42 protein-coding genes (1 of these 42 running past the window's edge) are annotated in these 50,877 nt (G+C 65.4%); 17 read left to right on the top strand and 25 right to left on the bottom strand.

What is annotated here, in order from left to right; translation table 11 throughout:
* Positions 1–32: 32 nt before the first annotated feature.
* Positions 33–1,076, bottom strand: coding sequence for a substrate-binding domain-containing protein (locus ACFTR6_RS14305; protein ID WP_083706243.1), 1,044 nt, complete (start codon positions 1,074–1,076; stop codon positions 33–35).
* A 154-nt stretch (positions 1,077–1,230) separates the two neighbouring features.
* Here ACFTR6_RS14305 and ACFTR6_RS14300 point away from each other — a divergent pair, with 154 nt between their 5' ends.
* The 4 genes from ACFTR6_RS14300 to ACFTR6_RS14285 all read left to right on the top strand — a co-directional run bounded on the left by ACFTR6_RS14300 (position 1,231) and on the right by ACFTR6_RS14285 (position 6,315).
* Positions 1,231–2,751, top strand: coding sequence for a sugar ABC transporter ATP-binding protein (locus tag ACFTR6_RS14300; protein ID WP_377958375.1), 1,521 nt, complete (start codon positions 1,231–1,233; stop codon positions 2,749–2,751).
* Positions 2,748–3,800: an ABC transporter permease gene (locus ACFTR6_RS14295; protein ID WP_076798950.1), complete on the top strand. Its 1,053-nt coding sequence runs from the start codon at positions 2,748–2,750 to the stop codon at positions 3,798–3,800. Before ACFTR6_RS14300 ends, ACFTR6_RS14295 begins: the two co-directional genes overlap by 4 nt.
* Before the next feature lie 75 nt (positions 3,801–3,875).
* Positions 3,876–4,955, top strand: a complete 1,080-nt coding sequence (locus ACFTR6_RS14290; RefSeq protein WP_377958374.1) for a polyprenyl synthetase family protein — start codon at positions 3,876–3,878, stop codon at positions 4,953–4,955.
* A gap of 103 nt (positions 4,956–5,058) precedes the next feature.
* The gene (locus ACFTR6_RS14285) at positions 5,059–6,315 is read left to right on the top strand and encodes an ROK family protein (protein ID WP_377958373.1); all 1,257 of its coding nucleotides are present in this window, start codon (positions 5,059–5,061) and stop codon (positions 6,313–6,315) included.
* Positions 6,316–6,442: 127 nt separating this feature from the next.
* On the opposite strand, the gene ACFTR6_RS14280 is transcribed toward ACFTR6_RS14285, so the two are convergent.
* The 7 genes from ACFTR6_RS14280 to ACFTR6_RS14250 all read right to left on the bottom strand — a co-directional run bounded on the left by ACFTR6_RS14280 (position 6,443) and on the right by ACFTR6_RS14250 (position 15,899).
* A complete protein-coding gene (locus tag ACFTR6_RS14280) occupies positions 6,443–8,590 on the bottom strand; it encodes a PQQ-dependent sugar dehydrogenase (protein ID WP_076798948.1) in 2,148 nt (715 codons plus the stop codon).
* 225 nt (positions 8,591–8,815) lie between these two features.
* Entirely contained in the window at positions 8,816–10,216 is a 1,401-nt protein-coding gene (locus ACFTR6_RS14275) for an alkaline phosphatase family protein (RefSeq protein WP_377958372.1), read from the bottom strand.
* 40 nt (positions 10,217–10,256) lie between these two features.
* On the bottom strand, positions 10,257–11,381 hold the full coding sequence (gene eboE, locus ACFTR6_RS14270) for a metabolite traffic protein EboE (RefSeq protein WP_377958371.1): 1,125 nt from the start codon (positions 11,379–11,381) through the stop codon (positions 10,257–10,259).
* Positions 11,381–12,259 (bottom strand): TatD family hydrolase, encoded by an 879-nt coding sequence (locus tag ACFTR6_RS14265; RefSeq protein WP_377958370.1) that lies wholly within the window; start codon positions 12,257–12,259, stop codon positions 11,381–11,383. The genes eboE and ACFTR6_RS14265 overlap by 1 nt, the downstream gene beginning before the upstream one ends.
* Before the next feature lie 15 nt (positions 12,260–12,274).
* Positions 12,275–13,768, bottom strand: coding sequence for an EboA domain-containing protein (locus tag ACFTR6_RS14260; RefSeq protein WP_377958369.1), 1,494 nt, complete (start codon positions 13,766–13,768; stop codon positions 12,275–12,277).
* Positions 13,765–14,646: an SCO3242 family prenyltransferase gene (locus tag ACFTR6_RS14255; protein ID WP_076798944.1), complete on the bottom strand. Its 882-nt coding sequence runs from the start codon at positions 14,644–14,646 to the stop codon at positions 13,765–13,767. Before ACFTR6_RS14255 ends, ACFTR6_RS14260 begins: the two co-directional genes overlap by 4 nt.
* A 2-nt stretch (positions 14,647–14,648) precedes the next feature.
* A complete protein-coding gene (locus ACFTR6_RS14250) occupies positions 14,649–15,899 on the bottom strand; it encodes an inositol-3-phosphate synthase (RefSeq protein ID WP_377958368.1) in 1,251 nt (416 codons plus the stop codon).
* Positions 15,900–16,191: 292 nt separating this feature from the next.
* Between ACFTR6_RS14250 and ACFTR6_RS14245 the strand changes: the two genes are divergently transcribed.
* The 6 genes from ACFTR6_RS14245 (at position 16,192) to ACFTR6_RS14220 (ending at position 23,031) form a co-directional block, all read left to right on the top strand.
* Complete coding sequence (locus ACFTR6_RS14245) at positions 16,192–17,400, top strand: ROK family transcriptional regulator (RefSeq protein ID WP_076798943.1); 1,209 nt, start codon at positions 16,192–16,194, stop codon at positions 17,398–17,400.
* A 451-nt stretch (positions 17,401–17,851) separates the two neighbouring features.
* Positions 17,852–18,793: a sugar phosphate isomerase/epimerase family protein gene (locus tag ACFTR6_RS14240; RefSeq protein WP_377958367.1), complete on the top strand. Its 942-nt coding sequence runs from the start codon at positions 17,852–17,854 to the stop codon at positions 18,791–18,793.
* 358 nt (positions 18,794–19,151) lie between these two features.
* Complete coding sequence (idi, locus tag ACFTR6_RS14235) at positions 19,152–19,697, top strand: isopentenyl-diphosphate Delta-isomerase (RefSeq protein WP_076798940.1); 546 nt, start codon at positions 19,152–19,154, stop codon at positions 19,695–19,697.
* Positions 19,698–19,825: 128 nt separating this feature from the next.
* Positions 19,826–20,920, top strand: coding sequence for a Gfo/Idh/MocA family protein (locus tag ACFTR6_RS14230; RefSeq protein ID WP_377958366.1), 1,095 nt, complete (start codon positions 19,826–19,828; stop codon positions 20,918–20,920).
* A gap of 1 nt (position 20,921) precedes the next feature.
* The gene (locus tag ACFTR6_RS14225) at positions 20,922–21,671 is read left to right on the top strand and encodes a ThuA domain-containing protein (protein ID WP_377958365.1); all 750 of its coding nucleotides are present in this window, start codon (positions 20,922–20,924) and stop codon (positions 21,669–21,671) included.
* Between the two features lie 166 nt (positions 21,672–21,837).
* Positions 21,838–23,031, top strand: coding sequence for a CynX/NimT family MFS transporter (locus ACFTR6_RS14220; RefSeq protein ID WP_377958364.1), 1,194 nt, complete (start codon positions 21,838–21,840; stop codon positions 23,029–23,031).
* Positions 23,032–23,240: 209 nt separating this feature from the next.
* On the opposite strand, the gene aceB is transcribed toward ACFTR6_RS14220, so the two are convergent.
* Both aceB and aceA read right to left on the bottom strand, forming a co-directional pair.
* Positions 23,241–24,911, bottom strand: a complete 1,671-nt coding sequence (aceB, locus tag ACFTR6_RS14215) for a malate synthase A (protein WP_377958363.1) — start codon at positions 24,909–24,911, stop codon at positions 23,241–23,243.
* Between the two features lie 90 nt (positions 24,912–25,001).
* Positions 25,002–26,318 carry an isocitrate lyase gene (gene aceA / locus ACFTR6_RS14210; RefSeq protein ID WP_377958362.1) on the bottom strand — a complete coding sequence of 439 codons (1,317 nt, stop codon included), beginning with the start codon at positions 26,316–26,318 and terminating at the stop codon, positions 25,002–25,004.
* Positions 26,319–26,481: 163 nt separating this feature from the next.
* Here aceA and ACFTR6_RS14205 point away from each other — a divergent pair, with 163 nt between their 5' ends.
* The gene (locus ACFTR6_RS14205; protein WP_377958361.1) at positions 26,482–27,996 is read left to right on the top strand and encodes a helix-turn-helix domain-containing protein; all 1,515 of its coding nucleotides are present in this window, start codon (positions 26,482–26,484) and stop codon (positions 27,994–27,996) included.
* Positions 27,997–28,054: 58 nt separating this feature from the next.
* On the opposite strand, the gene ACFTR6_RS14200 is transcribed toward ACFTR6_RS14205, so the two are convergent.
* Positions 28,055–28,594, bottom strand: coding sequence for a hypothetical protein (locus ACFTR6_RS14200; protein WP_140416511.1), 540 nt, complete (start codon positions 28,592–28,594; stop codon positions 28,055–28,057).
* 196 nt (positions 28,595–28,790) lie between these two features.
* On the opposite strand from ACFTR6_RS14200, the gene ACFTR6_RS14195 reads away from it, so the two are divergent.
* Positions 28,791–30,539, top strand: a complete 1,749-nt coding sequence (locus ACFTR6_RS14195) for a pyruvate dehydrogenase (protein ID WP_377958360.1) — start codon at positions 28,791–28,793, stop codon at positions 30,537–30,539.
* A 3-nt stretch (positions 30,540–30,542) separates the two neighbouring features.
* Here ACFTR6_RS14195 and ACFTR6_RS14190 read toward each other — a convergent pair whose 3' ends face one another.
* The gene (locus ACFTR6_RS14190; RefSeq protein WP_377958359.1) at positions 30,543–30,899 is read right to left on the bottom strand and encodes an iron chaperone; all 357 of its coding nucleotides are present in this window, start codon (positions 30,897–30,899) and stop codon (positions 30,543–30,545) included.
* Positions 30,900–31,110: 211 nt separating this feature from the next.
* Here ACFTR6_RS14190 and ACFTR6_RS14185 point away from each other — a divergent pair, with 211 nt between their 5' ends.
* Positions 31,111–32,391 carry a serpin family protein gene (locus ACFTR6_RS14185; RefSeq protein ID WP_377958358.1) on the top strand — a complete coding sequence of 427 codons (1,281 nt, stop codon included), beginning with the start codon at positions 31,111–31,113 and terminating at the stop codon, positions 32,389–32,391.
* Between the two features lie 29 nt (positions 32,392–32,420).
* On the opposite strand, the gene ACFTR6_RS14180 is transcribed toward ACFTR6_RS14185, so the two are convergent.
* From ACFTR6_RS14180 to ACFTR6_RS14165, 4 genes are read right to left on the bottom strand one after another with little or no spacing between them, the layout of a single operon-like run.
* Positions 32,421–33,275: a hydroxymethylpyrimidine/phosphomethylpyrimidine kinase gene (locus ACFTR6_RS14180; protein WP_377958357.1), complete on the bottom strand. Its 855-nt coding sequence runs from the start codon at positions 33,273–33,275 to the stop codon at positions 32,421–32,423.
* Positions 33,276–33,293: 18 nt separating this feature from the next.
* Positions 33,294–34,289 (bottom strand): TAXI family TRAP transporter solute-binding subunit, encoded by a 996-nt coding sequence (locus ACFTR6_RS14175; protein ID WP_377958356.1) that lies wholly within the window; start codon positions 34,287–34,289, stop codon positions 33,294–33,296.
* The gene (locus tag ACFTR6_RS14170; RefSeq protein WP_377958355.1) at positions 34,286–35,710 is read right to left on the bottom strand and encodes a sensor histidine kinase; all 1,425 of its coding nucleotides are present in this window, start codon (positions 35,708–35,710) and stop codon (positions 34,286–34,288) included. Before ACFTR6_RS14170 ends, ACFTR6_RS14175 begins: the two co-directional genes overlap by 4 nt.
* Complete coding sequence (locus ACFTR6_RS14165; RefSeq protein ID WP_076798926.1) at positions 35,707–36,375, bottom strand: response regulator transcription factor; 669 nt, start codon at positions 36,373–36,375, stop codon at positions 35,707–35,709. Before ACFTR6_RS14165 ends, ACFTR6_RS14170 begins: the two co-directional genes overlap by 4 nt.
* A 395-nt stretch (positions 36,376–36,770) precedes the next feature.
* Here ACFTR6_RS14165 and ACFTR6_RS14160 point away from each other — a divergent pair, with 395 nt between their 5' ends.
* Together ACFTR6_RS14160 and ACFTR6_RS14155 are read left to right on the top strand one after the other, a co-directional pair.
* Positions 36,771–38,213: an MFS transporter gene (locus ACFTR6_RS14160; protein ID WP_377958354.1), complete on the top strand. Its 1,443-nt coding sequence runs from the start codon at positions 36,771–36,773 to the stop codon at positions 38,211–38,213.
* 253 nt (positions 38,214–38,466) lie between these two features.
* Positions 38,467–39,159 carry a queuosine precursor transporter gene (locus ACFTR6_RS14155; RefSeq protein WP_076798924.1) on the top strand — a complete coding sequence of 231 codons (693 nt, stop codon included), beginning with the start codon at positions 38,467–38,469 and terminating at the stop codon, positions 39,157–39,159.
* Positions 39,160–39,277: 118 nt separating this feature from the next.
* Here ACFTR6_RS14155 and ACFTR6_RS14150 read toward each other — a convergent pair whose 3' ends face one another.
* The 6 genes from ACFTR6_RS14150 to ACFTR6_RS14125 form a co-directional block, all read right to left on the bottom strand.
* On the bottom strand, positions 39,278–40,210 hold the full coding sequence (locus ACFTR6_RS14150; RefSeq protein ID WP_377958353.1) for a hypothetical protein: 933 nt from the start codon (positions 40,208–40,210) through the stop codon (positions 39,278–39,280).
* Positions 40,211–40,295: 85 nt separating this feature from the next.
* Positions 40,296–41,615, bottom strand: coding sequence for a tRNA guanosine(34) transglycosylase Tgt (gene tgt, locus ACFTR6_RS14145; protein ID WP_377958352.1), 1,320 nt, complete (start codon positions 41,613–41,615; stop codon positions 40,296–40,298).
* A gap of 33 nt (positions 41,616–41,648) precedes the next feature.
* A complete protein-coding gene (locus tag ACFTR6_RS14140) occupies positions 41,649–42,374 on the bottom strand; it encodes an SRPBCC domain-containing protein (protein ID WP_377958351.1) in 726 nt (241 codons plus the stop codon).
* An 81-nt stretch (positions 42,375–42,455) separates the two neighbouring features.
* Positions 42,456–43,580, bottom strand: a complete 1,125-nt coding sequence (locus ACFTR6_RS14135; protein WP_377958350.1) for a DUF6707 family protein — start codon at positions 43,578–43,580, stop codon at positions 42,456–42,458.
* A gap of 85 nt (positions 43,581–43,665) precedes the next feature.
* Positions 43,666–44,205 (bottom strand): NUDIX hydrolase family protein, encoded by a 540-nt coding sequence (locus tag ACFTR6_RS14130; RefSeq protein WP_076798919.1) that lies wholly within the window; start codon positions 44,203–44,205, stop codon positions 43,666–43,668.
* A gap of 118 nt (positions 44,206–44,323) precedes the next feature.
* On the bottom strand, positions 44,324–45,052 hold the full coding sequence (locus tag ACFTR6_RS14125) for a hypothetical protein (RefSeq protein ID WP_087873247.1): 729 nt from the start codon (positions 45,050–45,052) through the stop codon (positions 44,324–44,326).
* 142 nt (positions 45,053–45,194) lie between these two features.
* Here ACFTR6_RS14125 and ACFTR6_RS14120 point away from each other — a divergent pair, with 142 nt between their 5' ends.
* Positions 45,195–45,803 (top strand): YdeI family protein, encoded by a 609-nt coding sequence (locus ACFTR6_RS14120; protein WP_377958349.1) that lies wholly within the window; start codon positions 45,195–45,197, stop codon positions 45,801–45,803.
* Positions 45,804–45,882: 79 nt separating this feature from the next.
* Positions 45,883–47,583 (top strand): glycoside hydrolase family 32 protein, encoded by a 1,701-nt coding sequence (locus ACFTR6_RS14115; RefSeq protein ID WP_377958348.1) that lies wholly within the window; start codon positions 45,883–45,885, stop codon positions 47,581–47,583.
* A gap of 12 nt (positions 47,584–47,595) precedes the next feature.
* Here ACFTR6_RS14115 and ACFTR6_RS14110 read toward each other — a convergent pair whose 3' ends face one another.
* The 3 genes in view from ACFTR6_RS14110 to ACFTR6_RS14100 are tightly spaced (at most 4 nt apart) and all read right to left on the bottom strand, a layout consistent with a single transcriptional unit that may run on beyond the window.
* Positions 47,596–48,759 (bottom strand): ABC transporter ATP-binding protein, encoded by a 1,164-nt coding sequence (locus ACFTR6_RS14110; protein ID WP_377958347.1) that lies wholly within the window; start codon positions 48,757–48,759, stop codon positions 47,596–47,598.
* Positions 48,756–50,348 carry an ABC transporter permease gene (locus ACFTR6_RS14105; RefSeq protein ID WP_377958346.1) on the bottom strand — a complete coding sequence of 531 codons (1,593 nt, stop codon included), beginning with the start codon at positions 50,346–50,348 and terminating at the stop codon, positions 48,756–48,758. The genes ACFTR6_RS14110 and ACFTR6_RS14105 overlap by 4 nt, the downstream gene beginning before the upstream one ends.
* A 4-nt stretch (positions 50,349–50,352) precedes the next feature.
* Positions 50,353–50,877, bottom strand: the 3' portion of a protein-coding gene (locus ACFTR6_RS14100; protein WP_076798914.1) for an iron ABC transporter substrate-binding protein. The gene runs 522 nt beyond the window's last position; the window shows 525 of its 1,047 coding nt (coding positions 523–1,047); its start codon lies off the right edge, out of view; the stop codon is at positions 50,353–50,355.

The following is a 50,877-nucleotide window of genomic DNA, read 5'->3' as shown; positions in this document are numbered from 1 at the left end:
GGTCGGCGACAGGGCACCCGCGCCTCACGGTCCTACGACTCGAAGGCCGTCGGAAGGTACTGCTCCACGTTTTCGCTGGTGACAACCGGCGCGTTCAGAACGATCCGCTTCGGTACTTCCACTTCCACGAGGTCGCTCATGGCCTTGTTCTGGGAGATCAAGCGGGCGAGGCGGACGCCGTCTGCCGCCTGGGTGGAGGGGTAGATGACGGTGGCGCGCAGGACACTGTCGCCGGCCTGGATTTCACGCATGGCGTTAGCCGAGCCGGCACCGCCGACCATAAAGAACTCTTTGCGGCTCGCGTTGTCGATGGCGGCCAGGACACCCACGCCCTGATCGTCGTCGTGGTTCCAGATGGCGTCGATCTTCGGCGCAGCTGACAGGAGCTGCGACGTTGCTGCTTCACCGCCCTGGACGGTGAAGTCGGCTGCGACCCGGTTGTCCACGTTGAGGCCGCAAGATTCCAGCGCGTCTGCGAAGCCCTTGCTGCGGTCCTTCGTCAGGGGCAACGAGTCGATGCCCGCGATCTCGGCGACGACAGCATCCTTCTTGTCTTTGAGCTGCTCGCAGATGTAGGTGCCGGCGCTGACGCCCATGCCGTAGTTGTCGCCCAGGATGGTGGCGCGGGCTGCGAAGGAGCTTGAGAATTCCCGGTCAACGTTGATGACGGGGATTCCTGCTTCCATGGCCTGCGTGGCGACCGGGGTCAGGGCAGCGCCGTCTGTCGGCAGCAGGACGATGGCGTCAACCTTGTCGTTGATGAACTGCTCTACCTGGCTGATCTGCAGGTTCGCGTCATTGGTTCCCTCGGCCACCCTCAAATCGATGTCCTGGTACTTCTTCGCCTCGGCAAGCGCCGCTGAGTTGATGGCGCCGAGCCAGCCGTGGTCTGCCGCGGGACCGGAGAAGCCGATGACTACCTTGTCACCCTGGGCCTGGTTGCCTTCAACCGATGCGTTGGTGGGCTGAGTGTTGGCGGCGTCTGCGCCTCCAGTGCACCCGGTGACAAGGCCGCCAACAGCAAGAAAGGCAGCGGTGGTAACGAGCATCTTCCGGCCCGTACGAACTGCAAGCATGTGTATCTCCTCAATGAGTTTAGGTGCGTCTTCGCCTGGTGCAGCATGCCTTTTCATGCCCGCAACTGTGCGTGACTGCTATCACAATAACAGAAGGTCAAGCGAAATCGACGAACTTATACCGATCGCCGACATAATGTGTTAGGTTCGTCGCATGTTCGAAGAAGATCAGCCACAGCCGTTGCTCGAAGTTCGTGGACTCACCAAGGGTTTTGCGGGAGTCCAGGCGCTCAAGGGCGTCGATCTGCAGGTACTTCCGGGAGAAGTTCACTGCGTTATGGGCCAGAATGGCGCCGGCAAGTCCACCCTCATCAAGACACTGGCAGGCGTCCACCAGCCGGATAGCGGCGAAATCCGTTGGGAAGGCAAACAAGTTACGCTCCCGGGTCCTACGGCCGCACTGGATCTGGGCATCGCCACCATGTACCAGGAGCTCGACGTCGTCGACGGGCTTTCCGTAGCCGAAAACATCCTCCTCGGGCACGAACGTGCAACAGGAGGCGTTCTGCACGTGAAAAAGGCGAACGCTATTGCGCGCAGCCTTCTGAAGCGGCTCGGGCACGGCGACCTTTCGCCGTCCACAGAAGTGGGTACGCTTTCTGCGGCCAACAAACAGATCGTGAGCATGGCGCGTGCCCTGTCGCGGGACACCAAGCTGATCATCATGGATGAGCCCAGCGCAATCCTCGACTCGGGTGAGGTGTCCAATCTGTTCCGCGTGGTTCGCGAACTCACTGCCCAGGGCATCGCCGTCGTATACATCTCGCACCGGCTCGAAGAAATCCGGCAGATCGGCGACCGTATCTCAGTGATCAAGGACGGGCGCAGCACGGCAAACGGGCTCAGCGTCACGGATACAGCCAAGTCCGAGCTGATCCGGCTGATGACTGGTCGGGATGTCGCGAATGTGTTCCCGGAGAGGAAAGCCGTGGCGGCCGATGCTCCTGTCGTGCTCGATGTGAACGACCTCGAGCTTTTTGGACACTTCGAAAAGGTCAGTTTCACCGTTCGGGCGGGCGAGGTCCTCGGTTTCGCCGGCCTGGTAGGATCCAAGCGCTCTGAGATCCTCGAGACCATCTATGGTGCCCGCAAGGCCTCTTCCGGCAGCGTGTCCGTGAACGGCAAGGTGCTCCGGCCGGGCTCTGTGACGTCTGCCGTCAACGCTGGCATCGGGCTTTCGCCCGAGGAGCGCAAGAGCCAGGGGCTGATTCTGGATGAGCCGATCTTCAAGAACGTCACCCTGTCGACCTTCGAGCGTTTTGCTCGGGCCGGTCGCTTGAACGAGGCGGCTGAACGGGAAACTACACGTGAGCAGATCGCCGCACTGGAGTTGCGTCCGGCTGATCCGGACCGTCCTGCACGGACCCTTTCGGGCGGAAATCAACAAAAGATCCTCCTCGCCCGTTGGCTGGTCCACGGAACGTCGGTCCTGCTGCTGGACGAGCCCACGCGGGGTGTCGACGTCGGGGCGCGCTCCGAGATTTACGCCCTCATCCGCAAACTGGCGGCGGCCGGCACGGCGATCATCGTCGTTTCGAGCGAAATTGAAGAAGTTCTGGGCCTCGCCGACAACGTACTCGTCATCGATGACGGCAAAGTCCTCACCCAAACGAAAGCAAGCGATATAGACGAGCACGGAGTGCTCGACCTCGTCATGAAGGGAAGTGCCGCGTGAGCGAGCAGACTACCAAGGTGGCAGAGCCGGTAATTACCGAGCCGGCCGGCCACACCACTCCCAAGGACAGCCGTCTGCAGGGCATCCTGAAAGGGCCCGCCGGCCGCAGCCTGGGGCTGGTCATCGCGCTCGCGCTGCTCGTCGTGGTGGGTGCAGTCACCAGTGGGGACCGGTTCCTCAACGTTGAGAACATGCTCACCATCCTCCGGCTCGCCTCGATCATCGGCGTGATCAGCATCGGCATGACCTTTGTCATCACGGCGGGCGGCATCGACCTCTCCGTCGGATCAGTCATGGGCCTGACCTCGGTTGTCGCGACGACGGCCAGCATCCAGATGGCCGCCAACCAGTCGTCGTGGCTCCTGATCGTAGTGGTGGCGCTCGGGGTGGGCCTCGTTGCCGGTCTTATCAACGGACTGGTGATCGCATATGGCAAGGTGGTCGCCTTTATGGCCACCCTGGCCATGTTGGTGGGCGCACGCGGCCTGGCCGAACTCATCTCCGGACGCAGCACCCAGATTGTGAGTAACCGGGACTTCCTGCGGGTCATGCGCGCCGAAGTGCTGGGTGTTCCCCTCCTGATCTGGATCTTCGTCATCGTGGCCATCGCGGGATGGTTCCTCCTGAACCGCACCACCTTTGGCCGCCGCACCATCGCCATCGGTGGAAACCTTGAAGCTTCCCGGCTCGCCGGTATCAAGGTGAAGCGCCACCTCGTCTACCTGTACGTCCTTGCCGGTCTTGCGGCAGGCATCGCCGGCGTCATGATGCTTGGCCGAACCACCGCGGGTACCTCCACGCATGGCCTCCTGTACGAGCTCGACGCGATTGCCGCCGTCGTTGTGGGCGGGACCCTGCTCATCGGCGGACGGGGAACGATCATGGGCACGGTCCTTGGCGTACTGATCTTCAGCACCCTGACCAACGTGTTCACCCAGAACAACCTGGATACCTCCGTCCAGGCACTCGCCAAGGGCCTCATCATCGTCGTCGCAGTTCTTCTGCAGCAGCGCTTCGCAAGCCGCGGTCCACGACGAGGAAAAAGCTAGGTTTGCCTGAAGCCGGCAGATAGACCGCCTCGGGCATCCCCGGGGCGCCAGGACAACGAAGCGGAGGGCGGTGCCGTGACCCTAAACGTGGACCACGCGCTCAACGGCAACGCGGACCTCGAACTGGTCGAGGATGCGCTCCAGAGATTCTTCGATGAAGCGAAGCTGCGCGCTGTCTCCGTGAACGCGACCTATCTCGGCCTCTGGGAAGCACTTGAAAGGGCAACCGCGGGCGGAAAGCGCTCCCGCCCGCGGTTGGTCATGCTGGCGTACCGGCAACTTGGCGGCACTGATTTCTGCAGCGCGGCGGCGCTCGCCGCCTCGTACGAGCTCCTTCATAGCGCGCTGATCATTCACGATGACGTCGTTGACCGCGATTTTGTTCGCCGCGGTATCCCCAACGTTTCCGGTCACTACCGGAACCGGGCCCTGCGCACCGGTGTCTCTCCGGTAGCCGCAGAACACGCCGGAGTGTCGGCAGGGCTTCTCGCCGGTGATCTGGCTTTATCCGGCGCTTACCGCCTGTTGAGCTCCATGGAAGTGCCGGTGGCCCTGCGCCAGCGCCTGAACGACATCCTCGATGACGCGATCTTCTCCTCTGTGGGCGGGGAGGTCCTGGATATTGAGTTCAGCCGGACGGCGGTGATGCCTTCAATCGAAGACATCACCAAGACGGCCCACCAGAAGACTTCGGTCTACTCATTCGAGGCACCGCTGCAGGCGGGCGCCGTTTTGGCCGCGGCTCCCGAACCGGTGGTGACCGCTCTGACATCCTTCGGACGATATGCCGGAATCGCCTATCAGCTCGCCGATGACGTGCGAGGCGTTTTCGGCAAGGAAAGCCTCACCGGGAAAACCAACTGGGGGGACCTCCGGGAAGGCAAACGGACTGCCCTGCTCTCCTACGCAGCCACCCGCCCGGAGTGGAGCAGGATCGCTCCACTGATCGGATTCCAGGATATGACGGCCCGGGACGCCCACTGTGTCCAGTCCGTGCTGGTGTCCTGCGGGGCAAAAGACTACGCGGCTAACCTTGCCACCGAGAATGCCCACCTCGCCGTAATGCACCTGGCGTCCGGCGGTGTTCCGGAGGCCCTGCACAGAAGCCTCAAACGCATGCTGTTCTCCGCCATCAGCGACGTGGACTCACACTAGCAGCACCTTAGCGGTGCCCCTCCGTAGATCCTGCCCTTCTGCCGCTATCATGAGAAAACGAATCCGGCACCGAGGCGATCTGCCAGGAAGGACCTGAACCGGGGTGGAAGGGAAGTCGGCGGCGCGCACGCTCGCCGGTACCAACCTTGGAAACAACCGGGACACCACCCGTCAGCACAATCTTTCAACCGTGCTGGGCCTGGTGCACACCATGGCGGGCGTCTCCCGTGCGCAACTCACCCGGGCTACCGGGCTGAACAGATCAACGATCGCCGCCCTCGTCGGTGAACTTGCCCAGCTCGGCCTTGTCGTCGAGAGCGATCTCGACCAGGCACAGCAGCATGGCCGCCCCAGCATCATGATTGAGCCGAGCCCCGGGGCCCTGGCACTGGCGGTCAATCCCGATATTGACGCTGTCAGCGTGGCGCTTGTCTCTCTTGGCGGCCAAATTGTGAACCCTGTCCGCTTCCATACAGTCCGGCCGCCGTCGGTACCGGAAGTAGTGAACATCGTGACGGCGATCTACACGGGGATGCGAACGTCCCTTCCGTCCCGGAACCGCATTGTGGGTCTTGGGCTTGCCATACCGGGCCTTGTCGATCCCCTGGATGGCACGGTCATTGAGGCGCCGCATCTTGGCTGGCGCGACCAGCCGCTCACAGCGCTCCTCAGTGATGCCCTGAAGCTTCCGGTCATCGCCGCAAATGACGCCGTTGCGGGGGCACGTGCCCAGGCGACCTTCGGTGCGGGCCGCGACGTTTCGGACCTCGTCTACATCTACGGAGGGGCGAGCGGCATTGGGGGAGGGGTCATCAGTGGAGGCCGCCTTATTCGTGGTGCTACCGGATTTGCCGGGCAACTTGGACATACGCACGTGCGCACGGGCGGCGCGGAATGCAACTGCGGATCGTCCGGCTGCCTTGAAGCCGAGGTCACCCGCGAAGAGTTAATTGCTGCAGTCGGACTCCCGGCCGGTGAGACGGAGAATCTCGAAGACGCCGTATTGGAGAAACTCCAGGACGATTCAGCGTCCGAGGAGTTGCGGGCAATCATCGCCCGACAAGTCCGGCTGCTGGCCGTCGGGCTGAAGAGCATCGTCAACATGCTAAATCCCTCCCTGATCGTCTTGGGCGGGTTCCTGCGGATCCTCGTGCGGGCCGCGCCGGATGCACTCAGCGATGCCCTGCGATCTCCCGGAACTCGTGGTCCCCGGGAAAATGTGGCGATTGAGCTCGCTCCTCTCGGCGAAGATTCCATCCTGGTCGGTGCTGCAGAGCTGGCCTTCGAACCCCTCATCCGGGATCCTGCCGGTTTCCTGGGTTCACAGGACGACGGCGGCGGGCAAGTTCCGCCCGCCTGATTTCCCAGCAGTCTGCAGCCTGCTAGCAACGAAAAGCGGCCCCTGTCCCAGCCTTGGCTGGGACAGGGGCCGCTTTTCCCGCGGCTGGTTGGCCGCTAGGGGGCAACGATCGGCACTCGAAAGAGCATCAGTTGCCGGCCACCAGAACCACCTCAGCGGTTCCGGTCAGCGGGGCCGAGGCGGCGTCGCCGGCATCGGTGTAGCTTGCGCTGAAGACGGCCGAGAGATCATCCACTGCGGGGTCGTGGCCTTCGGGAACGGTGGTGGTCAGGGTTCCGGTGCAGCCCGAGGTGGTGGTCTGCGGGTGGCCGTGCGTGTGGTGGCCGAGGATGTAGCTCACCTTGACCAGCGAGCAGTCAACCGGCTGGTCATCCGTAACCCGGACCTCGTAGGTGACGGTGTCACCGAAGTGGAAGTCCTGGCCTGCTACGGGGCTGATGAACTCGATGACCGGTGCCTGGTTGCCTACCTCGATTGCCACTTCGGCAGAGGAGCTGCGCCCGCGGTGCAGGCCGCCCAGATCGGTGACCTGCAGGCTCGCGGTGTAGGTTCCGATTTCCTCATAGGTCCACGTGGGATTGGCTTCCTCGGAGTCCACGACGCCGTCGGAGTTGAAGTCCCACTCGTAGCGGATCTTGTCGCCGTCCGCGTCAGTGGTGCCTTCGCTGGAGAACTGTACGGTCAGCGGTGATGCCCCGGCAGTCGGCGTGCCGGAGGCCACGGCCACGGGGCTGTGGTTGCCGTTGGCACCGATGAAGTCGATCCGGGAAAGCTGCGCGTCGGGGTTCTCGCCGAAGTAGCCGTCTCCGTATTCAAGGACGTAGAGGGCGCCGTTGGAACCAAATTCCATGTCGATCGGGTTGTCGACCACAAGGGAGTCGACGACGTTCTCAATCGAAGTGAGGTCGCCGTTTTCCGTGGTCATGGCCTTGATGTAGTCGCGGGTCCACTCGTAGAAGAAGGACTTGCCGTCGTAGTAGGACGGCCAGGCGACAGGGGCGTTGCCCTTGGTTGCCTTCTCGTCGAACTCGTAGGCGGGGCCGGCCATGGGGCCGATACCGCCCGTTTCCAGCTCAGGGAACTCGGCGGAAGCGCCGTAGGAGTACCAGGCCTCCGGCTGCGAGACCGGGGGCAGCTCGCGCAGGCCGGTGTTGTTCGGAGAATCGTTCACGGGCGCAGCGCAGTTGAAGGCTGCACCGGAGGTGCCGGTGGCGAAGTCGTAGTCAACGTACGGCAGTTCTGCGGTGGCGCAGTAGGGCCAGCCGTAGTTGGAAGGTTCGGTGACTGCCATCCACTTGCCGGTGCCGGCAGGGCCGCGAAGGGGGTTGGCGGTGCGTGCGTCGGGCGAGTAGTCGGCGATGTAGAGTTCGCCTGTCTTCTGGTTCAGGTCCACCCGGAAAGGGTTGCGCAGGCCCATCACGTAGATCTCGGGGCGGGTCTGGGGAGTGCCCGGCTGGAAGAGGTTGCCTTCGGGGATGGTGTAACCGCCGCCGTCCTTGGGCGTGATCCGCAGGACCTTGCCGCGCAGGTCATTGGTGTTTGCGGAAGTCCGCTGCGCATCGAGTGCGGGGTTGCTGGTGGGGCGCTCGTCGATCGGCGTGAAGCCGCCGGACTGGAACGGGTTGGTGTCGTCACCTGTGGAGAGGTACAGGTTGCCCTCGGCGTCGAACACGATGTCACCGCCGACGTGGCAGCAGATGCCGCGGTCCACCGGCACATCGATGATGTGCTGCTCGGTAGCGAGGTCGATGGTGGAACCGTTGAACTGGAAGCGGGAAAGCGTCAGGGATCCGCTGAACTTTTCGAAGTCTGCTGCCGTGCCGCTGAAGGGCGCGTCGCCCTCGTTGACGCCGGGGGTGGCGGGATCATCCACCGGGGTGTCCTGCGGGGGCGAGTAGTACAGGTAGACCCAGTTGTTGCCCTTGGTGCCGAACTTGGGGTCGAGCGCGATGCTCTGCAGGCCCTCTTCGTCATGCTCGTAAACGTCGAGCTTCGCGGCCAGGGTGTTGAGGCCCGTCTTGTCGTTGTTGAGCCAGACCTCGCCGCCGCGGGTGGTGTGCAGGACATTGTTGTTTGGAAGCACGGCGAGGTCCACGGGCTCGCCCGGGGTGTCGTTCAGCGTCACTTTCTGGAAGCTGCTGTCCGCGGGAGCCACACCTGAAGCGGTGTCACCCGGCTGCGCCTGAGCGGGGGCGACGGCAAAAGCGGTGGCCAGCAGGCCCGCCATTGCGAGGCTCGCGCCCGCTTTCGCTATCCCATGTCGATTGACTGTCATCGTTCACTTTCTTCTCGTCATTGAGGAGCCGGACTAGCCGGACTCGGATGCCTAAAACGCTAATTGAAATGCGTCGATTTACCTAGTGGTTTCAAAAAACAAAGTCGAGATATTTTCATGTCCCGCGAAGCGAGTGGATTATCAAGAGCTGAAAATAGCGCAGCAAAGCGGCCTAAGCGTCTTAGACCGTTTGTTGTTTGAAAAAGCTAAATGCTTTGGCTGGGCCTAGCCGTCGATGCCCTGCGTCTGGAGCACCAGGCCCTTCACGGCGGCAGCGGGAACCTGCCTGCCGCTGTTCACGAGCGCTTCCACCGAGGAAGGGATCTGGGCGCTGGAGCCAATGATCAGGGGCGTACCGTCAGGCGAACCAGGAAGCCGTCCGTGGGTCCCCCGCACATGTGACGGATCTAGGGGCACCGTGCTCATGGCATAGCGCAAGCCCAGCTTCTTCTTCACCAGGTTCAGCCCCGCTTTGGCCTTGGCGAACTTGTCCGCCGGGTTGAAAAAGAGCTCTGCCGGGTCATAGCCCGGTTTCCGGTGGATATCGACGCCGCGTGCGTACTCGGGTGCCCGGTCGTCGTCGAGCCAGAAGTAGTACGTGAACCACGCACCCGGCTCCGCTATGACAACCAATTCCCCAGACCTTTCGTGATCGAGCCCGTAGCGGCCCTGCGCTTCACGGTCGAGGACCTCATCCACTCCCTCAATCCCGCGAAGGAGTGCCGCCACCCGCTCAACGTCCGATGGGTCCGAGACATAGACGTGCGCTACCTGGTGGTCGGTGACGGCAAAGGCACGTGAAGTCCATGGATCAAGCTGTTCCCTGCCGTCCTGCACGTAGACCTCCAACAGGCCTTCCCGGCGCAGGACGCGGTTAATATCCACCGGCCGGCGTGCATCCTCGATCCCGTACTCGGCCACGGCAATGACCGTATAGCCGCGCTCTGCGGCCTCATCCAGGAGCGGCGCGAGGGCGCCGTCGAGCTCTGCCGCCGCCCGGTCAGCCTGCGGCGAGTCCGGCCCGAAGCGCTGCAGGTCGTAGTCCAGATGTGGCAGGTACGCCATCAGCAGATTTGGTGACTGGCTCCGCATGACGTGCCGGGTGGAGTTGACGATCCATTCAGTGGACCGGATGGTCGCGGTCGGACCCCAGTACTGGAAGAGCGGAAAGTCGCCGTACTCGGTCACGAGTTCGTCGTGTAGTTCCGGCGGCCGCACATACGCATCCGGGGATTTGCGGCCGTCCGCGTGGTAGATGGGCCTGGGTGTCACCGTCAGGTCCGTGGACATTCCCATGGCATACCACCAGCAGATATTTCCTGCGCGGTAGCCGGGATGCTGCCGGCGGGCCGTCTCCCAGATGTTCTCCCCGCTGACGAGCCTATTGTGCTGGCGCCACAGGAAGACGTCCCCAAGTTCCCGAAAGTACCATCCGTTTCCCACGATCCCGTGCTGGGCCGGTGACAGGCCGGTCAGCATTGTGGACTGGACGGTGCATGTCACCGCAGGCAGTACGGTGGCCAGTTCAGAGGACCATCCCTGCGAGGCCAGCCGCGACAGGCGGGGCATCTGGCGCAGGGCCTTGGCAGTCAGGCCAACGACGTTCAGCAGCAGTACTGGTTTCACAGGTTCTTCCTTGCTCAGGGTGTCAGGGAACGCGCCTCGGTCAGCGGACCGGTGCGGCGTCCAGCAGGTTCGACTTCGCCCACGCGATCTCGGCCGCGATTCCCTCGGTGATGCCCACCGAGGCGCCGGGCAGCACGCTCCAGGTATAGGTTTCGATGTCGAGGTGGACCTCAGGTCCGTACGGCAGCTGATCAACTTCGGCAACTGTCTGGCGGAGCACATCCACGGTGGTTTCCAGTGGCTCCGCGGGCACGTGGTGGAGCGGGATGTGGAAGTGGACCCGCCACGCGTTTTCCCCCGGCAGATCCCTCAGGGCTTCGTCGAGATCGTCGGCAGGGACAATGCCTGCCGGTTGCGACTCACGCACCTGGTGCAGGTACCGCGGTTCGACAAAGCCCGCCAAAGCATCCCGGGCCGCCGGATCGGAGGGGTCCGTGACATGCAGCGCGGCGGATGCCTGGACCTTGACGACCCGCAGGCCCGCGGCGTCGATCTGGCGGACAGCGCCGGCAGGGTCGGCGAACGAAACAGCAAGGTGGCAGGTGTCCACGCACAGGCCCACGAACTCCGGATCGATGCCCCGTTGGATCCGGGGCGCCAGCCAGCTGACGACGTCGGCGACCGTGTCGAGAATGCAGCCCGGTTCAGGTTCGACGGCGACACGCACCGTTTTTCCCGTACGGTCCCGGAGGTCCCGGAGGCGTGAGCTCAGCTCGGCAAAGGCCGAGGTGGCGGCGTCGTCGTCATTTTCTGTCCAGTCCGCACGCCAGGCGAGCGGAAGAGTCGAGATTGACCCGGCTGTATCCTCGGGCAGCAGGGCCGCCAGCACCTCCGCGCAGTCCAGCGTGTACTCCAGACGCTCACGCTCCGCCCACGTCGGCTTGTAGACGTCGAGCTTGACCACTTCATTATGGAAGCCACCGTACGGGAAGGCGTTGATGGTGTGCAGCTGCAGTCCCTCAGTATCAAGGACGTCCCGGAGGGCGGCCCGGTCCTCCGCACTTCCCGCCAGCTGGCGGGCCAGCCCGGCCGGCAGCCACATCCCGACGCCGAGGGTTTCCAGGCCAGCCCTGCGGCGGATCGGACCTGCGTACTCGCGGAGCTGACGGATCACGCCGTCAAAGTCCTCGGCAGGGTGGACGTTGGTGCAGTATGAAAGGAGCATTATGCGCGTGCCCCCCGCAGGACCGAGTTGCCCTCGAAGCCCGCTGCCGCATCCGGCAGCTCCGCCGCATCGAAACCAGGGATCGGGTCAAGGATCAGCTGGCCGCTCTGGCCGTAGAACTCAACCGGATTGCGCCAGAGCACCTTGTCTACGTCGTCAGCAGTGAAACCTGCCGCCAGCATGGCGTTGGCTGTACTGAGGGTTTTTAGGGGATCGGACCGGCCCCAGTCAGCAGCAGAGTTCACCAGCACCTTTTCCGTTCCGTAGGTGCGGAGGATTGCCACCATGCGGTGCTCGTCCATTTTGGTGTCGGGATAGATGGAGAATCCCATCCAGGCTCCGGCGTCCTTGACCATCCCAACGTTGGTTTCATTGAGGTGATCAACAACCACCATGCCAGGTGCAACCCCGGACTCACGGACCACGTCCAGGGTCCTGCGGGTACCGGCGAGCTTCTCCCTGTGCGGTGTGTGCACCATGGCAGGCAGCGAGAATTCACGCGCCAGCTCCAGCTGTCGGCTGAAGGCCTCGTCCTCGGCGGGAGTCATCGAGTCGTAGCCAATCTCGCCGACGGCCACCACGCCCTCCTTGATCAGGTAGCGGGGGATCTCCTCCAGGACGGGAACGCACCGGGGGTCGTTCGCCTCTTTGGGGTTCAATGCGATCGTGGCGTGGTGCCGGATGCCGAACTGGGCGGCGCGGAACCGCTCCCAGCCCAGCAGCGCGTCGAAGTAGTCGATGAAGGAGCCGACGTTGGTGCGGGGCTGGCCCAACCAGAACGCCGGTTCCACGAGGGCCCGCACTCCGCTGGCATAAAGAGCCTCGTAATCGTTGGTGGTGCGGCTGGTCATATGGATATGGGGATCAAAGATGCGCATGGCGGGCTTTCCTTATTAAGAAGTCGAAGAGCGGGAGAAGGACCCGGTGATCAGGTGGACGTCATCCGGGACCGGGCGTCCTGCGGCCTGGCGTTCAGCGGCAAAATCGCCTGCCATCCTGGCGAGCTCGTCATCGGCCCGTTCCATCAGGTCCGTTACGGCACTGAGGCTGATCCCGAGGAAGATCAGCTTCAGCACGGCGTGGCGCCAGCTGTGCTGGTCCAGGTAGGCGGCTGCGAACGGACCGACGGCGGCGGCAACCAGGCCGCTTTCGTTGGTCCGGAGGGCCTGCGCTGTCACGTGCAGTCCTGCGGCGACGACGGCGGCCGGCAGTTCAGGTGTGGCGGCAGCCAAGGCTCCCAGCCCTTTCAGGACGCCGCGGCGTTCTGCGGAGTCACCGCCGTCGTACAGGGCCGGCAAAGCTTCAGCCAGCCCATCCGCTGCCAGGACTTCGTGCAGCCGGCCGATCAGCTGGCCCCGTGCGTGATCGGTGACGGTGCCGAACAGGACGCCCGTCGGGTCGACGTCCGGACGGAGAGGGTCGCGGCCCAGCCGGCGGCCAGCCGTGGCGAATATCCTGGTGAGGGTGCCGCGGTCGGCTGCGACCGCCGTCGTACTCTCCTCCAGCCAGCGTTCAACGTGCCTGTCCCGGACTGATTCCTCCCACGCGGCGCGAAGCGCGGCGATGCTCCGCGCGGCCAGCCCCGGAGCATCGTGCGAGTGCCTGGGCAGCTCGACGGCGGCCACGCCGCGGTAGCCCAGTTCCGCCAGCGTGGCGAGTGCGAGGGGCAGATCTACGGCGCCCTCACCGAATGGCAGGTGCTCATGGGTGTGCGTGGGCATGTCGTCCAGCTGCACGTTCGCCAGCAGAGGACCGGCCTCCAGGAGGGCCCCCCGCACGCCGCCGGGCTCAACCACCACGCAGTGGCCGATGTCCACGGTCACCCGCAGATTGTCCGGGTTCCCCAGTTCCGTCCGAAGGCGCAGAACGTCGGAAACGGTCTCCACCAGCATGCCCGGTTCAGGTTCGACGGCGACCACGACGTTCCTGACGCGGGCATAGTCAACGATGTCCGCCACGCGGGAGGTCAGCCGCTTCCATCCTGTTTCCGGGCTGGCATCCGCCGGCAGTATCCCGGAGAAAAAGGAGACACATTCAGCCTGCAGGGCGGCGGCGATGTCGACGGCGCGGCGCAGGAACGCGACCCGGACTGCGGCATCGTCATCCACCAGCGCAGGCCGGTGCTTGTGGCGAGGGTCCAGCAGGAAGCGGGTGCCGGTTTCAATGACGACGCGAAGCCCGAGCTCTTGGAGCCGTTTCCGCAGTGACTGAAGTTGGACATCCAGATCCTCGGCAAACGGATCCAGGTGAGGATGGCCCAAGGTCAGCGCCACGGCCTCGTAGCCCTCCTCGGCGAGGAGCTCCAGCGCGATGGGAAGCGGATGGTCTGTGAAGCCGTTGGTGCCGTACCCGAGACTAAAGGGCATGGTGGTTTGGGGTGCTGTCATGACTCGCTGATCCTCAATTTCCTGGGCCGGGACCGCAGGACCTTGCCGAACAGGTCCACTGATGCGAGCACTGCGGCCGCCACCAGGTTTCCCTGGCGCAGCGTGAGCGCCGTCTGCAGGGGGACCATCGCCCGGATTCCTGCCTTGGTGGCCTCAAGGGCATTCTTCGGCAAGGGGTTGCGTGCAGCCCGCACCTGGGCCGGTGCGCATCGGGCGGCGTAGAAGGCGGTCGCCAACAGTACGGGGAGGACTTGGTTGCGGGGGCCAGCGGAACCGGCAAGCACGGCGCCGGCAACCAGGCCAGTGCCGGCGGCTACGCCGGAAGCCGTCGTCGTGGTTGTTCCCTCGACTTCACCGTGGGAAAGGACGGTGACAGCCACGGTGTGGGCACCCATGATGCCGGCCGCGCCGAGGGCGGGGCGGAGGTGTGCCGAGCCTGCGCCCATGAGGACGTCAAGTGCCCGGCAGCAGCCCATGGTTACCGCGCCGGACACCGGATGGCCCTTGGCCACCAGGTCGTAGGTCCAGATCGCGGCGGCGAGCGGAAGTCCCACCGCCAGCGAACGCCTGCCTCCACCGGCGGCGCTGAGGCTGAGTCCGGCCGCCGTAAGGGCAGCCGCCGCGGTGAGGGCCTTCTTGGGGGTAATGCGCCCCGAGGGGATGGGCCGTTCCGGCCGTTCGCGGGCATCGATCCCACGATCGGCGTAGTCATTCAATGCCATGCCGCCGGCGTACAGGCAGGCGCTTGCCACGGGGAGGAGCATCCTGCGCCCGCCCAGCCGGTGCCCGGCCGCTGACCCGCCGGCGATCGTATCGCCGAGGACCGTAAGGACGGCCGGAGCGCGGACGAGTTCCAGGTAGTCGTTGGTCTGGCTCACTGCTAATCGTGGCTCCCGGTGCCGGCAGGCAGTTTGGCGCTGGCGGTCTTTGCCCACTGCATCAGGTCGCGGCTCTGTTCCGCGAACGAGTGTTCGTCGCTGCCCCAAGGGTCCTTGAAGAAGAATCCAAGTGCGCGGAGGTGGCCTTCTTCTCCGGCGGCGTCAGCCAATGCCATCAGGCGTGAGAGGTCAAGCACCATGGGTGCAGCAAGCATGGAATCGTAGGCGCTCCAGGTGGTCTGCAGCGTGAGGCGTGATCCGAGGAACCCTTCGACGTTGACGTGGTCCCAGGCCACCTTCGTCTCGCCGAGATCCTGCACGTTGTCGATGTGGAGCGGGGTCACCGCACCGCCGGCCAGTTCCTGGAGCCCGCGGTTCTTGGACTGCAATTTCCCCGAAACCGCCAGCGGGTCAGCGAGGGTGGCGCCGTCGCCGCCGCCCAAAAGGTTTGTTCCTGCCCATGACAGGACCCGCAGCCCGCGTGCTGCGAAGGCCGGCGCCAGGACAGACCGGAGCCAGGTCTGGCCGGTCTTTCCGTCCTGTCCCGCGGTGGGAATCCGGTGCCTCGTCGCCAGTTCACGCAGCGCCGGAAGGTTGAGAGCAGGGGAAGGGGTAAAGCACACGTAGGGAGAACCGGCGAGGACGGCGGCATAGGCGCTAAGCGAGCTGGGTGGCAGCACCGAGCGCGCAGGGTCCTCCAGCGCGGCCAGCAGCAGATCTGCGTCCTCGAACTCGGGGAGCGGTTCAACCGGCGCTTCAGTGGAAGCGACGTCAAGAACAATGACGCGGCTCAGACCGTGGGAGCGCTTGAAGTCAAGGATGTCCTGCGCCAGCCTGCGGGCCGCTCCAGCCTGCGTCTCCGACTGTTGCGCCGAATCGTAGCCGGGCCGCACGCGCTGGTCGGCTTCCACCAGCTGGGACCGGACAGATTCGACGAGGTGAAGCGGCAGCATGCCTGACTCGACCAGCGCCTCGGCACGCTTCGCAATGCAGACATTGCTGATGTCATGGCCGCCCACCACGAGGTCCGCAAAGTCGGGCAGCGCGACTTCGCCAAATGACTCCTGTTCGGTGACGCAACCGGTGGCGTTCGCGAGCCCCGCAGAGATGGCGGCCAGTCCCACGGTGGCTGTTGTCGCCACGGAACCGCGGGCGCCGACCAGCCAGATGCCTGTCTTGCCGTAGGAATGGGAGCTTGATTCCGCGCCCAGGCCTGGCGTCCCTTCAGCTGATGTGTCCGTTTTTCTGCGCAAATCTTCCTCCTTGAAGTGGTGCTGCGGTCTGCCAAAGATCGGGCTAACAAGCGAGCCAAACGGTGGCGTCGATCACAGAAGGAAACCTAGCACGAGTAATGACGACCGAACAACGAATGTTTGGTATCGCTCGATATAAAGCCGTAAATGCGGGCGCGACTTGCAGCGAATCAGGTCAGGTTTAGGGCCGACTTCATTCCCGTGACGCCCTGGTAAAGAGCGCTTGACGTTTCAAGCCCAACGCTGGTCGGGTACAAGGGCGTTCCGTCGACGAATGTGCTGTAATTGATCGATGGATGACATAAGTAGCTTCAACGGCCTCGGTTCGTCCGGAGCGAGTGACCTGTTCCAGATTCTTCGAGACGGACGCCCGCGTACCCGAAGCGAGCTCGCGGAGCAGATGGGCCTGGCCCGTTCCACGGTGACGCTGCGCATCGAGGCGCTCATGGAACTTGGGTTGGTTGGCTTCGTGGACGACGCGGTTTCCACGGGCGGCCGCCCCTCCTCGCGCATTGCCTTGAAGGCCGGCAGCAAGATTGTCCTCGGCGTTGACATTGGAGCGTCCCACCTGCGGCTCGCGGTTACCGATCTCACGGGACACCGTCTGCAGGAGGACGGGCGGGCAATCGAAGTGACGCAGGGCCCGGACGCCGTTCTGCAGGCCGTTGTTGAACTGGCGTCCGAACTGCTTCAGGCCTCCGGTCGCTCCATGACAGACCTCCTGGCCATCGGCATCGGCCTCCCCGGGCCGGTGGAGCATCGGACCGGACGGCCGATCAACCCCCCGATTATGCCTGGCTGGAACGGCTTCGATGTCCCTGGCTACCTGCAGGCGCACTTCCAGGTTCCGGTCCTCGTGGACAATGACGTGAACATCATGGCCCTCGGGGAGCGCAATGTTGCCTGGCCCAACGTGGATGATCTGATTTTCGTCAAAGTCGCCACCGGTATTGGCTCGGGCATCGTCTCCAGCGGGATGCTCCAGCGCGGTGCAGACGGCGTGGCCGGTGATATCGGCCATGTCAGGGTGCACAGCGGATCGGGGGCGCCGTGCCACTGCGGTAATACTGACTGCCTGGAAGCGGTTGCGTCCGGCCCGGCTGTCGCATCGAAACTGCGCGCTCTGGGGCTGGAAGCAACCAGCAGCGAAGACGTGGTGAGGCTGGTTGGAGCCGGCAGTACGGAGGCGGTCCATGCCGTCCGCCAGGCCGGCAGGGACGTGGGTGAGGTTCTTTCGGCCTGCATCAGCCTGATCAACCCGGCAGTGATCGTCATCGGCGGATCCATGGCTTTGACGGGCGAGCACTTCATCGCGGGCATCCGGGAAGTGGTCTACTCGCGCACCATGCCGCTGGCGACCCAGCACCTCCAGATTGTGCAGTCCACGTCAGGGCTCGATGCGGGCGTGCTCGGCGCCAGCATGCTGGCTATCCACCATGCCATGTCCCCGCAGCGGATCGACGAGATGGTTTTGGGTCTGACCGGCTCCCAGGCAAGCTAGCCGGGACACTTGTTCCGGCGTCTTGCCGACTTTTGCTTGACACGCAACAAAAGGCGGGAATAGGCTCACATCAGAAGTCCGATCGACGGTGATAATGCTTCGAGTAAGCGAGACGCCGTCGCCCGGCCAGGGGGAAAGCGAATACTTTCCGCCTGGGTTTCAGGCGTCTACAAGCGCGTGAAATCAGGGAACTCTTGCCAGCGAGAGCGCACAGCCCCTTTGCACGCATGAGTTCCTGCCCCTATCGCGTCTGTTACTGATCACTGGGAATGGTAGCGCGGAGCCCCTGGCGAAGACGCTGCGGGTGAAGCAACTAACCGGGGGTGGCCTGCCCTTTGGCCGCGTTCAGTGGCTGCCGCGAACATCCAACACGCCGCTGCGATGCAGCTATGCCCGCTTTCCCTCCCCCCATTCGGTGGAGGACCGCACTTACTGTCAGGAAAGGCAACTCATGTGCTTCGGATTCAATGCCCCAGGCGCCCTTCGTCGCTCGCTGGAAGAAAAGGGCGTCGATCGCCGCGGCTTCCTTAAGGGAGCAGTAGCGGCCGGCGTGGGCGTCGGCCTCGCCGGTATCGGCGGAACCGCTGCAGTCGCGGCTCCGGCTCCCCAGGCTGCTGGCCGGCCGGTTCCCCCGGGACTGATCAGCATTCAGCTGTACACGCTGCGCTCCATCATGAGTGGCCAGGGCGTTGACGCCACGCTGGCGAGCCTGGCCAGCTTCGGCTTCACCAAGGTAGAGCTCGCCGGCCTGTACGGCCGCACCGCCGAAGCGATGCGCTCGACCCTTGATTCGCTTGGCATCACCCCTTCCTCGAGCCATGACGGAATCAGCGCCACACCGGCAGCCCTGGAGACCAAGCTCGCCAACGCTGTAACTCTCGGCCAGACCCACATCAACGTGCCCTACCTGGTTTCCAGCTCTGCGGATGACTGGCGCCGCTGGGCGGACCAGATGAACGCTGAAGCAGCTGTCGCGCAGCAGGCTGGCGTGAAGTACGGCTACCACAACCACGCCCACGAGTTCACCACGGACCTTGGCGGCGGCCTGACTCCCTGGGACATCTTCACCAGCCGCCTCGACCCCAGCCTGGTCCACCTTGAGGTGGACCTTTACTGGGCCGTGACCGCCGGTGTTGGCGTCGGTGCGAAGGATCCGATCCAGTTCGCCATCGACACCATCCTCCAGGCTCCGCAGAAGGTCCTGCAGTACCACGTGAAGGACCGCGACGCCGCAGGCGACTTCGCCGACCTCGGGACCGGAAAAATCGACTTCGCACGCATTTTCCGGGCGCACACTCCCAAGGAATTCATCGTGGAGAACGACCGGCCCGACGTCACGCCGCTGCAGACGGCCGAGGTGGGCTACAACTACCTTCGGGGTATCCGGTTCTAACAGGACCACTTGTATCCGCCGCGGAAGCCGGGCTTTGTTCCTATGGGGCGTACAGCCCGGCTTCCGCCGTGTGCCCAGCGTCCGTCCCCGCGTTCCAGGATATTCTGCAGGCAGGCGGGGATAGCTCTCCATAGTGAGGCGTAGTGGAGGATCCGATGACTGTTACACATCCCATCCATATCGAGGTGGAAAGTCATGAGCTGCGGGATGAGCGTATTGACGCTGCTGTCCGGCAGTTACAACAGAAGACGATAGACATGGCAGGCCCCGGAATACTACTCGTCCGCCACGCGGCCGGCAGATACACTGCGGCGCTGTCGCCGGAGGTCCCCTTCGGAGTTACCTATGAGGCTCAGCTATGACAGACAAAGAGCAGGTAGTACTCCTCGACGAAAACGGCCAGGCCTGTGGGTCAGCGGCCAAGGAGGAAATCCATAGCCACAACACGCCGTTGCACCTTGCGTTTTCCTGCTACTTGTTCGACCGATCGGGGCAAATTCTCGTTACCAGGCGGGCACTTACAAAGGTTGCTTGGCCGGGAGTGTGGACGAATTCCTTCTGCGGGCATCCGGCCCCGGGGGAAAACATGATGGACGCGATCCGACGAAGAGGCCGCTGGGAACTCGGAATAGAGCTATCCGACGTGCAGGAGCGCCTGCCGGAATTCAGGTACCGGGCTGTTGACCCGAATGGAATTGTAGAGAATGAGCTGTGCCCTGTGTTCACCGCCGTCACGACGGGTTCGATAGTGCCCCGGCAGTCGGAGGTGTGCGAGTATCGGTGGGTTTCGGTGCCAGATCTGCTCACAGCAGCGGAATCGGCACCATGGGCTCTGAGCCCATGGCTCGTGCTCCAACTCAAAGAGCTGGCCCCCACCCTGTTAGCTGGTTCTTCAAAGCATTGAGACTGGGTTCCGAAAGGGTAGCCGCGTAGCCAGCGAAGGGATATCAAGACAGTATGGCAACAGGCACGTTCGTGTGGTTTGAACGCGGGGTGAGCTTCGGCATCGTCAGCGAAACGGAGTCTTGAACATTGAGTACGCAGAAAAACGCGCCACTAAGGGTCGGCGTCGTCGGCATCGGCTGGGCCGGCCAGCAGCACATCAAGGCCTACAAGAACATGGACGGCGTGGAGCTCGTCGCGGTCGCCGCGATGGAGGCGGACCTGCTGGCGAGCATCAAGGACGAGTACGGCGTGCCCCACACGTTTGCGCGCTGGGAGGACCTGATCGAGCTTGAAGGGCTCGACGCCGTGAGCGTGGCCGTGCCGACGTTCCTGCACGCCCCGATCGCGATCGCCGCACTGGAACGCGGGCTGCACGTCCTGAGCGAAAAACCCCTGGCACGCAACGGCGAGGAGGGCCGGCAGATGGTGGAAGCGGCGCGGAAGGCCGGCCGCGTCCTGGACGTGGCCTTCAACCACCGCCGCCGCGGCGACATCCAGAAGCTGAAGGGCATCATTGACGACGGCGAGCTGGGCCGGCCCTACTACGCCAAAGCGTCGTGGCTCCGGCGGCAGGGCATCCCCATGCTCGGCAGCTGGTTCACCAACCCGGCCCTCGCCGGCGGCGGCCCGCTGGCAGACATCGGCGTCCACGTCCTGGACTACGCCCTGCACCTGCTGGGCGAGCCCAAGGTGCTGTCCGTCTCGGCGTCGACGCACTCCGAACTCGGCCCCCGCGGCCTGGGCGGCAACGCCCGCTACACCGCCATGAAGTCCACGCACAAGTTCGAGGTGGAGGACTTCGCCTCGGCGTTCATCCGGCTTGAAGGCGGCGGCACGCTGATCCTCGAGGCCGGCTGGGCAGCCTACCGGGATGAGGAGGACCTAATGGACTTCACCGTGTACGGTACTGACGGCGGTGCCGAACTGCGCGCCGTCGGGGCCTCCAACGTACCCGTCGCAGACGTCCGGATCTTCAAGGAGAAGGACGGCGAGAACGCCGACTACGTGGTGGTGGCCGAGCCGGGCCGGGCCCACCAGGCCGTGGTGGAGGACTTTGTGGAGGCCGTCCGTGGCGGGGAGACTGTGTGGGGCGCCCACGACGGGTCACTCGCCCTGACCCGTGCCCTGGTGCTCGACGCCTGCTACAAATCCGCCCTCGAACAGCGCGAAGTGAGGCTCTGACATGACTGAAAAACTCAACATCCTGGTCTGGAACGAAGGTGTCCACGAGGCCCGCAACCAGCCGGAAACCATGGCCGAGATGTATCCCAACGGCATGCATGGCGCCATTGCCGATGGATTGAGGGGCTTCTACCCGGACTCGAATATCAGCACCGCCACCCTCGCCGATCCGGAGCACGGCCTCTCCGAGGAGACACTTGCCGCCACTGACGTGCTGCTGTGGTGGGGCCACTGGGCACACGGCGACGTCAGCGACGAAGTGGTGGACCGCGTCCAGCGCCACGTCCTGGGCGGAATGGGCCTGGTCGTCCTGCACTCCGGGCACTTCGCGAAGATCTTCACCCGGCTCCTGGGAACCACCTGCTCCCTGAAGTGGCGCAACGAGGGCGCGCGGGAACTCGTGTGGACCGTGAAGCCCTCGCACCCGATCGCCGCCGGAGTGGAAAGCCCCATCGTCATCCCGAAGCAGGAGATGTACGGCGAACTTTTCGACATTCCGGAGCCCGACGACCTCATCTTCATCAGCTCCTTCGAAGGCGGCGAGGTGTTCCGCTCGGGCGTGACGTTCACGCGCGGAAAGGGCCGGATCTTCTACTTCAGCCCCGGCGACCAGGAGTACCCCGTGTACCACCAGCCGGAGATCCGGCAGGTGATCGCGAACGGGGTTGGCTGGGTGGCACAGCCGGGCCGGTTCCGCGAGGAGCCGGGCGTCAGCAACGCAGCCCGCGACTGGTTCCTGAACACGCCCTAAAGATCGTACTGAGCGCGAACGGACACTTGTGGCCCCGGGTCTGAGCGCGAACGGACACTTGTGGCCCCAACCATGAGCGGACTTGCCGCCGTTCGGGGCGCCGCGTGATAGCAATAGGAGTGATGAAACCCCGTTCCCGCTTCCAGCCTCCTGCCCCCTGCGCCGCATGAGGGGCGCCACCGGAACCGCGATTCCCCGCAGCTGGATACTCCTTGCCTGCATCGGCCTCATCGCGCTGAACATGCGGGGACCGTTCGTGGCGGTGGCTCCGGTCCTGGGGCCGATGCAGCAGGAACTGGGGTTCTCGCCCGTGGAGCTGGGTCTGCTGACCGGCATCCCCGTGCTGTGTTTCTCGCTCGCGGCGCCCCTTGCCTCACTCGCCGGGCGCAGGTTTGGCGCGGAACTGGCCATCACCCTGACGCTCGCGGGGGTCCTGGCCGGCGTCGCGGTCCGGTCGGCCGGCAGCGGCGCCATGGTGATGGCGGGTACGGTCATCCTCGGCCTGGCCATCACCGTGGGCAACATCGCGGTGCCGCTGATCATCCGGCGGGACTTTTCGCCGCGGCGCCAGGGGACTGCGATGGGCATCTACACGGCTGCCCTGAACGTTGGCTCGTTCATCACCTCCGTGGTTACGGCGCCGCTGGCTGAGCTGGCCGGCTGGCGGGCTTCCATTGCGGCCTCGGCGGCCTTTGCCATCGCCGCTATCGGTTTCTGGGTTTTCGCATCCGGGCGGCGGGCCTTCGTCCCGGCGGCCGACGACGGTTCCGGCGGCCCGCCCGCAGCCGGCCGTCCGGCGTCGCGATGGATCACGGCGGGCCTGACGGTTGGGTTCGCCGGCCAGGCCATCTCCTATTACGGCATGACCGCCTGGCTGCCCACCCTGCTGTCCGATGAACTCGGCATGGCGCCGGCAGCCGCGGGCGCAGGCTCCTCCCTGTTCCAGATCCTGGCCATCGCGGGCAGTCTGGGTGTGCCGTTCACGGCCCGGTTCATGAGTACGACGGCGGTCGCGGTCACCTTGGGTGCCATGTGGCTGACCGTTCCGCTGGGGCTGCTGTTCGTTCCCCAGCTGTGGTGGCTGTGGTCCTCGCTCGGGGGAGTGGCACAGGGCGGCGGCATCACCCTGATCTTCATTGCGATCATCAAGCTCGCCCGGGACCAGGCCTCGGCGGGCAGGATGTCGGCGGTTGTCCAGGGCGTCGGCTACTGCTTCGCCGCGCTGGCTCCGACCGTGGTGGGCTACGTCCACAGCGTCTCGGGGACCTGGTCGGTGCCGCTCCTGCTGATCCTCGGCTCGGTGCTGGCGTTCTTCATTCCAACCACCCTCTCCGTGCGCAAGGTGCCCCGGCAGCGCTAAGGCGCGTCCCGCCGTCGTACGTTCCCTTAAACCCAAGCGCGAACGGACACTTGTGGCCCCTGTCAGGGTGCTTAAGTGTCCGTTCGCGCCTCAAGGATGGTTCCGCTGCCGGACCGCCTCCCCGGCCTTCGGGGTGCCTGTTGCGAAGGGCGTGGCGGCCCGGCGGGCGGAAATCTGCGCCGGTCCAGGCTGCGGTGCCTGGGCTGTTGCTAGGCGGCGACGAGTTCGTCTTCGATGGCCTCGGCCGTGGCATCGATGCCTTCCCGGGCTTCGTGCAGGTACCGGGCGTAGGCGGGAACGGTGAGGAAGCTGGGGAACTTGTCGCTCAGCGTGACCTCCTCGAAGATGTCGCGGGCGTCGGCAAACCGGTCACCGTCGAAGCGCTCCAGGCGGGCGAACTCCTCGTCCAGCATCTCCTGCACCCATTCCCGGCTGATGATCTCGCCGTGGTCCGTGATGGCACGGGAGTAGATCCACTGCCAGAGCTGTGAGCGGGAGATCTCCGCGGTGGCGGCGTCCTCCATCAGGTTGTGGATGGCGACCGCTCCGTTGCCGCGCAGCCAGGACTCGATGTAGCGGATGCCCACCTCGATGTTGTTCCGGATGCCCTGTTCGGTGATGGTGCCGTGCGTGGCGGCGACGTTGATGAGCGCGCGGTCGTCCGGGGTGACGTCCTCGCGCAGCCGGTCCAGCTGGTTGGGGCGGCCGTCGAGCACGCCGTCGAACACCTCGCGGCACACGGGGACCAGGTCCGGGTGGGCCACCCACGAGCCGTCGAAACCGTCGGCTGCCTCGCGGGTCTTGTCTGCACGGACCTTCTCGAAGGCGTTGGCGTTCGCTGCCTCATCCTTGCGGTTGGGAACTGCGGCCGCCATGCCCCCAATAGCCATGGCGCCGCGCTTGTGGCAGGCGCGCACCAGCTGTTCGGTGTAGGCCCGCATGAACGGGGCGGTCATGGTCACCTGGCCGCGGTCCGGCAGGACGAAGCGCGGGCCGCGGGTGCGGAAGTTCTTGATGAGGGAGAAGATGTAGTCCCAGCGGCCGGCGTTCAGGCCGGCAGCGTGGTCCCGCAGCTCGTACAGGATCTCTTCCATCTCGAACGCGGCGGTGATGGTTTCGATCAGCACCGTGGCGCGGATGGTGCCCTGCGGGATGCCCAGCAGGTCCTGCGCCAGGATGAAGATGTCGTTCCAGAGCCGGGCTTCGAGGTGGTTTTCGATCTTCGGCAGGTAGAAGTACGGGCCCTTGCCCTGGGCCAGGAGGCGGCGGGCGTTGTGGAAGAAGTACAGGCCGAAGTCCACGATGCCGCCGGCGATGGGTTCGCCGTTGATCAGCATGTGCTTCTCCGGCAGGTGCCAGCCGCGGGGGCGGACCACGATGGTGGGCAGGTCCTCGGCGGCCTTGAGCCGGTATTCCTTGCCCTCCGGCGAGGTGAAGTCGATGCGGCGCTCCAGCGCATCGGTGAGGTTCAGCTGGCCCTGGATGACGTTGCGCCACGACGGCGTGGACGCGTCCTCCATGTCCGCCAGCCAGATCTTGGCGCCGGAGTTCAGGGCGTTGATGGTCATCTTGCGGTCCACCGGGCCCGTGATTTCCACCCGGCGGTCTTCCAGCCCGGGGGCCGGGGGAGCGACGCGCCAGTGCGGATCGTTCCGGATTTCCTCCGTTTCCCGCAGGAACCGGGGGTCCTGTCCGCGGGCGATGTCGTCCCTGCGTGCCCGCCGTGCCCGAAGCAGTTCCTCGCGCCGTCCGGCCGTGGCCTTGTGCAGCCTGGCAACGAAAGCCAGTGCATCCGGTGTAAGCACCTCGCCCTGCCGGCAAATCGGCTGGGCAGTCAGAGTGATCCCGTTGATCGTGAAGTTGTCGGTGAAGCTGTTCATTTCTGTCTCCTTGGGACACCCAACTGACTGGCAGTAGATGCCGTTTTGAGGGCTCAAAACGGCATCTACTGCGATCTGGTTGGGAAAGATTTAGTGGAACTGGCCTTCTTCGGTGGATCCCACGAGAGCCAAAGTGGATGCGTTCGGGTTGAGCGCAGTGGAGATGTCGTCGAAGTAGCCGGTGCCGACTTCGCGCTGGTGCTTGGTTGCGGTGTAGCCGCGGGACTCGGAGGCGAATTCCTTCTCCTGCAGTTCGACGTAGGCGCTCATGCCTTCGCGGGCGTAGCCGTGGGCGAGGTCGAACATCGAGTAGTTGAGGGCGTGGAATCCGGCCAGGGTGATGAACTGGAAGGTGAAGCCCATGGCGCCCAGTTCACGCTGGAACTTGGCGATGGTGGCGTCGTCCAGGTGCTTGCGCCAGTTGAACGACGGCGAGCAGTTGTAGGAGAGCATCTGGTCAGGGAACTCGGCCTTGACGGCTTCGGCGAACTTGCGGGCCAGCTCGAGGTCCGGGGTGCCGGTCTCCATCCAGATGAGGTCGGAGTAGGGGGCGTAGGCCTTGGCGCGGGCGATGCAGGGTTCGATGCCGTTGCGGACCTTGTAGAAGCCTTCGGGGGTGCGTTCGCCAGTGATGAATTCCTGGTCGCGTTCGTCGACGTCGGAGGTGATCAGCGTTGCCGCCTCGGCGTCGGTGCGGGCGATGACGACGCTCGGGGTGCCGGCGACGTCGGCTGCCAGGCGGGCGGCGTTCAGGGTCCGGACGTGCTGCTGGGTGGGGATCAGGACCTTGCCGCCGAGGTGGCCGCACTTCTTCTCCGAGGCGAGCTGGTCTTCCCAGTGCACGCCCGAGGCGCCGGCGGCGATCATGGACTTCATCAGCTCGTACGCGTTCAGGGGGCCGCCGAAGCCGGCCTCGGCGTCGGCGACGATCGGAACCAGCCAGTCCTCGACCGTCTGGATGCCCTCGGAGAACTCGATCTGGTCGGCGCGGAGGAGGGCGTTGTTGATGCGGCGGACAACCTGCGGTACGGAGTTGGCGGGGTACAGGGACTGGTCCGGGTAGGTGTGGCCGGAGAGGTTGGCGTCGGCGGCGACCTGCCAGCCGGAGAGGTAGATGGCGCGGAGGCCGGCCTTGACCTGCTGCACGGCCTGGTTGCCGGTCAGGGCGCCCAGGGCGTTGGTGTACTTGCCTTCCTTGTGCTCCCCGGTCAGCTGCTTCCACAGCTTTTCGGAGCCGCGCTTGGCCAGGGTGTGCTCTTCAGAGACCCTGCCGCGGAGGCGGACGACGTCGGCGGCTGAGTAGTCCCGAGTGACACCTTCCCAGCGCGGGTTGGCAGCCCACTCGAGCTCCAGTGCGGCGGCCTGCTGTTCGGGCGTCTGCTGGGTGGGCTCAAATGCTGCAGTCATCTTTGTCTCCTTGTTAGCTCCCGGGCCATTCCGGGGGTTTTGGTTCCGGGCCGGCCGTCCCTGCGCCTTTGCAGGTCCGGCCAGTTTCCGGAGGGGTTTTCCTTCGTGACACCTACTTTTCTGCACTTCCAAAGCGCTTTCTAGAGGAAAAAGCTGGAAAGAAATGCGTTTCTTCACGTATTCTTCAGAAATGTCGCCTTCAAGCTGGAACAGGGAAGTCTCACAGCCGCCGTCGTCCCCGCCGACGGCCGAGCTGGACGTGATCGCGCTGGGCCGCCGCGTGCGCCACCTGCGCAAGCAGGCCGGCCTGACGCTCGATGACCTGAGCGCCGCCGTCGGGACCGCCCCCAGCCAGCTGAGCCTCATCGAGAACGGCAAGCGGGAACCAAAACTCGGACTCCTGCAGCACCTGGCCGGGGCCCTCGGCGTCGGCATTGACCAGCTGCTGGGGGCCGAGCCGCCGAGCCGCCGGGCGGCCCTGGAGATCGAGCTCGAACGGTACCAGCGCGGCCCGCTCTACGAGTCCCTGAACCTGCCCAAAATCCGCATCAGCTCGCGGTTGCCGATGGATGTCCTCGAGGCCCAGGTGGGCCTCCTCCACGAGCTCGAACGCAAGATGAACGAGCAGGTCGCGACACCTGAGGAAGCCCGCCGCGCGAACGGTGAACTGCGCGCCATGATGCGCGAACGCGGCAACTATTTTCCGGAGTACGAGGCCGAGGCGCAGAAGGTGCTGAAGGAGGTTGGCTACACGTCCGGGCCGTTGAGCCAGCACGTTATTGCGGACGTAGCGGCGCACCTCGGATTCACCCTCCATCACGTGGGTGATTTGCCGCATTCCACGCGCTCGGTGACCGATTTGAAGAACCGCAAAATTTACCTGACGCAGAGCCAACGGCAGGACCACGACCCCCGATCGGTGCTGCTGCAGGCTTTGGGGCACTACGTCCTGGGACATGAAACGCCCAAGAACTACGGCGACTTCCTGGCCCAGCGGGTGGCCACCAACTATTTCGCCGCGGCACTCCTGCTGCCCGAGCAGGCCACCGTGGAATTTCTGCAAAAAGCGAAGGCCGCGAAAGAGATTGCGGTCGAGGACATCCGGGACGCCTTCGCGGTGTCCTACGAGACCGCGGCCCACCGTTTCACCAACCTGGCCACTAAGCACCTCGGCATCACTACTCATTTCCAGAAGACCCACCAGAGCGGGATCATCTACAAGGCGTACGAGAACGACGGCGTGAACTTCCCGCAGGACCACACGGGCGCCATCGAGGGGCAGCCGTCCTGCAAGGCCTGGACGTCCCGGGCCGTGTTCGATGTGCCGGACAAATTCAGCGCCTACAGCCAGTACACGGACACGCCTTCCGGCACGTACTGGTGCACCGCCCGAACGGACCGCTCGGCCACCGGGCAGTTCTCGCTGAGTATTGGTGTCCCGTACCAGCACGTGAAGTGGTTCCGCGGACGGGAGACCACGGCGCGGGCCACGTCCAACTGCCCTGACCCCAACTGCTGCAAGCGGCCGCCGGCCTCGCTGACCTCGGAGTGGGCAGGAAACGCCTGGCCGTCCGCCCGCGCCCATGCGCACCTGCTGGCGGCCATGCCCCCTGGCGCCTTCCCCGGCGTGGACGAGACCGAGGTGTACACGTTCCTGCAGGCCCACTCGGGAAGTTAGGAGCCTGCTCCGGAACTGACGGACTCTCTCGCAGTTCGTGCAGGCTTTCCTGCCACGCTTACGCAGTTTTGGTCGGCTTTCCCGGACAATCGCCGGTTGTTGCGGCAAGCCTTTTCAACGGGGCCGGTCTGCCTCCGCGGCCACCCCGCGGCAGAAGATTTTCGTGGTGCATCCCGTGATAGACGACGGTGTGCAAAGCCCGTTTGCCTTCGCGAGTGCCGGACCACCGGCCCGTATCCACCAGAAAGTGAATGTATTCGTGCAGTGAAGCACAGAAAGAGGCTGCTAATTCGGCATCATGTTCAATGAGCGATGCCACAAGTGCAGCGATGAGTTCAGGGTCCATCTCGGTTACTGCGGCCCCGTCAGAGATGTGCGCGTAAGCCGTGAAGAACTTCATCATGTGCTCCAGGACAGGACGGTTGTCAGGCGATGTCCCGTGCTCCCGGTGCCAGGTGATGAATTCGATCAGGGAACCCATCTCCTGGTCGCGCTGGTTCGGTGCGCAGAGAACTGGTCTGGGGGCGCGTCGCCCGGCCGGATGCCCACTACGGGTGTTTCGTTTTTTCAACCGGCGGCGGCGTGATTTGTTGGCCAAAGTCGATCCTCACTGTGAATAGGGAGACAGGCAGATTGCCCTTCCACCACGCTAAGAGCGGGGACACTGGGACTCCATGGGGTCGAGTCCGTATGTGGAAAACGGGCCCACCGGTCCTGCACCTGAGACCCTGCCAAGGTACGCGGACTATATTGGCCCTTGTCAGCCCACCAACTGATTGCGGGAGCGTGCACCCATGGCCAAGGAACTTGCAACCCAGCTCATCGAACAACTCCGGGCTGCCGGCGTCCGGCGAATCTACGGAATCGTCGGGGACAGCCTCAATCCGATTGTCGACGCCGTCCGCCAGACCGGCGGCTCAAAGCAGGGCGGCATCGACTGGATCCACGTCCGGCACGAGGAAGCCGCAGCCTTTGCCGCCGCGGCTGAGGCCCAGCTGACAGGGAAGCTTGCCGTGTGCGCCGGCTCCTGCGGCCCGGGCAACCTGCACCTGATCAACGGCCTGTATGACGCCAACCGTTCCGGCGCACCCGTCCTGGCCATCGCCTCGCACATCCCCAGCAAACAGATCGGCAGCGGCTTCTTCCAGGAAACCCATCCGGACCGGATCTTCAACGAGTGCTCCGTCTACTCGGAACTCATCAGCACCCCGGAACAGGCGCCGCGGGTGATGCACAGCGCCATCCAGCATGCCGTCGCCCTCGGCGGAGTCGCCGTCGTCACCCTTCCCGGCGACATAGCCGGCATGGAGGCCACCGGCGAAACCCCGCTTCCCGCTAACTTCCGGCCCGCAACCCTCATCCCGTCGCAGGAAAGCGTCCGGGAACTCGCCGATGCCATCAACGCGGCGGACAAGGTGGCCATCTTCGGCGGGGCCGGCACCCATGGAGCCCATGACGAGGTTATCGCGCTCGCGGAGCTGATCGGCGCGCCGGTGGGGCACACGCTGCGGGGCAAGGACTTTCTGCAGTACGACAACCCGTACGACATCGGCATGACCGGCCTGCTGGGTTATGGCGCCGCGGCGGAGGGGATCGAGGACGCCGACCTGCTGATCCTGCTGGGGACCGATTTTCCCTACGACCAGTTCCTGCCGGACACCCGCACAGCACAGGTGGACCGTGCCGCCCACAAGCTCGGCCGGCGGACCGACGTCGACATAGCCGTCCACGGGGACGTGCTGCCGACGCTCAAGGTGCTGATGCCGCTGGTGGCTCCGAAGAAGAGCCGGCGTTTCCTCAACCAGATGCTGAAGAAGCACGACAGGCTCATGAACAAGGCCGTCGGCGCATACACCCGGAACGTCGGGAAGAAAGTACCCATCCATCCCGAATACGCCGCCTCGCTCCTGGACCAGGTGGCGGCCGAAGACGCAATTTTCACCGCGGACACCGGCATGTGCAACGTGTGGTCCGCCCGCTACATCAACCCGCTGGGCACCCGCAGGCTGATCGGCTCGTATCTTCACGGTTCCATGGCCAACGCGCTGCCGCACGCGATCGGGGCGCAGGTGGCGTATCCGGACCGCCAGGTCATTTCCGTCTCGGGCGACGGAGGGCTGTCCATGCTGCTGGGCGAGCTCATCACGGTTGCCGCGCACCGGCTGCCAGTGAACGTAGTGGTGTTCAACAACTCCACGCTTGGCATGGTCAAGCTTGAAATGCTGGTGGACGGGCTGCCGGACTTCGGTGTTGACGTGCCCGACGCCGATTACTCGGCTGTCGCCCGTGCGCTCGGCTTCCACGCGGTCCGGGTCACTGATCCAACCAGGATCGAGGACGCCTACCGGGAGGCCTTCGCCCATCCCGGGCCCTCGCTCGTGGAACTCATCACCGATCCCAAGGCCCTTTCAATTCCGCCCAAGATCAAAGGCTCTCAGGTCTTGGGGTTCGCCACTGCCATGTCCAAGGTGGTCCTGAACCGCGGCGCCGGCGAGGCGGTGAGCATGGCCCGCAGCAACCTCAGGAACATTCCCCGGCGGTAGCGGTTACCGCGCCCGTCGTTCGGCGGCGAGAAGCTCGGCCGCCCGTCCGATGAGGCCGTAGGGGACCGGCTTGCCCAGGGGGAATTTGAGGGTGCCCTTGCCGGTCCGGAAGGGCGCGATGTCTGCCTGGAAGGCGTCGTCGCCGGAGGGCACCGGATACACCGAGATGTGGTGCGCCCACCCCGCGAAGTACACCACGTACTTGCCGCCAAGGGTGACCGTGGGGATGCCGTAGCTGATCATCTCCCCGGAGTCCGGGACAGCCTCGCGGCATCGGCGCCGCACCTCCTGGAGGACATCCTGCACTTCAACGGGAAACTGCGCGATGTACTCGTCGACGCTGTCGAACTGCTGGGCCATGAGGCTCTCCTCCACGATCCGCCGGGGGTGCCTCGAGAATACGCCCACGCGGCACTGAGAGAGTGTTGCCGAAAACGTTGCGGAAAGTGCGAGAGGGTCGGGGAGTGAAACCAAACCGACGGCAAACCGTGACCGGTCCGGCATCGATACTGTCAGTGCCCGCTGGTTGACTGTGGACGTACGGAGTTCCGCGGACGAGCCGAGGACTGCAATGAACAGGATTCGAATGGCCAAAATAGTGGCGGCTTCCGCCGCCGTCGCGCTCGCGGCGGCATGTTCGGCCCCGGTGCCGGGCATGTTGAAGGCCGACGGCGTGGACCGGGTTTCGGTGGATGCCACGGCTTACGCCGCCGAACTTCGCGCTTTCCGGAACTCCGCCCTTGGGCTCGGCCAGGCACTGCTCGCCGACGGCGGTAACGGGACAGGCGGGAACGTGGTGTCCTCGCCCGGGAGCCTGCTGGTCGCCCTCGCGATGCTCCGCGCCGGGGCGTCCGGGGAAACGGCCGCCGAACTGGATGCCGTGCTGGGGCTGCCACGGGACGGGCGTAACGAGGCCATGAACGCGCTGCTCGCGTCCCTGGCCAAGTTCGACGGCGACCCGGCCACCGTGGACGAGGACAATCCGCCCCGAAAGCCTGTCATGCATGTGGCCAATGGACTGTTCGTGGACAGGGAGGTGCCAACCGGCGAGGCCTACCTGAACACTCTGGCGAGGCACTACGGAACCGGCGTCTATCCGGTGGACTTCAGCAACCAGGGCGAGACCAAGCCCGCGATCGATGCCTGGGTGGACAAAAACACCCGTGGCCGGATCAAGGAGGCGCCCGCAAAGTACGATCCCCGGAACACGTTCAGTCTCCTCAATTCGGTGTACTTCGCGGCGGCCTGGCGGGCCCCGTTTGACCCGGGCTCCACAGCGGATCTGCCCTTCACGACGGCCAGGGGAGAGCAGATCGACGTCCCCGCCATGCACAACCTGCTTGAGATGAAGTACGCGGAAGGCCCCGGCTGGCGGGGTGCGGACCTTCCGTATGCCGAGGGATTCGTGATGCGGCTTGTCCTTCCGGACTCCGGAACAGATGCCCCGGCCCTATTCAGTGCATCAGGACTTAGGACGATGGCCGACGCCCTGGACGCCGCACCGCTGGCGACCGTACAGATCCAGTTGCCGCGGTGGGACCACAGAAGCAGTTTCGACCTCCGCAAGGTCCTCGAAGCCGCCGGGCTGCAGAAGACCCTCACAACCACTGAGGATTTCAGTGCGATCCAGCCGGAGATGGCCATCACGCAGGCCGCCCAGGCGGCCAACATCACGGTGGCCGAGAAGGGAACTGTGGCTGCCGCGGTAACCCAGATCAACGGCATGGTCACCAGCGCCCCGCCCCGGCCCGAGCAGACCATCGACTTCGACCGGCCGTTCCATTACCAGATAGTGCACGTCGAAACCGGGCTGCCGCTCTTCATGGGAGCAGTGGCCGACCCCCGCTCCTGACGTCCGAGCCAGGGTCAGCGGGGCCAGGGTTAGCGCGGGCCGCCCTGCCAGAGGGCGTCAAACGGGGCGCCGGAGGCCACGCGGTTCCGGATGCCGGCGGTCACGAACTCCTTGGCGCTCCGTGCTGCCTCCAGCGGCGACGCACCCTTGGCCAGTTCGGCAGTCACCGCCGCGGCGAGTGAGCAGCCGGCGCCGGAGACGGCCACCTCGCCCACCTTCGGGGCGGCCAGGACCTCCAGGGTATCGCCGTCGTAGAACACATCCACGGCGTCAGGCCCGGACAGCCGCACGCCGCCCTTGGCCAGCACTGTGGCTCCGCTCAGTTCGTGGATCCGGATGGCCGCAGCCTTGAGGGACTCGACGTCGGTGATCTCCAGACCGGACAGCGACTCGGCCTCGAAGTGGTTGGGCGTGACGAATGTGGCCAGCGGCAGGATCTGGGTCTTCAGCGCCTGATCCGTGTCCAGCGCGTGTCCGGGCTCCTGCCCCTTGCAGATGAGTACCGGATCCAGAACTACGTTGCCGAACGCACCGGCGGACAGCGCGGCGGCCACGGTTGAAATCGTTGCCGGGCTGCCCAGCATGCCGATCTTCACGGTATCCACCACGGAAGGTGCGCCGGAAGCGGCACCATAGGCCGCCGTCGTCGCTTCCAGCTGGTGCGCGATGACATCCTGGTCCACCGGCACGAAACGGTGGTTCCACTCATTGTTCGGATCGAACGAGACGATGCACGTGAGGTTGGCGATGCCGAAGACGCCCAGCTCCTGGAACGTCTTCAGGTCGGCCTGGGCTCCGGCGCCGCCGGTGGCCTCCGAGCCTGCGATGGTGAGGACGACGGCGGGAGCGTCGGTGGTGCGGTTGTCAGAAGCAACAGAAGTCATCGTTCCATCCTGCCATGCCTAACCGTGCAGCCTGCGGTAGGCCTCCGCTGCAGCGGGATGCAGGGGCAGGTCGGCCGTGTTGATCAGGGTTTCCGGGCTCAGGAATTGAACGCCGAGACTGGAACGGGGAACGAGCTCGTCGGCATGATCGACCAGCAGCCTGACGGTGTCCCGGACGATGTCTCCGTCGAGATCGCCACGGCACAGCAGAAGGTTTGCCACGCCCACTGTCCAGACGGACCCGGCTCCCGGGTAGCCGCTTCCGGGAATCAGCACACGGTCGTAGAAGGCGCCGAAGCGCTCGCGAAGGGGCAGCACCAGGTCGGAGAGGTCGAGCAGCCGGAGCCCCGACACGTCGTTCGCTTCCGTGATGGCGGCTGTCGGAACACCGCCCGACCAGAACAGCACGTCCACAGCCTTCCTCCGGAGCGCGGCGAGCCCGTCATTGAGGCCGAGATTGACTTCCGTGACGGCCGTGGCCGAGCCCGCAAGCCCTGACACTTCCAGGATCCTGTGGGCAATCAGTGATGTTCCCGACCCCGCCTCACCAATCCCGATCCTCCTGCCCGCGAGGCCGCGGTGGCTCCGAACTCCGGTGTCCCGCCGTACCAGGCAGTGGACATAGTTTTCGTAGACCTTCCCGACGGCGACCATCGCCCCGGCGGGGCGACCCGCCGTCTGCTGCGCCGATGCGTGCTGCACTGCGGCGTCGAGGAGCGCGACGGCGAATGTTGCCTTCCCGGCGGCCAGCCGCTTCATGTTGTCAATACTGCCCCCTGTGGTCAGGGGTTCTGCTCGTTGGGCGATTCCGTGGCGCTCGAGCGACTCGGCAAGAAGTGTGGCGAACTCGAGGTAGAAGCCACCGGCTTCACCTCCAGCCACGGATACCTCGGCCGGACCCCGTGACGCAGTGCATGCGGCAATTCCCGGGAGGCCAGCAGCCCCGAGGACCAGGCCCAGTCCGGACTTCAGGAGCGCGCGCCGGCCCGTCGGGTGCTGTTGTCCCCGCCTCATGGTTGCCGTCCTCCCTGAACAGCGGCGGGAAACTCCAGGAGCGCCACGAGTCCGTGCGGATCGCGTCCCCGAAGGATCAGGCGGCCCCCGTTCGCACCGGCCAGCCGGTCCACAATGGTCATTCCCAGTCCCGTACCCCGAATGTCGCCGTGGTCCGGGGAACGCCAGAACCGTGTGGCAGCAGCAGCGAGCTCTTCGGGCGGCAGGCCCGGCCCGTCGTCGGACACTTCAACCACGACTGAGCCGCCCTGTGGGCGCGCGTCCACGGAAATGGTGGCCCCCGGTGCGTACTTGATGGCGTTAGTGACCAGTTCACCCACCATCTGGGCGAGCTCGGCGGCACTGCAGCGAAGCTGAAGGGGCGGCTCCGGGGGAGCTTTCAAAACGAGGCTGGAGCCGATGCGTTTGGCTGCCGGGCGGGCGCGGTCCACTTCCTCCTCCAGCACGGGGTACGGATCGATGAGCTGCACAGGGCCGCCGGCGGCCGGCGCGCCGCTTGGGCTGGCACCTTCGGAAGCCCGGTGCTCGGCGGTGGCCAACTTCAGGACGTCGTCCAGGATCTCCTCGACGCGTTCGAGTTCCTTCACGACCCCCGCAGCCTTGGCCCGTTCAGCGTCTGTCCGGAGTTCGAGCTGCAGCAGGTCGATCCGCAGCCGCAGTGCGCCGATGGGGTTGCGGAGCTGGTGGGAGGTGTCGGCGATGAGCCGGCGCTGGGACTCGGTGCTGTTGCTCACGGTCTCGGCCATCTTCATGAATGAACGGCTCAGTTCCTTGAGCTCGGGTGGACCGGCTTCGGGAAGCCGGGCCGCCCTGCCGGTAGCCTCCAGTTCAGCCACCGCCGAGTTCAACCGCAGCACCGGCCGGATCACCCACCCTGTGGCACGGAGCGCGCCCAGGAGCAGGACGGCGGAGAGTCCGGATGCGCCCAGGCCCACCAGCAGCCAGCGTTCGCGAAGTTTCTGACGTGCCGCCTCGAGGTCCACTTCCAGGACAGCTTCACCCAGCACCTGGCTGGCGCTGCCGAACGACCGCGAAATAAGTGCCCTGCCGGAGCCAAACGGCTGCAACGGCTCAAGCGTCGTGTCATTGAGGTTCAGGCTGGCACGGGAGATCGCGTCCCGCACATCGGAGCGGTCCGGGCTGAGTCCGCCCGACTGCACCGTGGCGGCTTCCTCCAGCCGAACGAGGACGCCCTCGCCGTAAAGGCTGGAGTAGCGCTCCATCTCACGCCGGAGTTGGGTCGGGTCGCCGCTTTGCGAGGCGTCATACGCAACCTGGGCAAACCGGTTGAGTGCCGAGACACGGTTGATCTGGACTTCCTGGGTCAGCTCCCGCCCGGCCGAGGTGAGGATGGCGCTGGAAATCGCCAGCACCATCACCAGGGCGAACAGGCTCAGGATGCCCAGGACCCGGCGCTTCACGCGGGTTCCGCTTCGATCCGGTATCCCACGCCCCGGACGTTGATGATGAAGCCGGGCATCTGCAGCTTGGACCTCAGCCCGGTGAGGTGCACATCCAGGGACCGGGACGAGGCCAGGAAGGCATCACCCCACAGGGCATCGAGGATCTGTTCGCGGGTCACCACTGAGCCTGCGTTCCGGGCCAGCAGGGCCAGGAGATCGAATTCCGTTGCCGTCAGCGGGAGGACCCGGGTTCCGATGGCAGCCACCCGCCGGTCCAGGTCGACGTCGAGTTCCCCCAGGACAATGCTGTGGGACTTCTGGGGGCCGCTGCGGCCCACCCGCCGTGTGACCGCTTCAATCCGGGCAAGGAGTTCCACAAGCTTTACCGGCTTGACCAGATAGTCGTCAGCGCCCGACCGGAGGCCAAGGACCACGCTTCGCTCGTCGTCGCGTGCGGTGAGGATGAGGATGGGACAGGCCGTGACCTGGCGAAGCTTGCGCAGGAGGTCGAGGCCGTCCATGTCCGGAAGCCCGAGGTCCAGAAGGATGACATCGTGCTCCCGGTGGACCAGCAGTGCATCGGCACCCCGGGACACCCGATGCGCCTTGTGGCCTGCGGAAACGGCAGCCGCCTCGAGGGCCGACGCCATCGCGTCGTCATCCTCGACGATGAGCACGCGCATTGCCTGTTTACCTTTGCCTTCATTGCTGTCGGGGACACCGGAGTCCGTTTGGACAATACTCCTTGTCCGCGGATTTCGCCTTGTTGCTTCCGCGGGGAACCACGGAGTGCCTTCCCTGCCCCGCTGGTGAAGCGCAAAGGGGACCCGCCGCCGTCGGCAGTTTCCAATTCTTAAGGAAGTGTTAGGAAATGCCTCTCCGCGTTGGATGTGCCAAGGATCACGCATAAGTTGGCAGGTGTCCTCTTGCAGGATCTGCCGGCCAGGCGCCCGGTTCGGGCCACGAACCGCTCACCGCCGCCGGACTGTCACAGGGGAGGCCCGGAACGGGGATTCCGGCAGGACACCCATTTCGCACCTCGGACGCCGACGGTGGCACCGACCAGGAAGGTTCATTGATGAGCACCCAGCACGCCGCACCCCAAAGCGCGGCACCCAGCGAGGCCGCACAGACACGCAGGGCCGTGAGCAACATCCTTAAAGGCTCCGCCGGCAACCTCGTGGAGTGGTACGACCTCTACGTGTACACGGTTTTCGCGGCGTACTTCCAAGCGCACTTCTTCAACTCCAAGGACGAGCTGCAGGCCGGGCTCGAGGCGATGGCCGTCTTCTCGACGTCGTTCCTCATGCGCCCCATCGGCAGCTGGTTCTTCGGACGCTACGCCGACCGGAACGGGCGCAAGGCCGCCCTCACACTCAGCGTGACCCTGATGTCAGCCGGGTCCTTCGCAATCGCCATCCTCCCCACCCAGGACGTTATCGGCATCTGGGCCCTGGTCCTGCTGATCCTCATCCGTGTCCTGCAGGGCTTCTCCGTGGGCGGCGAATACGGCACCAGCGCCACCTACATGTCCGAAGCCGCCACCTCCAAGCGCCGCGGCTTCTTCTCCAGCTTCCAGTACGTGACGCTGGTGGGCGGCCAGATGCTGGCCCTTCTGGTGCTGGTGATCCTGCAGAACACCCTGGGCAACGACCTGCTGAAGGAATGGGGCTGGCGCATACCGTTCGCCCTGGGCGGCGTTGCGGCGCTGGTGGTCCTGTGGCTGCGGCGTTCCATGGAAGAGACGGTTTCCGCGGAGCAGGTCCAGGCCGCCAAGGCTCCTGCCACATCCGGCGAGGCCCAGCCCGGCACCATGCGGCTCCTGTTCACCCAGCACTGGAAGCCGCTGCTGATCTGCATCGGCGTGACCCTGGGCGGCACCGTGGCCTTCTACACCTACACCAACTTCATCCTGAAGTTCATGAACGATACCTCCGGCATCGCCAAGACGGACACGTCGGTGATCAACTTCTGGGCACTGTTCATCTTCATGCTGCTCCAGCCCGTCTACGGCCTCATCTCCGACAAGGTGGGCCGCAAGCCGCTGCTTCTCTGGTTCGGCATCACCGGTGTGCTGTTCACCTGGCCGCTGCTCTCCACCCTGGCCGGCACCAAGGACCCGTTCACCGCGTTCCTGCTGATGATGGGCGGCCTGCTGATCGTGGGCGGCTACACCTCCATCAACGCCCTCGTGAAGGCCGAGCTCTTCCCGGCCTCCATCCGCGCGCTCGGCGTGGGACTCGGCTACGCCATTGCCAACTCGCTGTTCGGCGGCACGGTCCCGCTGATCGGCGCCGCCCTGCAGAAATCGGGCCAGGTGGACCTCTTCTTCACCTACGTCACCATCGCGATCGGTCTGTCCCTGCTGGTCTACATCTTCGCGCTGAAGAACAAAAAGACCACGCACCTGGACCGTGAACAGGGCGACGCCTGGTCCGGCACGCCGGCTGCCTCCGCTGCCCCGGGTGCCCCGGCTGTCGCCGGACGGAAGGACGACGACGAGGAGCTCGTCAACGTCTGACCTTCAGTAACGCATCAGGAACAACGCACGACGGCGGGTGGCCGGCACCGCGGTGACCTTCGGGTCCCCGGGGCGGCAGCCCGCCGTCGTCCGTTTCCGTACGGGGGTTCGGCGCATCCGGTACCGGCATAGGTGGGAGAATGGAGGGCGGTTTCGGCGGCCATCCCGGCGGAACCCGTCCAGTGCTAATACAGCCAGCTGCACAGCGGTCCTTAGACCGGCAGCCGTGCGAACCACTACGAACGGAACATCCATGACCACCGCCAAGTCCTCCCTGCCGCAAACGGCGCCGAAATTCGCCTCGATCGGTTCCCCCTACTTCGGCATCATGCTCGCGGTCATGGCCGTGGTGTTGATCCTGTCCAACATCGGCGCCTCCAAGGGCGTGGTGCTGGGCCCGATCATCACGGACGGCGGCTTCTTCCTTTTCCCGCTCGCGTACATCCTGGGCGACGTCATCAGTGAGGTCTACGGCTTCAAGGTTGCCCGCAAGGCCATCGTCACCACGTTCGCCCTGTCCGTCTTCGCCTCGCTTTGCTACTGGGTGATCATCGCCCTGCCAGGTTTCGATGACGACTTCGGCACCGCCAAGCAGGCCGCCCTCGAAGGCGCGATCGGCCCAGTTCCGCAGATTGTCCTGGCTTCGCTCCTCGCGTTCCTCGCCGGGCAGACCATCAACTCATGGATCCTGGTCCGGATGAAGGCCCGTACCGGCGAGAAGACCCTGTGGGCCCGCATCATGGGCTCCTCGGTGGCGGGGGAGTTCGTGGACACGCTGATTTTCTGCAGCATCGCGGCCTCCGTGATCGGCATCAGCGATTTCGGCATGTTCGTGAACTACGTGCTGGTGGGCTTCCTGTACAAGACCCTCGTGGAGTTCCTCTTCGTCCCCGTGACAGCCCTGGCCATCGGCTGGGTCAAGAAGCGCGAACCGAGCTACGCGTAGTCCGTGCGCCGGATCGCTGCCGCGCCGAGGCCGCCGGAATCATTCGAGGTCGCCGGAACGTTCCGGCGGCCTCGAATGATTCCGGCGGGTTCGACGCCGAGAGCCGCCCTCACCCGGTTTACCGGCCGGCCAGCGCATGGAGAACGCGGTACTTAAACCGTGCCTCATTGAACAAGTCCTTCCACACGACCCGAACGAACCTCCATCCCTCCTCCATCAGGGCATTTTCCCGCTGCCGCTCCTCGAGAAGGACCTGCTCGGTGGGTTTGTAGTCGAAGTACTTGACCTTGCCGTCGAACTCCAGAGCCACTTTCTCTTTTTTCCACGCGAAGTCCAGGCGGTGCCGGCCGATCGGACTCGTGACCTCAAACTGGGGCGTGGGCGGCCTGATCCCGAGCCGGAGGATCAGTTCCCGGGTGAGCGTTTCTCCGGGGGACTCCGAACGGGCGTCCGCGTACTGCAGTGCCCGGCGGAAGGTGCGGACACCGCGCCTCCCATCCAGTGAATCCGCCATCCCCTGCAGCAGGGTGCGGTCCGCGCCCAGCCGGAGCGCATGGTCCATGACGATCAGTGCCTGCCGGTATGTCAGCATCATGGCGCAGTCGGCGGTGGTCCGTTCCAAGGAAGTCACGCGGAGTCCATTCAGCGTCACTATCTCGTCGTCGGAAAAGGGACTGGTATGGCATCTTACGTCCCTTCCGTGCCGCTCACCTGAGGGATTCACCCGCTGCAGAACATGGATCAGATCGTCGACTTTCCAGAGATAGAGAGAATGGAGCCGTGCCGCGGAGGTGTGGCTGTATGCGAACTGGCCAGTCGACGTCGTGCGTGTTCCGTGAGCGTGCGCGTAGATGAGCTGCCGGCTGCGGACGCCCGCGGACTGGGCTTCCCAGACGCTGGCGCGGAGATAACAGCCGTAGCGCAGCCTGACCAGTGATCCTGAATCCAGCAGGGACTTGATGGACCGCGAGCTGTAGCCAAGATCCGTCAGCTGGCCGGTGCGCCAGAGGTTGCCGGTTGGCGGGAGTTTCGGCTCGTCGTTTTGCTGCATGGGATGAGCATCCGGCATCGCAGCCCCCGCCGGCAGGTCCCGCCGTCGGTATGTGGAGAAGCGAGGTCGCCGGACGCACCCGCAACTAGGAGTAGTACCTGCCCAGGGTCTCGGCCTTGAACTCGAAGAAGTCGCCGGACTCGATGGCCAGCCGGGCGTCGTCCACCATCTTCACCACGAAGCGCTCGTTGTGGATGGAGATGAGCGTGGCGGAGAGCATCTCCTTGGCCTTGAACAGGTGGTGGATGTAGGCCCGGGAGTAATTCAGGCACGCGTAGCAGTCGCAGCCGTCCTGCAGCGGGCCGAAGTCCCGCTTGTACTTCGCGCCGGAGAGGTTGAACCGGCCGTCAGGCGTGTAGAACGCGGAGTTCCGGGCCACGCGGGTGGGGGAGACGCAGTCGAAGGTGTCGGCGCCGTTCTCGATGGCCGTGAAGATGTCGTCCGGCTCGGAGATGCCCAGCAGGTGCCGCGGCTTGTTCTCGGGCAGTTCCTCGTTGCACCAGCGCACAATGGTGCCCAGGTTCTCCTTCTCGAGGGCACCGCCGATCCCGTAGCCGTCGAACGCCATGGCACCGAGGTCGCGGCAGGCTTTCCGGCGCAGGTCCTCGTACTGGGCTCCCTGGATCACGCCGAAGAGCGCCTGGTAGGGCTTCCCGGCCCGGGCTGCCGTGAGCCGGAAGTGTTCCTCGAGGCACCGGACCGCCCACAGCCGGGTCCGCTCCAGCGATTCCTCCTGGTATCCGCGGGAGTTCTGCAACGTGGTGAGCTCGTCGAACGCGAACATGATGTCGGCACCGATCTGGTGCTGGACCTGCATGGAGATCTCGGGCGAAAAGCGGTGGCGGTCCCCGTTGAGGTGGCTCTTGAACCACACGCCGTCGTCGTCAATGTGGGCCAAACGCTCCTTGCCCGGGGCCACAGCGTCATCGGGCCCGGACGTATCCACGGACTTCATGTCGATGACCTTCTTGAATCCGGAGCCGAGGCTCATCACCTGGAAGCCGCCGGAATCGGTGAAGGTGGGGCCGGGCCAGTTCATGAAGGCGCCCAGGCCGCCGGCCTCGTCGAGGATCTCCGGGCCGGGCTGCAGGTACAGGTGGTAGGCGTTGGCCAGCAGGGCCTGCGCGCCGAGTTCGGCCATGGACTCGGGAAGCACGGACTTCACCGTGGCCTTGGTGCCGACGGCGATGAAGGCCGGCGTCTGGATCTCGCCGTGCGGGGTGGTGATGGTGCCGGTCCGGCCGAGGAACTTGCCACCGTTGGCGCCCACCTGTTCGGGGGCGGGACTGCATGTCTCCGTGAGCCGCTTGCCCACGCGGAAGGAAAACTCGGACTGGCGGGCGGCCGGTACCGGTTCCGGCAAAGGCAGGTCAGTCCGGGCTGGCGGTTCAGGATTGGCTGGCACGGTTCAAGTGTGCCAGCTAACGGCGCGGGACCTTCACTGGATGGGTTCTGATGTGGGGTAGTTCTCAGAGCGCCAGTCGTCCCACAGGGTGCGGATCGTTTCCATGCTGTGGGCGCCGAGGTCGTACAGGGAGAGGATCACCATGGACCCGCCGTCGGGCCTCTTCTCCGGGATCACAGGCTGGTCAGCCACGATCAGCAGGCCGTCGCCGTGCTCCGCGTAACTGTTCACGGTGAGCCCCACCTGGTGGTTGGTCTTGTGCCAGACCCGGCCCGAGATCTCCTCGCCGGTGGTTAGGGTGAGCGAATACTCTTCTCCCGGCTTGGGGATATCCTTCAGGCCGAGTTTCTCGATGGCCGAGCCGTCCGAGCCGGGGACGGAGAAGTAGCAGGTACGGCGCTTGCCGTGCGGATGCCGCTCCAGCGCGAACCGCAGCTGCTGGAGGAAGATCAGCCAGCCCTGGGTGATGTCCTCGTCCCACGCGGCCCATTCCGAGTTGTGGTCCACGCCGGCGCGGGTGACGCTGACCTCGGTTCCGTTGGCCACGGGCTTCAGCGTGAAGATGTCGCCGCCCTCGACAGTCAGTGAGGTGTGGTCCGGCGCCTCAACCACCGATTTGTTGAAGTAGATCTCGTTGATTTCCGCCGCCAGCTCGTCGGTCTCCCAGCCATGCCACTGTGCGACTTTCGAGGGTTCACGCAGCATCGTCCAAACCTGCGGCGCGTCCGAATTGATCACAACGCTGAGATTGTTCGTCATGGCCTGAATCTACAACTTGGGGCACAACCCGGGCTAGAGGAAATTCCGGCCGAAAATGGGCATGGGAACGGCTCGAGGAGCCTAGCCCCGGACGGACTCCAGTTCGTTCGCGATCCGCCGTTCGAGTTCGGACGGGCTGATGGTCTGCGATCCGCCGTGGGCGCGCAGGAACAGCAGCGATTCCAGCCTGAGCAGCCGCCATTCGCGCTCGGCCTCGTGGTTGGAGTTGTCGATGGAGCGGAAAATTTCCTTGTCGTACAGGTTCGGCTCGTTCAGCGACCGCTGGCGCACCCTGGCCTGCATCCGCGCCTTGAACGGATCCGTCTCCTGGTTGTCCGGTGCCCGGAGCAGCTTCTCGTAGACGGCGGCGCGGTCCATATGCCCTGTCTGGCGGCACACGTAGCTGGACAGCGCCAGCGACGCCTCCACCGATCCCCAACGGCCCGGGTTGCCATCGAAGGGCAGCACGTTCAGCAGGTCGGCCACCTTCAGCGACGCCTCGGCATCCTTGAGCATGATGAACAGCTCGTGCGCGAGGTCGCTCAGGTCCTTCAGGCAGCTGCCGGACTTGGTGTTGATGCCCTTGACGAGCTTGTCCGCGAGCAGCTGCACCCCGACGGAGTCCGGGTGGGCCTCCGCCACGGCCTCCACCACGGATTCGGGGGTTCCGGAGGGCTCCGGGATCAGGGCCAGGTCTTCGGCGCTGGGGCCGATCACCACCGGGGTGGTGGATGGCAGCGGAGGTACGACGACGGCGGCAGGCGCCGTCCGCTTCTGCCCCGCACCGTCCGGGTTCCCCACGACGGAAAGGGGAGTGCCGGCGTCGGACGCCGGAATGTCCGGCACCTGAATGTCCGACGGCGGGGCGGCACCGTCCGCTGTCCCGGTGCCGTTTGCCGTTCCGTCGCCGTCACCGACGGCGGCGTTTGCGACGGCAGCTGCCGGGCCGACGGCATGGTCCGGGGAGGGGAAGTCGTCGGCCGCGGGTCCGGGGATCCGGACGGTCGAGCCGGCAGCAATGCGCAGCGTGCCCCCGCCGGTGAGAGTCGCAAGAATGATGGCGGGGCTGCCGAAATCATCGGTTTCGACTTCCACGGAGTGGATTTCCGCGGACCGCTCGCCGTCCGGCAGGAGAAGGTGGTGGCCCGCCCGCAGAGAGCCCGCCTGCTGTTCACGGTAGGTCTTGGCAGCTGCAGGGTGGTTCATCGGGAGTCCTTAAGTTCTCTTGCGGTCCGCCCAACAGTCTACAAAGGAGAGGGTGCGAAGTCGGGGAGGCGCGGTCCCCCGGGCGTCAGGCGCCCACCCCGGCGTAGGCCAGGGCCTGCCGTACCAGGGCGCCGCGGCCGCCGGTGAACTCGAGCTGCACGCCGTCGCTGAGCACCTCCTGCGGCGTCATCCAGGTCAGTTCGAGCGCGTCCTGGCGGGGCTCGCATTCGCCGGTCACCGGAATGATGTAGGCCAGTGAAACGGCGTGCTGGCGGTCATCGGTGAAGCCGGTGTGCGACGGGGCGGGAAAGTATTCGGCGACAGTGAAAGGCACGGGGCTGATGGGGAGCTGCGGGAACGCCAGCGGGCCGAGGTCCTTCTCCATGTGGCGCAGCAGGGCGGCGCGGATGGTCTCGCGGTAGAGCACCCGGCCGGAGACGAGGGACCGGACCATGGTGCCGTCCTCGTCTGCCTGCAGGAGCGTGCCCACCTCATTGACGAATCCGAGGGGATCCAGCCGGACGGGCACCGCCTCCACGTAGACCATGGGGAGCCTGCCTCGGGCTTCGAAGAGGTCCTCGTCCGAGAGCCAGCCGGGGTTGGGGTCAGGGGTGCGCACGTTCATGAATCATTTTTACCCCATTGCCGCAGGTCCGGCCGCCGAAGCGTGGGATCCCGGCGTTTAGCTGCGGCCAAAGTGACGGGATCCCGCCACTCGACGCGCCGTCGCCGAACATCCGGGGCTACGACGGGCGGCGGGCCGAGATCCAGAGCGGTGCCCGCTGTGCTGCCGCACCGTCTGCGTCCGGGTGCGGCACATGCAGGGTGCGTCCGAAGGCCTCCTCGGTGAGCGTCACCTGGTGTCCCGCGGCGGTCAGGCGGAGCCGCAGGGCGTCAAGGTCCCCGGTATATTCGAAGCCGAGTCCCGCGTGCGCCGCGCCCGTGCCGGGCCTGGCCATCAGCACGCCGCCGTTCTTCGCCGTAAAATCGGCGGTCTCGTCGTCGTCCGGGACCGGCCGGAACCGGGCGCCGATGTCCCGCAGCGCCTGGGCGGCGGCTGTGACGTCCTCGCTGAACCAGACCTCCACCACGGCCAGGGCGGGATCAGCATCGGCACAGTGGGCCCCGTGGGCGGCCTTGTCGGCGAAGAAGCTGAAGCCGTCCGCTCCCGTGATCCGGCAGGAATCGCCGTGGTCCGCCCGGACGAGCTCGGCGGAGGACGTGTCCGCTTCCGCGCCGGACTGGTTGGTGCGCCGGGCAAACTCCTCAAGGTCGCCGACCTCCACGCCAAAGTGCGTGACGCCGTCCTCCGCCGCGCCCGGTTCGGCCTGATGTAGTGCCAGCCGCCCTGCGCCGGCATCGTACTCCCGCCAGGAGCCCTCGTCGGTGGACTTGATCATCCCCAGGTCGGTGAGGAGCCGCTCCCAGGGCTCAATCCGGGACGTGAAGTGGATGGGGCGGACACGAAGCATGCTCTCTCCTCGAACTCGAAACACCAGGATCTTCGAAAACGGCGCCGACATGGCCATGATGCCACGTCTTCAATGGCGTGGCACCGGGTTGAATCGAGCGGCACTTGGTTGAATCCAGTGGCTCTGCGGGCAGAATAGGCGCATGGCTGTTGAACTCGAGGAACTGCTGGTGACTGACGCTGCCGACTGGCGGACGTGGCTGGAATCCCACCACGCAAGCAGCCCCGGCGTCTGGCTGGTCCTGCACAAGAAGGGCGGCAACGTCACCGAACTCGACTACGACGCTGCCCTTGACGAGGCGCTCTGCTTCGGGTGGATCGACGGCCAGGTGAAAAAGCGCGACGACGAAAGCTACTTCCAGCGCATGACCCGCCGGGGTGCCAAGAGCCCCTGGTCTGAGCGGAATGTGGGTCATGTGGCCCGGCTCGAAGCGGAAGGAAAGATGACCACTGCCGGCAGGGCCGCCGTCGACGCCGCCAAAGCAGACGGCCGCTGGGAGGCCGCTTACGCGGGACCGGCGACGGCGGAGGTTCCGGCCGATCTGGCCGCCGCCATCGCCGCCGTGCCCGAGGCCCAGGCCATGTTTGACGTGCTCACCTCCGTGAACCGCTATGCCCTGATCTACCGCACCAACTCGGTCAAGCAGGCCTCCACCCGGGAACGGAAGATCGCCGGCTTCGTCGAGATGCTGGCCCGCGGTGAGACCCCGTATCCGCAGAAGAAACGCCCGGTGCAGAGCTCCGCTGGTTGAACCTGCCGAAGCCCCGTGCCGGTCAGGAAAAGGCCACCCGCGCTAAAATTGGTGCCAACCCCCAACACGAACGGCGAACATGCAGCGGTATTCCCTAAGCACGCTGGGCCCCCGCGGGCGGTGGATTGCGGCGGCAGTGGTCCTGGCCCTGGTGCTGGCCGCGGCTGGAGTGATCGGCCTGGCCGGGCGTTCGGGCGACGGCGCAACGCCGGATGGCGCCGCAGCCCAAAGCAGCGGCAGCCCGAGTGAATCCCCGAAGTCCTTCAGCAGGCCGGAGGGTGCCTCGCAGTTCCGGCCCTCCTACCACCTCACCCCCGCCAAGGAGTGGATGAACGACCCCCAGCGGCCCTTCCTGCTGGACGGGGTGTGGCACTACTACTACCTCTACAACGCCGACCACCCCGAGGGGAACGGCACCGAGTGGTTCCACGTCACCAGCACGGATCTGGTGCACTGGAAGGACGAGGGCGTTGCCATCGAGAAGTTTAAGAACGGCCTCGGGGACATCGAGACCGGCAGCGCCGTGGTGGACCAGGACAACACCGCCGGCTTCGGCAAAGGTGCCGTTGTGGCCATCATGACCCAGCAGGACAATGGCGTGCAGCGGCAGTCACTGTTCTACTCCACGGACAAGGGCTACACCTTCAAGGCCGCCGAGGGGAACCCGGTGATGGACAACCCGGGCGCGCAGCACTGGCGCGATCCCAAAATCATCCGGGACGAGGCCCGCGGACAGTGGGTCATGGCGCTGGCCGAGGGGGAGAAGATCGGCCTTTACACCTCGCGGAACCTCAGGGACTGGCGTTATGAGTCCGGCTTCGAGCGGAAGGGCCTCGGGATCCTCGAATGCCCCGACCTCTTCCAGCTGGACCTCGACGGCGATCCCGCCAAACGCACCTGGGTCCTGGCCGTCAGCGCGAACGGCGCGGAGGAAGGCCGGACCACCGGCGTTGCCTACTGGACGGGGACGTTTGACGGGACAAAATTCACGCCCGCGGATGAGAAACACCAGTGGCTCGACGCCGGCGCAGACTTCTATGCCGCCGTCACCTGGGCCGATCCCCGGCTCCCGCAAAACGAACGGATGGCGTTCCGCCATGCCATCGGCTGGATGAACAACTGGACGTACGCCCGGAAGCTGCCCACCGCAGACTGGCAGGGCGGTGCCGACTCGATCGTCCGGGACGTCCGCCTGAAAACCGTGCAGGGCCGGCCCACCCTCGTGTCCACCCCCACTCCCGCCCTGGCCACGCTGGAGGGTGAGGCCCAGACGACCGGCCGCAGGCCGCTCACACCGGACGGGGCGGGCGAGCTTCCCGTGCCCGAAAGCGGAGCCTACCGGCTGGACGTGACCGTGGAACGTGCGCCGGGCGACGACGGCACGGAAGCCCTGCTGAAACTCGGCAATGGCGGAACGGACTACGCAACGGTCGGCTACAACTTCGAAGCGGGCACGGCGTGGGTGGAGCGCGCAGCCGTGGCGCCGGGCGCGCAAGCCCTCGGCCCGCTCTTTACGGACCGGAGGAGCGCGCAGAGCCCGCCCCAAAGCGGAAGTCAGCAGGGCGGCACCGCTTCACCGGAAAGCGGCAGCGTCGACCTGACCGTCTTCGTCGACTATTCGTCCGTGGAGGTCTTTGTCAACGGCGGGGAGCAGACCCTGACCTCGGTGGTGCTGCCAAAGCCCGGACAGCCGGCGGTCAGCGCTGCAACGGCCGGCGGGAAACTGACGCTGAAGTCGTTCAAATACACCCCGCTGGCCACGGTTCTTGACGCGCGTTAGACCCGGCGAACGTCAGACGGGCTCGGGCGGGAAGGCCACTGCTTCCCCCACCACGCGCAGGCACAGTTCCGTCCCCGGCTGGGCGATGGACGCGTTCCAGTGCCGGATGGTGATGACTTCGCCGCCGCCGGGATAGCGGTGGTCGGGCATGGCGCCGGCCAGCTTGGGCGGCACGGCGAGCTTGAGCCGGACGGTGGTCTCGGGGCCGAAGTAGTCGGTATCCACCACCACGCCGCGGATCGGCCCGTCCTCGGCAATCCGGATCTGCTCCGGGCGCAGCATGAGTTGGACGCGGCCCTGCGCCGGCGGGCGCCGGACCGGGATTCCGCCGAGCGAGCAGGTGGCCAGCGACCCCTCCATCCAGGCATCGAGGATCACGGCATCGCCCAGGAATTCGGCTGTGGCACGGTCCGCCGGCCGGGTGTAAACCACGAAAGGGTTGCCGATCTGCGCCAGCTTGCCGCCGCGCATGACCGCCACCTGGTCCGCGAAGGACAGGGCCTCGGCCTGGTCGTGGGTGACCAGGATGGTGGTCACCCCGGCCTCGTTCAGGACCTTGGCCACGGCGCGCCGGGTGGCCACGCGCAGCCCGGCGTCCAAAGCGGAGAACGGCTCGTCCAGCAACATGAGTTCGGGTTCGCGGGCCAGTGCCCGGGCCAGAGCGACGCGCTGCTGCTGCCCGCCCGAAAGCTGGTGCGGCCGGCGCTTGGCCATGGCCGTGTCCAGCGCCACCATCTCGAGGAGTTCGTTGACCCGTGCGTTAACCGCGCGCCGGCCGCCGTCGAGCTTTGCGGCGCTGAGCCCGAAGGCGATGTTCTGCCCCACAGTGAGGTGCGGGAACAAGGCGCCGTCCTGCGCCACGTAGCCCACCTGGCGCTTGTGCGCGGGCTTCCATACACCGTCGCCCGCCACGGGCGAGCCGTTCAGCGAGATGGTGCCGGTGCGCGGGTGTTCAAAGCCTGCGATCAGCCGGAGCAGGGTGGTCTTGCCGGAACCTGAGGGGCCCACGATGGCGGTGGTTCCGCCCTTGGCCACGGACAGGTTGACGCCCTTGAGGACAGCCTGCGAGCCGAAGTTCTTGGTGACGGCGTCGATCTCCAGGTGGCTGTTGGTGCTGGGCGCCACGGACGGTGAGATCCGCGGTGCCGGAAGCCTGGACGGGGATTGTTCGGTCACTGTCCCGCTACTTTCTTGGACTGCTGGAAGAGCAAATAGGTCATGGGAGCCGAGATCACGATCATGAGCAGGGCATACGGGGCGGCGCCGGCGTAGTCGATCTCGCTGCTCTTGCTCCAGAACTCGGTGGCGAGGGTCCTGGTCCCGTTGGGGGAGAGGAGCAGGGTGGCGGTCAGTTCGTTGGCGATGGCGAGGAATACCAGCGCCGCTCCGCCTGCGGCCGCGGGCGCGGTGAGCCGGAGCGTCACGCGGATGAAGGACAGCAGCGGAGGCGTGCCCAGGGCCTGGGCCGCCTCATCCAGTTCCTTGGGCGCCTGGGCCAGCCCGGCGCGGATGTTGACCAGGGCGCGGGGCAGGAACAGGAGGACGTAGGCGGCCACCAGGACTCCTGCCGTCTGGTAGAGGTCCGGGAACAGGCGGATGCTGACCGTGACGAAGGCCAGGGCCACCACAATGCCAGGCAGGGAGCTGGTGACGTAATTGGATAGTTCCAGTGCCTTGCTGAACTTGCTGGCATGCCTGACGGCAAGATAGGCCATGGGGAAGGCGACGACGGTGGTGGCCGCGGCGCCGGCAAGCCCGTACAGCAGGGTCTGCCACAGGGCCGGAACGAACTCGTCAACCGCCCAGATCTCCGCTCCGCCGGCGAAGATCCACCGCAGCACGAACAGCAGCGGAAGCCCGAAGGCCAGCACGGTCAGGGCAAGGAGGGCCAGCTGGGCCGGCACCTGGTACACGTGCAGGGGCAGGCGCAGGGCCCGGGCCTGTGCACCTGAGCCGACCCGGGCGTAGCGGGCGGTTCCGCGGCTGCGGACCTCCACGAGGAGCAGGATCAGGCAGAAGAACACCAGCACGCTGGCCAGCATGGTGCCGGCCGTGCCGTTAAACGTGGACTGGTACTGCACCATGATGGCGGTGGTGAACGTGTTGAAGCGGATCATCGCGAAGGCGCCGTACTCCGCCAGCAGGTGCAGTGCCACCAGCAGGGCGCCGCCCGTCATGGCGATCCGGAGCTGGGGCAGGACCACGCGGAAGAAGGTCCGCCAGGCGCCCAGCCCGAGGGACGCAGCCGACTGCTCCACGGCGGGGTCCAGCCGGCTCAGCGTCGCGGCCGCTGGAATGTAGACCAGCGGGAAATAGGAGAGGGTGGCGATGAGCACGCCCGAAAACAGGCCGTGCAGGGACGGCACGGCGGAAACCCACGCATAGCTGTTGACGAAGGCCGGGATGGCCAGCGGGGCCGCAAGGAGCACGGCCCATACTTTGTGCCCGCGCAGCGTGGTCCGTTCCACGAGCCACGCGCCGCCCACACCCAGGATGAGGCAGAGGGGCACCGTGAACACGATCAGGAGCACGGTGTTGAGCAACAGCTCGCCGACGCGCGGGCGGACAATCAGTTCAATTGCGGTGTCCCAGCCGGTGGCCACGGTCATGAACACCACGTAGCCCAGCGGCAGGAGGGAAAACAGGGCAATCAGCACGGCCAGGATGGCCACTGCTGAAAGGCCGAAAGGCGGGCGGGGGCGCTTGCCCCGGCCCGCCGTCGTCGTGCTTCCGGATGTCTCCGGCGCCGATACTTGCGTGATCACAGAATCAGAGCAGTCCGGCCCCGGTCATGAGCTCGGTGACCTTCTTGGAGTTGAGCTTGGCCGGGTCCACGGTGGGAGCCTCGAGTTCCTTGACCGGGACAAGCCTTTCGTTGGCCGGGACGCCGGAGGCGATGGCGTACTCGAAGGAGGTACCCTTCTGCAGGATTTCCTGGCCCTTCTTGCCCGTGATGAACTTCAGGAAGGCCTGGGCCTTGTCCGCATTCTTCGACGACTTCAGGACGCCGCCGCCGGAGACGGAGAGGAATGCGCCCGGGTCCTGGTTCTTGAAGTAGTACGGCGTGACGTTCTTGGAGTTCTCGCCGGTCTTGGCCTGGTCGCCGTAGTAGTAGTAGTGGTAGATCAGCGCGGCATCAACCTCGCCGGCGTTCACTGCCTTCATGGCGGTGTTGTTGCCCTTGTATTCGGTGAAGTTTTCCTTCATGCCCTTCAGCCATGCCGCGGCTGCGGCTTCACCCTTGAGTTCCACGAGGGCGGAGACGATGGCCTGGAAGTCGGCGCCGCTGGGGGA

Origin of the sequence: Arthrobacter sp. NPDC057009 (assembly GCF_042673905.1) — a bacterium.
In the GTDB taxonomy this organism is placed as follows: domain Bacteria; phylum Actinomycetota; class Actinomycetes; order Actinomycetales; family Micrococcaceae; genus Arthrobacter.
Note: the sequence above shows the minus strand (reverse complement) of the source record. Positions and strands in the feature narration are given on the sequence as shown.

Bases quoted from the DNA above. Each gene is read 5' to 3' on its own strand.
- ACFTR6_RS14125 (WP_087873247.1), bottom strand. From the start codon at position 45,052: ATGCTTCGTGTCCGCCCCATCCACTTCACGTCCCGGATTGAGCCCTGG.
- ACFTR6_RS14305 (WP_083706243.1), bottom strand. From the start codon at position 1,076: ATGCTTGCAGTTCGTACGGGCCGGAAGATGCTCGTTACCACCGCTGCC.
- aceA (WP_377958362.1), bottom strand. From the start codon at position 26,318: ATGACTGCAGCATTTGAGCCCACCCAGCAGACGCCCGAACAGCAGGCC.
- ACFTR6_RS14225 (WP_377958365.1), top strand. From the start codon at position 20,922: ATGACTGAAAAACTCAACATCCTGGTCTGGAACGAAGGTGTCCACGAG.
- ACFTR6_RS14150 (WP_377958353.1), bottom strand. From the start codon at position 40,210: ATGCAGCAAAACGACGAGCCGAAACTCCCGCCAACCGGCAACCTCTGG.
- ACFTR6_RS14160 (WP_377958354.1), top strand. From the start codon at position 36,771: ATGAGCACCCAGCACGCCGCACCCCAAAGCGCGGCACCCAGCGAGGCC.
- eboE (WP_377958371.1), bottom strand. From the start codon at position 11,381: ATGCTCCTTTCATACTGCACCAACGTCCACCCTGCCGAGGACTTTGAC.
- ACFTR6_RS14260 (WP_377958369.1), bottom strand. From the start codon at position 13,768: ATGACAGCACCCCAAACCACCATGCCCTTTAGTCTCGGGTACGGCACC.
- ACFTR6_RS14220 (WP_377958364.1), top strand. From the start codon at position 21,838: ATGAGGGGCGCCACCGGAACCGCGATTCCCCGCAGCTGGATACTCCTT.
- ACFTR6_RS14185 (WP_377958358.1), top strand. From the start codon at position 31,111: ATGAACAGGATTCGAATGGCCAAAATAGTGGCGGCTTCCGCCGCCGTC.
- ACFTR6_RS14180 (WP_377958357.1), bottom strand. From the start codon at position 33,275: ATGACTTCTGTTGCTTCTGACAACCGCACCACCGACGCTCCCGCCGTC.
- ACFTR6_RS14195 (WP_377958360.1), top strand. From the start codon at position 28,791: ATGGCCAAGGAACTTGCAACCCAGCTCATCGAACAACTCCGGGCTGCC.
- aceB (WP_377958363.1), bottom strand. From the start codon at position 24,911: ATGAACAGCTTCACCGACAACTTCACGATCAACGGGATCACTCTGACT.
- ACFTR6_RS14245 (WP_076798943.1), top strand. From the start codon at position 16,192: ATGGATGACATAAGTAGCTTCAACGGCCTCGGTTCGTCCGGAGCGAGT.
- ACFTR6_RS14190 (WP_377958359.1), bottom strand. From the start codon at position 30,899: ATGGCCCAGCAGTTCGACAGCGTCGACGAGTACATCGCGCAGTTTCCC.
- ACFTR6_RS14240 (WP_377958367.1), top strand. From the start codon at position 17,852: ATGTGCTTCGGATTCAATGCCCCAGGCGCCCTTCGTCGCTCGCTGGAA.
- ACFTR6_RS14130 (WP_076798919.1), bottom strand. From the start codon at position 44,205: ATGAACGTGCGCACCCCTGACCCCAACCCCGGCTGGCTCTCGGACGAG.
- ACFTR6_RS14300 (WP_377958375.1), top strand. From the start codon at position 1,231: ATGTTCGAAGAAGATCAGCCACAGCCGTTGCTCGAAGTTCGTGGACTC.
- ACFTR6_RS14135 (WP_377958350.1), bottom strand. From the start codon at position 43,580: ATGAACCACCCTGCAGCTGCCAAGACCTACCGTGAACAGCAGGCGGGC.
- idi (WP_076798940.1), top strand. From the start codon at position 19,152: ATGACAGACAAAGAGCAGGTAGTACTCCTCGACGAAAACGGCCAGGCC.
- ACFTR6_RS14265 (WP_377958370.1), bottom strand. From the start codon at position 12,259: ATGCGCATCTTTGATCCCCATATCCATATGACCAGCCGCACCACCAAC.
- ACFTR6_RS14120 (WP_377958349.1), top strand. From the start codon at position 45,195: ATGGCTGTTGAACTCGAGGAACTGCTGGTGACTGACGCTGCCGACTGG.
- ACFTR6_RS14165 (WP_076798926.1), bottom strand. From the start codon at position 36,375: ATGCGCGTGCTCATCGTCGAGGATGACGACGCGATGGCGTCGGCCCTC.
- ACFTR6_RS14155 (WP_076798924.1), top strand. From the start codon at position 38,467: ATGACCACCGCCAAGTCCTCCCTGCCGCAAACGGCGCCGAAATTCGCC.
- ACFTR6_RS14205 (WP_377958361.1), top strand. From the start codon at position 26,482: ATGCGTTTCTTCACGTATTCTTCAGAAATGTCGCCTTCAAGCTGGAAC.
- ACFTR6_RS14280 (WP_076798948.1), bottom strand. From the start codon at position 8,590: ATGACAGTCAATCGACATGGGATAGCGAAAGCGGGCGCGAGCCTCGCA.
- ACFTR6_RS14140 (WP_377958351.1), bottom strand. From the start codon at position 42,374: ATGACGAACAATCTCAGCGTTGTGATCAATTCGGACGCGCCGCAGGTT.
- ACFTR6_RS14175 (WP_377958356.1), bottom strand. From the start codon at position 34,289: ATGAGGCGGGGACAACAGCACCCGACGGGCCGGCGCGCGCTCCTGAAG.
- ACFTR6_RS14115 (WP_377958348.1), top strand. From the start codon at position 45,883: ATGCAGCGGTATTCCCTAAGCACGCTGGGCCCCCGCGGGCGGTGGATT.